Below are 55,928 nucleotides of genomic sequence, written 5' to 3'. Positions count from 1 at the left end.
CCAGGTCATTTCGGCCGACGGCAACAAAGTCCTGGCAAGTGCCTCGACTTTGGATAAAGAACTGCGTGATGGCGCCACTGGCAACATCGACGCGGCCACTAAGGTTGGCCAGCTGGTCGCTACGCGTGCGAAAGCCGCTGGCGTCTCGCAGGTGGCTTTCGACCGCTCTGGCTTCAAGTACCACGGCCGCGTCAAGGCGCTGGCTGATGCTGCTCGTGAAGCTGGGCTGGAGTTCTAAGTTATGTCAAATAACGACCAAAAGCGCGACGAAGGCTACATCGAGAAGCTGGTTCAAGTTAACCGCGTAGCCAAAACCGTAAAAGGCGGCCGTATCTTCACTTTCACCGCGTTGACCGTGGTTGGTGATGGTAAGGGCCGTGTTGGCTTCGGCCGTGGCAAGTCGCGTGAAGTGCCTGCTGCGATCCAGAAGGCAATGGAAGCTGCTCGCCGCAACATGATCCAAGTTGACCTGAACGGCACCACTCTGCAGTACGCAATGAAGTCCGCTCACGGCGCTTCCAAGGTGTACATGCAGCCTGCTTCTGAAGGTACCGGTATCATCGCTGGCGGCGCTATGCGTGCTGTCCTCGAGGTAGCTGGCGTTCAGAACGTTCTGGCCAAGTGCTACGGCTCGACTAACCCAGTAAACGTGGTTCACGCCACTTTCAAGGGTTTGAAAGCAATGCAGTCCCCTGAATCCATTGCCGCCAAGCGTGGCAAAAGCGTCCAGGAGATCATCTGATCATGGCTACCGTAAAAGTAACGCTGATCAAAAGCATGACCGGCCGTATCCCTAACCACAAACTGTGCGTTAAGGGTCTGGGTCTGCGTCGCATCGGTCACACTGTAGAAGTCCAGGATACTCCCGAGAATCGCGGGATGATCAACAAGGCTTACTACATGCTGCGTGTCGAGGGTTAATCGATGAAACTCAATGATCTGAGTCCAGCGCCGGGTTCCCGTCGCGAAAAGCATCGTCCGGGCCGTGGTATCGGTAGTGGTTTGGGTAAGACTGGTGGCCGTGGTCACAAAGGTCAGACTTCCCGCTCCGGTGGCACCATTGCTCCAGGCTTTGAAGGCGGTCAACAGCCGCTGCATCGTCGCCTGCCGAAGTTCGGTTTCGTTTCCTTGAAGGCCATGGATCGCGCAGAAGTGCGTCTGTCCGAGCTGGCTAAAGTGGAGGGCGACATCGTCACCGTGCAGTCCCTGAAAGATGCCAACGTGATTAACCAAAACGTTCAGCGTGTGAAAATCATGCTGTCCGGCGAAGTTACTCGCGCTGTGACCATCAAGGGTATCGCAGCCACCAAAGGTGCGCGTGCGGCTATCGAAGCAGCTGGCGGCAAGTTCGAGGAATAAATGGCTAAGCAAGGTGCTCTCTCTGCGCTCGGCAAAGGCGGTATGTCTGAACTTTGGGCTCGTCTGCGTTTTCTGTTCTTGGCGATTATCGTCTACCGAATAGGCGCACACATCCCGGTTCCAGGTATCAACCCTGACCGACTCGCGGACCTGTTTCGACAGAATGAGGGGACCATTCTTAGCTTGTTCAACATGTTTTCCGGCGGCGCGCTGGAACGGATGAGCATCTTTGCACTGGGGATCATGCCGTATATCTCGGCATCGATCATCATGCAGCTGATGACAGCCGTCAGCCCGCAGTTGGAGCAGTTGAAGAAGGAAGGTGAAGCTGGCCGTCGCAAGATCAGCCAGTACACCCGCTACGGCACTGTCATCCTGGCCCTGGTTCAAGCTATCGGCATGTCCGTTGGCTTGGCGGGTCAGGGTGTTGCGTTCACTGGTGACTTTGGCTTCCATTTCGTCGCGGTATCCACTTTTGTGGCTGGTGCGATGTTCATGATGTGGCTGGGTGAGCAGATTACTGAGCGTGGTGTTGGCAACGGTATCTCGATGTTGATTTTCGCAGGTATCGTCGCCGGTCTTCCGAGAGCGATCGGGCAGTCTTTCGAGTCTGCACGTCAGGGTGATATCAACATTTTTGCCCTGGTTGCGATCGGTTTGCTGGCAGTAGCGATTATCGGTTTTGTGGTGTTCATTGAGCGTGGTCAGCGTCGTATTGCTGTTCATTACGCCAAGCGTCAGCAGGGCCGCAAGGTATTTGCTGCGCAGACCAGCCACTTGCCGCTGAAAGTGAATATGGCCGGTGTTATTCCTGCTATCTTCGCGAGCAGCATTTTGCTGTTTCCGGCTTCGTTGGGTGCCTGGTTCGGTCAGTCTGAAGGTATGGGCTGGTTGCAGGACATCTCGCAGTCGATCGCTCCTGGTCAGCCGTTGAATATTCTGCTGTTTAGTGCAGGGATTATTTTCTTCTGCTTCTTCTATACGGCGTTGATGTTCAATCCGAAAGACGTAGCGGAAAACCTGAAGAAGTCCGGTGCCTTTATTCCGGGCATCCGTCCAGGTGAGCAGTCGGCGCGCTACATTGATGGCGTTCTGACTCGTTTGACCATGTTCGGTGCTCTATATATGACGGCCGTCTGCCTGTTGCCCCAGTTCCTGGTGGTTGCTGCAAACGTTCCGTTCTACCTTGGCGGGACCTCGTTGCTGATCGTGGTCGTGGTTGTTATGGACTTTATGTCGCAAGTACAATCGCACCTCGTTTCCCACCAGTACGAATCCCTGATGAAGAAAGCCAACCTGAAGGGTTACGGCAGCGGCATGCTGCGCTAATCCATAAGGTTCGAGGAGTTGGTGATGAAAGTTCGTGCATCGGTGAAAAAGCTGTGCCGTAACTGCAAGATTATTCGCCGCGAAGGTGTTGTTCGAGTAATTTGCAGCGCGGAACCGCGTCACAAACAGCGCCAAGGCTGAGTGTGATTGTGCTTCAAGCCCGGCAGCTAGTGCGCTGCCGGGTTGATTATTTGTTATTACAGCGATATTATCTCGCGCCCTATTTCTTGGCTTCCGGGGCGTAGGTAGCTGTCAATTGGAGTCCCACTGAATGGCCCGTATTGCAGGCGTTAACATTCCAGATAACAAGCATACTGTTATCTCGCTGACCTACATCTATGGTGTTGGTCGCACTACTGCGCAGAAAATCTGCGCGGTGACTGGGGTCAACCCAGCTGCGAAGATCAAGGATCTGAGCGACGAGCAAATTGAACAGCTGCGTGGCGAAGTGGCGAAGTTCACCACTGAAGGTGACCTGCGTCGCGAAATCAACATGAAAATCAAACGCTTGATGGATCTGGGCTGCTACCGCGGTCTGCGCCATCGTCGTGGTCTTCCAGTGCGCGGTCAGCGTACCAAGACCAACGCGCGTACTCGCAAAGGTCCGCGTAAGCCGATCCGCAAGTAATCGCACCAGCGAATCGACAGGAATTTAGTCATGGCAAAACCTGCTGCTCGTCCTCGTAAAAAGATTAAAAAGACAGTGGTTGATGGCATCGCCCACATCCACGCGTCTTTCAACAACACCATCGTGACCATCACCGACCGTCAAGGTAACGCTCTTTCCTGGGCAACCTCCGGTGGTTCGGGTTTCCGCGGTTCTCGCAAGTCCACCCCGTTCGCTGCTCAAGTAGCTGCTGAGCGTGCTGGTCAAGCTGCGCTGGAATATGGCCTGAAAAACCTCGACGTCAACGTCAAGGGTCCAGGTCCAGGTCGTGAATCCGCAGTCCGCGCTTTGAACGGCTGTGGCTACAAGATCGCCAGCATCACCGACGTGACGCCAATCCCGCACAACGGGTGCCGTCCGCCGAAGAAGCGCCGCGTGTAATCCAGGAGATTGTAAAGAATGGCTCGTTACATTGGTCCAAAATGCAAACTGGCTCGTCGCGAAGGCACCGATCTCTTCCTGAAGAGCGGCGTGCGCGCTATCGAATCCAAGTGCAACATCGAAGCAGCTCCTGGCATCCACGGCCAGCGTCGCGGTCGTCAATCCGACTACGGCACCCAGCTGCGTGAAAAGCAAAAAGTTCGTCGTATCTACGGCGTACTCGAGCGTCAATTCAGCGGCTACTACAAACAAGCAGCTGGCAAGAAGGGCGCAACCGGCGAAAACCTGTTGCAACTGCTCGAATGCCGTCTGGACAACGTTGTGTACCGCATGGGCTTCGGTTCTACTCGTGCCGAATCCCGTCAGCTGGTATCGCACAAGTCGATCAGCGTGAACGGTCAGACCGTTAACGTTCCGTCCTACCAGGTTCGTGCTGGTGACGTGGTCGCTGTTCGCGAGAAAGCAAAAAATCAACTTCGCATTGTCCAAGCTCTCGATCTGTGTGCTCAACGTGGCCGCGTAGAATGGGTAGAAGTAGACACTGAGAAGAAGTCGGGCGTTTTCAAGAACGTTCCAGCTCGCAGTGATCTGTCCGCCGACATCAACGAAAGCCTGATTGTCGAGCTCTACTCCAAGTAAGGGCTAGAAAATAGGTGCATCCATGCAGATTTCGGTAAATGAGTTCCTGACACCCCGCCACATTGATGTGCAGGTTGTCAGTCCAACCCGCGCCAAGATCACCCTCGAGCCTCTCGAGCGTGGTTTTGGCCACACCCTGGGCAACGCGCTGCGCCGCATCCTGTTGTCCTCAATGCCCGGCTGTGCAGTAGTCGAGGCCGAGATTGACGGTGTGCTCCACGAGTACAGCGCCATCGAAGGTGTACAGGAAGACGTAATTGAAATCCTGTTGAACCTTAAAGGTCTGGCTATCAAGCTGCACGGCCGTGACGAAGTTACGCTGACCTTGTCGAAGAAGGGTTCGGGGGTGGTTACCGCTGCCGATATTCAGCTGGATCATGATGTCGAGATCGTTAATCCCGATCACGTAATCGCTAACCTGGCGTCTAACGGCGCCCTGAACATGAAGCTCGTAGTAGCTCGTGGTCGTGGTTATGAACCGGCCGACTCGCGTCAGAGCGATGAAGACGAAAGCCGCAGCATTGGTCGCTTGCAGCTCGACTCTTCGTTCAGCCCGGTTCGCCGTATCGCATACGTGGTGGAAAACGCCCGTGTCGAGCAGCGTACTAACCTGGACAAGCTGGTTATTGATCTGGAAACCAACGGTACTCTGGATCCTGAAGAGGCTATCCGTCGTGCTGCAACCATCCTGCAACAGCAGTTGGCTGCGTTCGTCGACCTCAAGGGTGACAGTGAGCCAGTGGTAGTCGAGCAGGAAGACGAGATCGATCCGATCCTGCTTCGCCCGGTTGACGATCTGGAACTGACTGTACGTTCGGCTAACTGCCTTAAGGCGGAAAACATTTACTACATCGGCGACCTGATTCAGCGTACCGAAGTAGAACTGTTGAAGACTCCGAACCTGGGCAAGAAATCCTTGACTGAAATCAAGGACGTTCTGGCCTCCCGCGGTCTGTCCCTCGGCATGCGCCTCGACAACTGGCCGCCTGCAAGTCTTAAGAAGGACGACAAGGCGACTGCCTGATCGTCGTAATCACCGAACGTTGTGTTTGGTAAGGAATGAACCATGCGTCATCGTAAAAGTGGGCGTCACCTGAGCCGCACCAGCTCGCACCGCAAGGCCATGTTCCAGAACATGGCGGTGTCGCTGTTCGAGCACGAGCTGATCAAAACTACACTGCCGAAAGCTAAAGAACTGCGCCGCGTTGCCGAGCCGCTGATCACTTTGGCCAAGACAGACAGCCTGGCTAACCGCCGTCTGGCTTTCGACCGTACCCGTTCGAAAGCTATCGTTGGTAAGCTCTTCAACGACCTGGGCAAGCGCTACGCTACCCGTGAGGGTGGCTACCTGCGCATCCTCAAGTGCGGTTTCCGCGCTGGCGACAACGCTCCTATGGCGTACGTTGAACTGGTTGATCGTGCTGTCGGCGGTGAAGCTGTATCCGCTGAGTAAGACGTCAGTCTGAAACAAGGAACCGGGCCTAGCGCCCGGTTTTTTGTGTCTGCCTATATTGGATATTTCTATCGTTAACTAATGTGTAATGCATTGGATGTTGTAACACTGGTGGTCAATACTCTTTGTCAGCCGATTAGCCGGCAGTTTCACAGACTGACAGAGGAAGATTGAGCATGAGCCAGACCAAAACTCTTACTACCGCAAGTGGCGCTCCTGTCGCTGATAACCAGAACTCTCGTTCCGCCGGCCCCCGGGGCCCTCTGCTTCTCGACGATTTTCACCTGATCGAAAAGCTCGCCCATTTCAACCGCGAGAATATTCCCGAGCGTCGCGTGCACGCCAAGGGTTCGGGCGCCTATGGCACTTTCACCGTTTCTCGTGATATCACCGAATACACCAGCGCCAAACTGTTTGAGGCGGTAGGCAAGAAGACTCCGACCTTCCTGCGTTTTTCCACGGTAGGCGGCGAGCGTGGTTCGGCAGACACCGAGCGTGACCCACGCGGCTTTGCCCTCAAGTTCTACACCGAAGAAGGCAACTGGGACATCGTAGGCAACAACACCCCGGTTTTCTTCATTCGCGACCCGCTGAAGTTTCCCGACTTTATCCACACCCAGAAGCGCTTGCCCCAGAGCAATCTGAAAAGTGCCCAGATGATGTGGGATTTCTGGTCCCATTCGCCCGAGGCGCTGCACCAGGTAACCATTCTGTTTTCCGATCGGGGTATTCCGGACGGCTACCGCCACATGCATGGCTTTGGCAGCCACACCTACAGCCTGATCAACGCCAAGGGTGAGCGGCATTGGGTCAAGTGGCACTACAAGACCAAGCAGGGCATCAAGAACCTGGCGCCGGCTGACGCAGCGCGCCTGGCCGGTACCGATCCTGATTACGCCCAGCGCGACCTGTTCAATGCGATCGAGCGCGGTGAGTTTCCGAAATGGAGCGTGTGCATTCAGGTCATGACCGAAGCTCAAGCCGCCGCGCATTACGAGAATCCCTTCGATGTGACCAAGACCTGGTCGCAGAAAGAGTTCCCGTTGATCGAAGTGGGTGAGCTGGAACTGAACCGCAACCCGTTGAATTACTTTGCAGAGGTCGAGCAGGCTGCATTCGGCCCTAGCAACATGGTACCTGGGGTAGGTCTTTCGCCGGATCGCATGCTGCAAGGCCGAGTATTCGCATACGCCGACGCGCATCGCTACCGTGTGGGTACCAACCACCAACAGTTGCCGGTGAACGCTCCATTGAGCCCGGTGAACAGCTACCAGCGCGACGGCTCCATGGCTTTCGGTACCAATGGTGGTGCGGCGCCTAACTACGAGCCCAACAGCTATGGCGATGCGCCGAAGCAGGCTCCACGTTATGCCGAGCCGGCCCTGGCACTCAGCGGTGCTGCGGACCGCTACGATCATCGTGAAGACACCGACTACTACAGCCACGCTGGTGCGTTGTTCCGCCTGATGAACGATGAGCAGAAGGCATTGCTGATCAATAACATCGCGGGCGCCATGGCTGGAGTGACGGCTGATGTGGTTGATCGGCAGTTGCAGCATTTCTACAAGGCCGACCCGGCTTACGGCGAAGGCATCGCCAAAGCTTTGGGCGTATCGCTCAAGTAAGTCTAAATAAGAAGCAGAACCGCCCTCATTTGGGCGGTTTTTGCGTTATTTCTACTGGTTTTCTCAGATATTCTTCACTTTTTCAGCTATTTCTAAGTGACCTGCAAGTCAGCTTGGTTCAAACTATCCACTTTCAAGCAGGGAGATGTAGGGCGATGCAAGGTCACCCGGACGTAATCGATTACCTCAACACGTTGCTGACGGGCGAGCTGGCAGCACGAGACCAATATTTCATCCACTCGCGGATGTACGAAGACTGGGGCTTTACCAAGCTCTATGAGCGTATCAACCATGAAATGGAAGAAGAGGCGCAACACGCCGACGCCCTGATGCGCCGCATCCTGATGCTCGAAGGCACTCCGCGCATGCGCCCTGACGATCTCGACACCGGAACCACGGTGCCCGAGATGCTGGCCAGCGACCTGCGCCTGGAATACAAGGTGCGCGCCGCGTTGTGCAAAGGCATCGAGCTGTGCGAGTTGCACAAGGACTATGTCAGCCGCGACATCTTGCGCATCCAGCTGGCGGATACCGAGGAAGATCACACCTACTGGCTGGAGAAGCAGTTGGGCCTGATCAAGTCCATCGGCCTGGAGAACTACCTGCAATCGCAGTTCTGATTGCGTTAGGTGTTGCTGCCTGTTCGCGAGTAAAGCTCGCTTCTGCGGGAGGGGCAGCAACCCCTAGAGACAAAAAAGCCCCTGGCACCGTCAAGTGCCAGGGGCTTTTTCATGGGCCTCAGGCGCGGTCGCGGGTCAGCAACGGCTTGAGGTAGTGCCCGGTATGGGACTGGGGCATCTCCGCAACCTGCTCCGGGGTGCCCACGGCAATGATCTGGCCGCCCTTGGAACCGCCTTCCGGCCCCAGGTCCACCAGCCAGTCGGCGGTCTTGATCACATCCAGGTTGTGTTCGATCACCACCACGGTGTTGCCGTGATCGCGCAGGCGGTGCAGTACGTCCAGCAACTGCTGGATATCCGCAAAGTGCAGGCCCGTGGTCGGCTCATCAAGGATATACAGAGTCTTGCCGGTGTCTCGCTTGGACAGCTCGCGAGACAACTTGACCCGCTGCGCTTCGCCACCGGACAGGGTCGTCGCCGACTGCCCCAACTTGATGTAGGACAGGCCCACATCCATCAGGGTCTGCAGCTTGCGCGCCAGGGCAGGCACCGGGTCGAAGAACTCCCTGGCTTCCTCGATGGTCATTTCCAGCACCTCGTGGATGCTCTTGCCCTTGTACTTGATTTCCAGGGTTTCGCGGTTGTAGCGCTTGCTCTTGCACACGTCGCAGGGCACGTAGATGTCCGGCAGGAAGTGCATTTCCACCTTGATCAGGCCATCGCCCTGGCAAGCCTCGCAGCGCCCACCCTTGACGTTGAAGGAGAAGCGCCCGGGCCCGTAGCCCCGGGAGCGCGACTCGGGTACCCCGGCGAACAGCTCGCGGATCGGGGTGAACAGCCCGGTGTAGGTCGCCGGGTTGGAGCGCGGAGTCCGGCCGATCGGGCTCTGGTCGATATCCACTACCTTGTCCAGGTGCTGCAGGCCGTTGATGCTGTCGTGTGGCGCGGCTTCCAGGGTGGTGGCGCCATTCAGTGCGGTGGCGCTCAAGGGGAACAGGGTGTTGTTGATCAGGGTCGACTTGCCCGAGCCCGATACCCCAGTGACGCAGGTCAGCAGGCCAATGGGGATCTCCAGGTCGACATTGCGCAGGTTGTTGCCGCGAGCGCCCTTGAGGGTCAGGGAGAGCTTCTTGTTGCGCGGCGTGCGCTTGGCCGGCACCACGATCTTCACCCGGCCCGAGAGGTATTTGCCGGTCAGGGAGTCCGGATGGGCCATGACCTCTGCGGCGGTGCCTTCGGCAACGATTCGCCCGCCGTGCACACCGGCCCCCGGGCCGATATCGACGACATAGTCGGCCAGGCGAATGGCGTCTTCATCGTGTTCAACCACGATCACCGTGTTGCCGATATCACGCAGGTGTTTCAGGGTTCCCAGCAGGCGATCGTTGTCCCGCTGGTGCAGGCCGATGGACGGCTCGTCGAGGATGTACATCACCCCCACCAGGCCGGCGCCGATCTGGCTGGCCAGGCGGATACGCTGGGCTTCGCCGCCGGACAGGGTGTCCGCGCTGCGGTCCAGGGTCAGGTAGTCGAGCCCGACGTTGACCAGGAACTGCAGGCGCTCGCGGATTTCCTTGAGGATCTTGTCGGCGATTTCGCCACGGCGCCCGGTGAGTTTCAGGGTGCCGAAATAATCGGTGGCGTCGCCGATGGGCAGGCTGGTGACTGCCGGCAGGGTTTTCTCGCCCACCCAGACGTGCCGCGCTTCGCGACGCAGGCGGGTGCCACGGCAATCCGGGCAGGGCTGGGTGCTGAGGAACTTGGCCAGCTCTTCACGCACGGTGGCCGACTCGGTTTCCCGGTAGCGGCGCTCCAGATTCGGCACTATCCCTTCGAACGGGTGGGAGCGCTTGACGATGTCGCCCCGGTCGTTGAGGTATTTGAAGTCGACGTTCTGGGTGCCGCTGCCGTGCAGGATGACCTTCTGCTGATCCGCGGGCAGTTGGTTGAACGGTACTTCCAGGCTGAAGCCGTAATGAGAGGCCAGCGAACCGAGCATCTGGAAGTAATAGACGTTGCGCCGGTCCCAGCCGCGTATCGCCCCTTCGGCCAGGGTCAGCTCGCCATTGACCAGGCGCTTGATGTCGAAGAACTGCTTGACCCCCAGCCCGTCGCAGGTCGGGCAGGCACCGGCCGGGTTGTTGAAGGAGAACAGCTTGGGTTCCAGTTCGCTGATGGCGTGGCCGCAGATCGGGCAGGCGAAGCGCGCGGAGAAGATCATCTCCTCTCCCGGCTCGTCGTCCATCGGCGCCACCAGGGCAATCCCGTCCGCCAGTTTCAAGGCGGTTTCAAAGGATTCGGCCAGGCGCTGCTGCAGGTCGGCGCGGACCTTGAAGCGGTCGACCACCACATCGATGGAGTGCTTCTTCTGTTTATCCAGCTTCGGCAGCTCGTCCAGCTCGAACAGCTTGCCGTTGACCCGGGCGCGAACGAAGCCCTGGGCTCGCAACTCTTCGAAGACCGACAGATGTTCGCCCTTGCGCTCGCGGATCACCGGGGCCAGCAGCATCAGCTTGCTGCCTTCGGGCTGGGCCAGCACCAGGTCGACCATCTGGCTGACGGTCTGGGCTTCCAGCGGGATGTCGTGGTCCGGGCAGCGTGGAGTACCGACGCGGGCATAGAGCAGGCGCAGGTAGTCGTAGATCTCGGTGATGGTGCCGACGGTGGAGCGCGGGTTGTGGGAGGTGGATTTCTGTTCGATGGAAATCGCCGGCGAGAGGCCTTCGATGGTGTCGACATCGGGCTTTTCCATCATCGACAGGAACTGTCGGGCATAGGCCGAGAGCGACTCGACATAGCGGCGCTGGCCTTCGGCATACAGCGTGTCGAAAGCCAGGGACGACTTACCGGACCCAGACAGCCCGGTGATGACGATCAACTTGTCCCGCGGCAGGGTCAGGTCGATGTTCTTCAGGTTGTGGGTGCGGGCCCCACGAATCAGAATCTTGTCCAAAAGTGGCCTCGATCGGCGGGCGTAAAGGCAGGAGTATAAAACCAAACACTGGATGGATGCACACTATCGTTCGGCGCTTTTTTGATCGCTGGCATGGGCTGCGCGGCAAAGCGTCGCCATATACCCCCTCAATCGATCCGACTGGTAGAATCGCCGCCGGTTCACATGAGGTTTATCCATGCACGATCCCCACAACGAACGCATGAGTGGCAGCGAGACCCGCGCGGCAAGCGGGCTGGCCCTGGTGTTCGCCTTCCGTATGCTTGGCATGTTCATGGTACTGCCGGTCCTGGCGACCTATGGAATGGATCTCGCAGGAGCGACCCCGACCCTGATCGGGCTGGCGATTGGTGCCTATGGCCTGACCCAGGCAGTGTTCCAGATTCCCTTCGGGATCATTTCCGACCGTATCGGTCGTCGTCCGGTTATCTACCTGGGGTTGATCGTGTTCGCCCTGGGCAGTGTGCTGGCGGCCAACGCCGATTCGATCTGGGGGGTGATCGCCGGGCGTATCCTGCAGGGCGCCGGCGCAATTTCCGCGGCGGTGATGGCGCTGCTTTCCGACCTGACCCGCGAACAGCACCGGACCAAGGCCATGGCCATGATTGGCATGACCATCGGTCTGTCCTTTGCCGTGGCCATGGTGGTTGGCCCGCTGCTGACCCGCAGTTTCGGACTTTCGGGGCTGTTCCTGGCCACCGGGGCCATGGCCCTGGTGGGCATTCTGATCATCGCCTTCATGGTGCCGCGCTCAACCGGGCCGCTGCAGCACCGGGAATCCGGAGTGGCGCGCCAGGCGCTGATCCCGACCCTCAAGCACCCCGATCTGCTGCGCCTGGATCTTGGTATCTTCGTGTTGCACGCGATGCTCATGTCGAGCTTCGTGGCCTTGCCCCTGGCGCTGGTGGAAAAAGCCGGCCTGCCCAAGGAGCAGCACTGGTGGGTCTACCTCACCGCACTGCTGATTTCGTTCTTCGCCATGATCCCGTTCATCATCTACGGCGAGAAGAAACGCAAAATGAAACGAGTTCTGTTGGGCGCGGTCAGTACGCTGCTGCTCACCGAGCTATTCTTCTGGGAGTTCGGCGACAGCCTGCGGGCGCTGGTGATTGGTACCGTGGTGTTCTTCACCGCGTTCAACCTGCTGGAAGCGTCCTTGCCGTCGCTGATCAGCAAGGTTTCGCCGGCGGGTGGTAAAGGAACGGCGATGGGGGTGTATTCCACCAGCCAGTTCCTCGGTTCGGCACTGGGCGGCATCCTCGGCGGCTGGTTGTTCCAGCATGGCGGTTTGTCGGCTGTGTTCCTTGGATGCGCAGTCCTGGCTGCACTCTGGCTGGCCTTTGCTGTTACCATGCGCGAGCCCCCGTATGTGACGAGCCTGCGCTTGCCGTTATCGCCCGAAGCGATCCGCGAAGCCGGCCTGGTCGAGCGCCTGAAGGCCGTTGTTGGGGTAACAGATGCCGTAGTGGTGGCCGAAGAGGCCGCCATTTACATCAAATTGGACACCGAATTATTGGATCGCACGACCCTCGAGCAACTGGTCAATCCAGCGCCGTCGGCGAGCGAAGCCTAGGAGAACGTTATGGCCCGTGGGGTTAACAAAGTCATATTGGTCGGCACTTGCGGCCAGGATCCCGAAGTTCGCTACCTGCCTAACGGTAACGCCGTGACCAACCTGAGTCTGGCCACCAGCGAGCAGTGGACCGACAAGCAGACCGGTCAGAAGGTCGAGCGCACCGAGTGGCACCGCGTGTCGATGTTCGGCAAGGTCGCGGAGATCGCCGGTGAATACCTGCGCAAGGGTTCGCAGGTCTACATCGAGGGCAAGCTGCAGACCCGCGAGTGGGAAAAAGACGGTATCAAGCGCTACACCACCGAAATCATCGTCGACATGCAGGGCACCATGCAGCTGCTGGGTGGCCGTCCACAGGGCGACCAGCAAGGCCAGGGCGGCATGTCCAACTCGGCACCGCGTCCACAGCAGTCCCGTCCTGCTCCGCAGCCTCAGCGTGAGTCGCGTCCAGCGCCACAGCAGGCCGCTCCGCAGCCGGCTCCGGACTTCGACAGCTTCGATGACGATATTCCGTTCTGATCGCTGTTTTCAGCGTTCAGCATCGATAAAAACGGGGCCATGCAGATGGCCCCGTTTTTTTATGCCCGGGTTTAACCGGTGTGCCGCATCACTCAGCTCAAAGCGTCACTCGCCGCAGTCGGCCGCTCAGTGCAACCACCTGCTGCTCCGGCGTCGGAATCGGCCGCCCACTCAGGCCCATGCCTTCACTCACCAGCACCGCGTCTCCGACGCAGCACAGGTTGGAAGGCGTATCCAGGCCCTTGGCGAGTACTTGCACGCTGCGTTGCTGCAAATCGCAGCGCAGCAGGCGGCCACTGAAGCGGGCGAAGCCGCCGTGCAGGACTTCGCCGGCCCAGTCCGGCGGCAACGGTTGCAGCAGCCGGTCGCACAGTTCCAGCACCAGGATCCGCTCCTGCGGGTCCAGCGCCAGCCCGGTGGGCAGTTGCAGTCCGCGAATCAGCACCTCGATCCTGCCGCTCTCGGGCCAGACCCGGATCACCTGGCCCGCCTTGTCGGCGAAGTCGATACCCATCCGCGCCGGGTCCCGGCGCAGCTCGCCGGAGAACAGGCTGATCAGCACGGCATCCGTCTGCGGCTCGTGCACCAAGGTCACCGGCACGGCTTCCTGGCCCTGATCCAGATCGGGCAGTTGCGCCAGGACTTGTTCACCGCCCTCGCTGAACTCCACCAGTTGGTTGCTATCGGGCTTGACCGCCAGCCAGCTGCGGCGCGACGGGTGATAGCACAGCGAGTTGAGGTTGCCGCGACTATGGAACAGCGGCTCGGGCGGGTTGTATTGCAGGTCCAGCAGCTTGGAGCCGGCGACGTAGTCGGTTTGGCTGGCCAGGCAGCGCCCGTCGCCCAGGGCGATGTCCGACAGGCCCATGATTTCGTCGCGCAGCATGCGCGATTGCATGTTCATCGAACGAAAACCCTGAGCCACGACCTGGGGCGGCAGGTAGGCGCCCGGCTGGCCCGGATCCGGCCGCAGGCGGCTGATGCGGCCGCTGAACGGCTGGTCCGGCAGGCCCGAGCCGGCTTCCGCCAGCAGCAGGCTGCCATCGCCTTGCAGGCAAACCCCGCGAGGGTTGAGCAGGCCCTCGGCGATGACGTGATCCAGTCGCAGCACCTGCTCGAGCTGGGTGGGAATATGCAGAGCAACGGGCATGGTCTTCTCCTTGTTCAAGGCTGCCAGGGCGTGCCATTGAGATAGGCGGTCAGTAGGGAGCGTTGGCTTGGCGACATCGAACGCACCACGGACATGTACAAGGTGGTGTTCTGGTACTCGGGGGATATCCGGGCCAGGATCGCCTGTTTGTAACCCATCACCGCGTCGGGCTGATTGAGCTGGATGTAGCGCGACATGGCGGGGAAGGCCAGGTAATGAAAGCGCAGCACGTTTTGAAACGCCTGTTCCCAGGTGACGATGCTGCCTGTTGGAACGCCGAAGTCGCTCCAGGCGTACTTGCGGAAGTTGCTGAAGCTCTGGGTCAGAGGGTTGTTGTCGATGGTGTAGGTCAGTGTGGTGAAGCCAGCCTGGGTATTGGAACCGGCGACGGGAACGACGTTGAAACTCACCGAAGGTTGACCGGCCGGCACCGTTACCGAGTTCGGAAGCTCCAGGAAGTTCCAGTAGCGGTTGGCTTGATAGACGGCGGTCGCCGAGGCATCGATGCTGATCGGCGTAGCCTTCTGCACCGGCGCTCCCAGATAACGGACTTGCAAGGTGATCTGCACGCCTGTGCTGTCGGGATCGAGGTAGGTGTTGCGCTGATCGCTGTAGACCCGATAGGGGCATTCGGGGGCCGACAGCGCCGGGTTGCGGGTGGTCCCGGGGGCACTAATGCACAAGGGCGTGCTCTGCACCACCTGTGTCTGGGTCGAGTTGAGCGGGACGTCGATGATGCCGCCGTACCGGTAGTAGTCTTGCAGCAGCGGATTGCTGGGCTCGAAGCTCGCCAGGGGCGTGGTTCCGGCCGCGATGGTGACGGTCCCGAAGTCGGCGTTGGGGCCGATGGGGCTGGTGATGTCGTCGCGTACAGCCCTGAACGTCTGCTTGGGGATCAGGTTGACCATGTCGATGCTCAGTTGCCCGTTGGCGACCTCGGCATAGGCCACGCTGTTGATGTTCAGGTCTTTGTCGGCATTGATGATTTGGCGGCCCGGCGGACAGATCTGCGGCTCATCGGTAAACGCCGTGGCCAGGGTACCGATGACCCGGCCGATGCTCGGGTTCGGGCTGAACTGGTTGGCTGCGTAGTCGGCATTCAGTTGCTCGGTGGTCAGGGTCGGACACATTTCGAACATCACGAAACGCAGCACGATCCCGGTAGCGTTGGGCGCCTCGATCAGGGCCCGGAGTCCGGCACTTTCCTTGTTGTAGCTGACGATGCTGCTCAGCGGAAAGGTCAGTTGAAAGGTGCCGCTGGCGTGGAAGGAGCCCGGCGAGTCCATGGTTGCAGGCTCCAGCACCCGGGTATTGAGGTCGAAACTGCTGCACACGGTATCCCAGCGAATCAAGAGCTGAGGCGTGTTGCCGTTGCCGATCTGCAGGCCTCCGACAAAGATCTGGGTCGTGGTGCTGGCTGTGGGGTCCAGGTCGACCATCATTGGGCCGGAGTAGGGACCTTGTCCGGTGCCGGGGGTCACGGAGCCGAGCAGGTAAACCGGCTGTCCGACCATATCCCCTTCCAGCGCAATGTTGCCCGGGGTGCCTTGGGAACTGATCAGCGCGTTGTGCAGCGTCACCACGTGTTCGCCATAGTGGTTCCAGCCGCCGGCCGTGTACCGACTGTTGGGGCCGATTCTCGGGTCCGGGGCGTTGATCAGTTGGTACAGGTGCTCATCGCTATAGGTCTTGGCCTGGTCCGCCACGGTCGAGGTGGTCAGGTCGAACAGCTCAAGGGAGGTGGCGATGCCATTGGGCAAGGTCGGTGAGTTGTTTGGCACGCTGACGTCGGTAGAGATGCCGCCCCAGAAGTTCAGTCGGGGTCCATTCAATATGCTCATGATCTATTCCTTATCCTTGGCGACGCTGGTGACTGGGGCTTGGGCGAATCTGAACAGGAAGGAGAAGTCGCTCTTGTACTGGCTGTTGAGCGGTGCGGCCATGGAATGGCAGTTCATGCAGCTGCTGTTGGTCTGGATGTAACTTTCCATGGTGACGTTGGCCGACAGTGATGGCGTTGGTTGCCCCAAGGGGTTGCCGGGGTTATCCGGCGACTGCGGGCGTTGGGTGGTGATCAACTGGTAGTACTTGAACACGCTTTGCTGTACCTGCGGATCGCCCTGGTATTGGGTATTGATCTGCTGGGTGACGTCCGTGATCGGGGTGACCCGGTTCAGTGGGTCCGGGGTACTGAAGCTGTTACCGGGTTTTGGGGTACAGACCATTTGTCCAGCTTGTTGCTGCCACAGGCAGGGGGATTGGTTGAGGCTTTCGGCGGGCGCCTTGGCGTTGAAGTAGGAGTAGAAAATCCCCGAGACCGGTTGGTCCACCCAACGGCCCCCCAGCTGGGTCTTGGGAGGCACGTTGTCGACCTGCTCGAAGGTCGACCAGATCCACTGCGGGAACCCCTCCACCTTGCTGATGATGTGCAACCCCACCAATCCCAAAGTGGCCTCGGTGGTGCCGTTGGGCTGTCCCTGACTGTCGAACTGGGTGACCAGGGCCTTCATTGTCAGATAGCGGCTGCTGTCGTCGGCGCTGCCGAGGATGCGCCAGCTGCTCTTGATCTCGCCGGCGTTGTTGGGAAAGCTGATGTTCTTCGCTGCGTTGACGACCACCGCGTTGTAGAAGTCGTTATCGACGATGTAGTTGTAGGAGACCTCGTTGGCGGCGATGTCGTAGTAGGTCGGGTTGCCGCGCTGGTCAATCAGCCAGCCGCCCACCGCCTGGTTGTCCGATTGCACCACCTGGGTGTTCTTGACCGCGGCGATGTTGATCAGGCTGAGATTTCTGCGGGGCAGTTGCGAGTTCCAGAGGCCCGGATTCTTGGCCCCGGGGAGGAAGGTCTCGCTGACGCTCTTGTAGGTCTGCCACACGGTATCGCCAGGGCTGCCCAGGGGCTTGCTGCAATCGGCCACTCCGCGCTGTCCCGCCTGGGCCGGCCAGTTCAGGTTGATGAACATCTTCCAGCTGTATTGATCGAAAGCCTGCTGCGACGCGCCCGCAGCAGGCACCGCAGCCGTGGGCGGGCAGCTGGTCTGCGGCGCCGCTGCGCTGGGCTGCAGGGCGCTGGCCTGCTGGCTGCCCAGGCCAAGCAACAACAGGGCGGTGAAACGGCTCAAGGGGTTCATGAGGCGGCTCCTGTCATGGCGAGGGGGGCGAAAGTTGGTTCCACTGCGGCCGCGCACCGTTCTTCAGCGATGGCGGGGGCGTGAAGAGCTGGCAGTCCGGCGGGTTGGCCGGGCACATCTTCGCCACATGGTCCCAGGTCGTGGCCGGATTTGGTTTCTCGGTGCGCCAGTTGAGGTAGTTCTGGCTGACGATTGGCGCGTTGGCGACGCTCTCGTCACCGGAGAAATAGAACGATTGCGGATGCTGATAGGCCGGCTGGCCCGGGCCGTCGCTGCTGGCTTTTTTGTAGAACGCATAGCCGAACAGAATCGGGCTCGGCTGGACCGGGATCTCCAGCGCGTAGGCCTGCACGCTGCCATCCAGATGCTGGCTGCGGGCGGCGCTGTAGGGCAGGTGCTTGATGAAGTCCCGGCGCGGCGGATGGTTCATGGGCGAGAACATGCAGCAGGCCGGCATGTCCTTTGGCCGGTCCTCGGGGTAGGTGAGGAAGTAGGCCTTGTTGCCCAGGGAAACGAAGGAGCAGGTGTAGTTGTTGTCCTTGATCGGGAAGATCGGCAGGCAGTACTTCTCGTAGTGCTCCATCATCGCCCCGGTGCCGTCCTTGTCGGCCGGCACATAATCGTTGTCGTAGTAGCTGGTGCCCCGGGACACGGTGTAGTCGGCCGGTTTCAGGGTGCTGGGCGGGCTGCTGTAGGGCGGTGGGTTCTTCACGTAGTTGGCGGTGACCCGGTACATGATCCAGTCACTGACCCAGGTTGCCGGGTAGAGCGGATCGGCCGGCTCGCCGGGTTTGCGCTTGGCGATGCAGTTGTTGGTCTTGGCGTCGCACCCCCGGTCGTTGTGCACGCCCATGTTGAAGTAGACGTTGTCGGGGTAGGTCTCGGCCCATAGCGTTTGGCTGGCGCTCAGCAGGCTGGCGGCCAACAGCAGTTGCTTGAAGAGACTGGCGTTCATCTGACACTCCTTTGAAAGCGCCGGGCGACGGGGTCGCCCGGCATTCCATGGGCTGGCCTTTGCGGCTCAGCCGTGGGGGTAGTCGCTGAGTTTCAGCGGGATCGGTGGGTAGCCCTTGCTCACCAGGTCCTGGGCCCAGATTTCCAGCACCCTGCGCCGGCTTTGCGGCAGGTCCCGGGTGATCGGCATGGCCAGGGTGCTTTCCTCCTGATAGTCCTTGCTGATCAGTACGATGAACTGGTTGATCGCGCCCTCGATGCGTTGCAGGGAGTTGAGCGGCATGAACTTGTTCATGATCGGGTAGAGGTAATAGAAAGGCTGGAGGATTCTGGGGAAGATGAACTCCTTCCAGATCCGCACGCTGGCGTCGTCCTGGGTGCACACCCGGTTCCAGCAGTCGATGAAGTCCTTGAGCATCTCCGGCTCCTGGGGCAGGACCCGCAGGGGCGCAAGGAAGTCGGTGTAGGCGTCGGTGTAGTTGAAGCTGAAGGGCACCGTCGGTTGCTGCTGGCCGTCCTGGATGAAGAAGCGCAAGGTCGGGAAGCCGGCCGCCACGGCCTTGACCGATACCTGGGCGATGCCATTGGCGTCGGTCAGGATCTGCGCCAGGCTGTACTGCACGGTAGCGTTCAGCGGGTCTGCCAGGGTGCCGCTGCGTGCCTGCCCATTGGTGAACTGCAGGCGGGGGCTCAGGGCCACGGCCGAGGGCGTGGTCAGGAAGCTCTGGTAGAGCATGGGTTCGGATGGCTCGTTGTCCTCGACGTTCAGCACCGCGCTGAGCCGGCGGCCGCTGCCCACGTGCAACAGGCTTTCAGCGGTCTGGGTGCCGACGAACTGCGGTCGGTTCGACGTGTTGCTCCCGGGGTCCTTCGGGTAGTTGTTGAACAAGGTGAAGTTGGCCGCGTTACTGAAGGCCAGGTAATAGTCGCTGGTGGTCAGCATGTAGGCGTTGTTGTACTCCGCCACCCACAGCGCGGTGCCCGCGGGCGCGGGCTGGCCGTCGTACTGCACCATGATGCTCAGGACCCGGGTGTCGCCCACATCGATGAAGCAGCCGCTGTCGAGGACCTCGGCGGTCCACATATTCTGGGCGGCGGCGACCAGTTCCTGGCTGCCCTGCAACTGCAGCTCCAGGGCGCCCTGTTGCAACGCGGCCTGGTCGGCGGGGCTGATGGGCAGGTCCAGCAGGCCGGCGCGCTTGTCGAAGGCGGTCTGGCGATACTGTTCGAAGCCAAAACTGGCGACTTTGTGGAAAGCGCCGCCAGTGGGCCGTACCCCGATGTCGTAATCACCGGCCAGGTATTTCCCGGGCACCGGAATTCCCTGGCTCAGGTCAGTGTCGGTGGGCGGCAGTGCGGCGCTGTCTCCGGCGGGATAGAACGGAAAGGTATTGCCCAGGTCCAGGGACAGGGTGTTGTCGTGCACTTGGGCGCTGATCACCCCCAGGGTCATGGCCGCAGGCTTGGTGTCTCTGGGAACCGCCTTGCACACCGGCACCGGGGCCTTGGGTTCCAGGCGCCGGCCGGCCGGAGCGGTGGGGTATTCATTGTCGAACCACAGGCCCAGAGTACCGGCGGTGCGGCTGTAGGCCGGGTTGAAGAAGATGTCGGCGACGTTATCCAGGCCCTTCTGGTACATCGCCTGCAGTGCGGCCATGGCTTCGGGCGTCTTGGAGTGGCTGTCCACCACCGGGAAGTCGTTGAAGATGCCGTTCTTGTCGTAGAAGGTCAGGTAGGTGGTGAACCGGAACATCAGGCCCTTGGCGTTCTGGTTGATCATCTCCTGTTGCAGGGTCTTCAGCAGTTGCGAGTCGCCGACGATCCACTGCAGCTGGTCTTTCGGGAAGCAGGTCTGCCAGGTGGTAGTCACGTAGCTCAAGCCGCCGAAGGCCCCCCAGTTGAAGTTGAGGAAGCGGTCGAGCATGCGGTACCGGCGCTTCAAGGTCAGGCCGCAGGTGGCGTCCCCCAGTACCAGTTTGTCGAAGTACAGGGCGGTGAAGGTGTTCTGCCAGGGGCTGATATCGACGAAGCGCGCGGCTGTGGGCGCGGCGCTGCCGAACGGGTTGCCCTGCAACTGGTAACACTTGTTCACCAGCGGGTCGTTGTCGATGTAGGTGTTGGCCTGGAACTCGCCACCGACGATCACCGAGCGGGTCTGCTCGTAGTCGACCAAGCCGCAGGCGTTGTCGCCGAACAGGTCCCATTCGGCGGGAATCATCGGGTAGCCACTGGGCGAGCCATTGGTGGGCACCTGCAGCACGTAGTCCGGCACGTTCTCGTAGGCCAGCGGGGCGATGGTCCAGGGCATCAGCTGTTGCGGGGCGTTCTGGTCGTTGATCCCGTAGTAGGACAGGAACGGCCAGTTCATGCGCATCTTCACCGCGTCATATAGCGGGAAAACGTCGTTGTTGTTGGCCGTCGGTGGGTTCCAGAACATGTGGCCATTGAAGTAGATCCGGGGAAAGTTCAAGACGCTCATGAGCTGCTCCTTAGCGCTGCCACTGGGCGCGTTTGAGCGACCAGACGTAGTCCAGTTTCTGGTAGCCGACGAAGTCGGAGTCCGGTAGTACGGTGGTGGGGTAGACGATCCCGCCATCCTCTTTCAAGGCGAAGTTGAAGTAGGTGTTGTTGCTTGAGTAGGCCGCGGTGTTGTGGCAGGCCAGGCACGAGGAGTGGCTCTGGAAGGCCGATTCCAGCTGGGAGTTGGCCAGCAGCTTGGGCTCGGCCTGGGCCTGGTCGTACTGCACGCCGATCAACTCGTACTGGGCCAGCGTGGGGTTCTGCTGCTGGAAGGTGGCATTCACCGGCTGGGCCGCGTCAGTGGGCCCGGTGATGTTGGTCATGGGCTTGGCCGGCGTGCCGTTGGTCACGGTGTACTTGCTGTTGTTGCGGTTCTCGAAGGTGGTCCAGACCCAGTCGTGGGTCAGTTTGTTGATGACGTGCATGCCGCTGAGGCCGGCGTAGCCGGTGTGGTATTGGCCCTGCTTGTCGACGTAGTAGGCCTGGGCGATGAAGTAGCCATCCTTTGCCAGTTGCGCCTGGAAGGTGCTATCGCTGCCGATCCACAACCAGGAGGTCTTCAGCTCCCAGGCCGTGGCGGGGAAGTTCAGGCTGCTGGTCAGGGCGGCAATGCCGTTCCGGTTGTAGATCTTCTGCTGGACGATGTAGTTGAAGGTGTCCTGGCCCATCAACATGTGAAAACGCACCGACTGGCCCCGTTGCGCTTCCGGCACCTGGTTGCCCATTTCCAGGGCCAGGCCATCGACCTGCTGGGTGCCGTTGTCGGTGCTGCCGTCGGTGTCGTTGCCCAGGTTGAGGAACAGCCCGCTGGTGTTCATGCCCGGGATCTTCTGCGCCTGGGTCTGCACCTGGCTCGGCAGGTTGGCCTGGGTGCTGTAGGGCTGGGGAGCCTGCCCCTTGCTCAGGTAGACCTCATCGGATGGTTTGAACGTCTCCCAGAGCCGCTCCGGGTTCCCGGAGCCGGCCGGCTGGTTGAGGCACACAAACCAGTTCCACGCCATGGTTTCCGGGCTCTGCTTGAAGGTGCTCAGGGTGCCGGCCTGGTCACCATTGAACGTCAGGAAGTTGCTGCAATTGAAGGCGGGCGTGGTCTGTGCGTGAGCGAGGCCGCTCAACACACCGAGCACGACTATAGGGATGGTTCGCCGCATGGAATCTCCTTGGCCTGAGCCGTATCGTCATAGGGGCGCCCTAGGAAATGCTCTAGGAGCAGGTGCTTTACCGCGGTGGCCGGCAGGTGCGCCGGCAGGGGTAAATCGCAATCGGTGATGAGCAGGGGCCCTACCTCGGCACTGCTGGGCAAGCGTCCGTGGCTGCCGCGAATCAGTGAGGTGTCCAGGGGAATCAGGTCCATGTAGTAGCGAAAGCCGAGCTTCTTCTGCAGCAGCCGGCGACCGACCCGCAGCTTGGGAAAGCGGATCGCCGGGTCGATGAACAGCTCCAGTGGGTCGTAGCCCGGCTTGCGGTGGATATCCACAGTGCGGGCGAAATCCGGGGCCAGGCGGTCGTCGAACCAGTAGTAGTAATCGAACCAGAAGCCCGGGGCGGCCACCGCCACCAGCTCGCCGCTGCGTGGGTGATCGAGCTGGCAGGCCTGCTGCTCGCTCCTGTCCAGCACCTGCTCGATACCGGGCTGGCGCAGCAGCAGGGCCTTGACCCGGGCAATGTCCTCGGGCTGGCGCACATAGACGTGGGCGATCTGGTGGTCGACCACGGCGAAGGCCGCGCTGGCGCCGGGGTCCAGCAGCTCCCAGCTCAGTGAACGACGTACCTGCAGCAGACCTTGCTCGCGCAGCACGCGGTTGATCGAGATGGACTGCTGCACCGCCTCGATGCCGTATTCGGAGACCAGCATCACGGCCGCGCCTTGCTGCTGGGCAAAATCCAGCAGGCGCCCGACTTCATGGTCGATGGCCCGCACTTCGTCGCTGATGGACGGATGCTCCGGCCCCAGGCGTTGCAGGCTGTAGTCCAGGTGCGGCAGGTAGATCAGTTGCAGGTCGGGGCGGCTGATCTGGAACTCGGCGATGGCGCAGTCGACGATCCAGCGGCTGGAGGCAATCCCCGCGGCCGGGCCCCAGAAGCTCGGAAAGGGGAACTCGCCGATCTGCTGTTCGATGCGTTCGTGCAGCCCCGGCGGCGACGAATAGAGGCCGAACATCTTGCGCCCGTCGGCCGGGTAGTGGGGGCGCGGGGTGATGGCTGCCTCCACCTGGGCATACATGTTGAACCACCAGAACAGCTGGCTGCAGCGCAGGCCGGGGATCTCCCGTTGCAGCGCCTGCCAGACCTTTTCACCCTGGATCAGCGCGTTGGGCTGCAGCCAGAAACGCACCTCGGCCTGATCGCGGAAATACCAGCCGTTGCCGACGATGCCGTGTTCCGAAGGCGGCAGCCCGGTGAGGATCGAGGCCTGCACAGTGGAGGTCACGGCGGGGAACACCGGGCGCAGCCGGGCCATCCGCGCCCGTTGCAGCAGGTTGTTGATCCGCGGCGTGGCCGGTCCCAGCAGGCTGGGTGTCAGGCCCACCACATTGATCAGCAGCAAGGGCTGGCGCGGGCGTTCAGAAGGCATGGGCCGGAGCCTCCAGGGCAGACGAGTGGGTACGCAGCAGATGCCGCTGGCGCAGTTGGCCCTCGACCCATTGCAGCTCGGCGGCGATGCCTTGCAGCAAGGCCTGCTCGCTGTCCGGGCGCAGCGCACCGGGCAGTACGTTCCAGCTGTAGGTTTCCACCTCCAGCACCGGCTGGAAGTTCGGGTGCGCGGCGAGAAAGTCGAAGGTGCGCAGCAAGGCCTGCTGGCTGCCGCTGAGCTCGGCCAGTAGAAACTGTTCGCTGAACAGCGGCACATGAAAGTGAATGCGCAACTCGGGGCATTGCCCCTGGGCAGGTTCGGCGGCGTCCAGGGCCCCGGGCAGGTCGGCCCAGGCCAGTAGCTGCCCGGCCAGATCCCGGGCCTTGACCTGATGCAGGTAGGTGGCTTCGGCGAAGTTGCCCAGGGCCTGCAGTACCTGCTGGCGGCGTGGGCGATCGGCAAACGGCAACTGGCAGATCAGGGCGTTGGACAGCTGGATCTTGCCCACCGGAACCCGCGCATCCAGCAGCCGTTGCAGGGATTGGTAGCAGTCTTCGAAGACCACCGCCTGATGGCAGACGTCGAAGCACAGCGCCAGGTAGCCATGATGGGGGTCGGTGGCCTGCCAGTGCCTGAAAAAGGCCAGGGCCTGATCGGTGTTTTCCAGCACGCAATCCGGCTCCATCTCCAGGCACACCAGGATCTTCCTGCCGCTGCTGCGATGCAGGCTGGCCAGCTCGGCGGTCAGTTGCCGCAGGTGGGTTTCGGCCTGTTGCTGCTGGGCCTCGTCCCAGGTGGCGGCATAACCGAAGGGCACGCTGGAAATCACCCCCTGCTGGCAATCCAGGGGCAGAGCGGCGGCCAGCAGATGCGCCAGTTGCAGGCTGTATTCCAGGCGCTGGGGTTCGGCCCAGGTGGGCCGGTAGACCTCGGCCTTCACCGCGCCTTCATGGAACTGGCCATAGGGGAAACCGTTGAGCGAGGTCAGGCGCAGGCCACAATCGTGCAGCAGTTCGATGAAGGCCTCGCGCACCTCGGGCACCTGTAGTTCGGCGGCGGCCTGGGCGCTGATCCACAGGCCGCTGTCCTGCACCGCCAGCCCACGCTGACGCCGCACGCCCTGGAAATGTTCCTGGATCGACGCCCGCAGGCCTGCCACGTCACGGGCCGGGTGCACGTTGCTGCAGTAGCCGATCTGCGCGGCGTTCCAGCCGGCCCGGGCACTCATTTGACCACCGGTTCCTGGCCCCTCAGGGCCGAGTTGTCCTGCCACTGGCGGCGCTGGTCGATCGGCAGCGGGGTGCTCACCAGTTGCTTGTCCAACTGCCCGCTCTGGGCGAAGAAATCCACCGGGTTGTGGAACAGCACCTGCTCCACCTGGGCCTCGCTGAAGCCGGCGGCGAGCATGGCCTGGCCGGTCTTGGGCACTTTGAGCGGGTCGCTGATGCCCCAATCGGCAGCGCTGTTGACCACCATTTTTTCGCTGCCGTATTCCTGCAGCAGGGCCACCATGCGCTGTTCCGACATCTTGGTGTTGGGGTAGATCGAGTGCCCGCGCCAGCAGTCGCTGTCCAGCACCAGGGGCAGGGTCAGTTCGTTGAGGTGGTCGATGATCACCAGGTTTTCGGCGATGCCCACCTCGCGGATCACCGCCAGGGTGCGCTTGGTGCCGCCGATCTTGTCGCGGTGCGGGGTGTGCACCAGCACTGGCAGGTTGAACTGTCTGGCCAGTTCCAGTTGCGCGGCGAGAAAGCGATCTTCTTCCGGGGTGATGTCGTCGTAGCCGATTTCCCCTACCGCTACCACGCCGTCCTTGACCAGGTAGCGCGGCAGGATCTCCAGCACCTCGTTAGCCACCGACAGGTCGTTGGCTTCCTTGGGGTTGAGGCCGATGGTGCAGAAATGGTGGATGCCGAACATGCTGGCGCGAAAGCGCTCCCAGCCCAGCAGGGTGTCGAAGTAGTCGATGAAGCTGCCGACGCTGGTGCGCGCCTGGCCTTGCCAGAACGCAGGCTCGATGACCCCGGTGATGCCGGCGGCGGCCATGTTCTGGTAGTCGTCGGTGGTGCGGCTGACCATATGAATGTGCGGGTCGAAGTACTTCGCCATGGTGGCTCCTTGCTTGAGTGCGGGAAAAATCGTGGGCTCAGCTGGCGGGGGTCAACCGCCTGCCGGGAAGTGGTCGCGCCAGTGCGCAGGCAATCGTCCCTGCTGGTACAGGCCTCGCAGGCGCTGCAACTGGGCCTGGCTCAACAGCTCGAAGGCAATGGCCTGGGGCAGGCCGTCGGCGACCTCGCGTTCGGCGGCCAGCTGTTCTTCCATCAGGTCCAGGGCCAACTGGTTGAGGTCGACGCTGCGCCGTTCTGCCAGGCCGTGGATGTGGCGGCTGTCCAGGCCCATGCCCAGGGTCTTGAGCACCAACTGGTGGAAGGCCCGTTCCGGGTAGTGGCGCGCGGCAAAGGGGTTGTCCAGGGCGATGGCGGCGAACACCTCGCGGTTGTTGGTGCGCCCGGCCTGGAGCGCCAGGTCGAGGCTGGCCCCCTGGCTGTCGAGGTCATCCAGGGCCTTGAGCAGGGCAGCCTTTTCCTGGTCGTCGCCCCAGAGAAACAGCTGGCGCAACAGGGCCAGTTGCCCGGCGCCGGCCTGCTGCTCCAGCAACTGGGCCAGCAGCAGCGCCCGGGCCAGTTGAGTGCGGTTGCAGTCCGGGCTGGGGGCCAGCGGTGCGTTGGCCAAGCGGCGCCGACACTGACTGCTGAGCAGCATCAGGGTGTTGGCCGAGGGCTGCCGGGCCAGTTGTTCCCGGGCTTGCTGCCACCAGCTTCGGCTGTCGTCGTCCAGATGCCGTTCCAGCAATTGCTGGCGCTCGGCGAAGGCACCATGGCGAATGGCAAGCGCCGGCGGCGCAGGGGCGATGGGGTCCATGTTCATGTCGGCTTGATCCAGCGTTGAAGGTGGGGAAGCAGAAAGAACACCAGCACACACAGCAGGCTGCCCAAGGGCTGGTTGGCCACCGCCAGCACCAGGGCGTCGAACAGCGGCAGGGCGGCCAGCCCGGCACCGATGAAGGCGCGGACCTGCCGTTGTTGCGGGTTGGCCAGGTGGCGCTGGTAGTGCCAGCCCAACCAGCCCAGCCACAGCAGCAGGACCAGCCAGAACACGCTGTTGCCGGCATAGGCGGCCAGGAGCAGAGGGCTGAGCATGAGCAGCAGCGGCAGGCGGCTGAGCAACTGGTTGCGATGCTCCAGGCGGGCCAGGTAGGTCAAGCCGGCGATGTAGGTGCCCAGCAGCGCGGCGCACAGCCACAATGGCTGGGGCGGCATGGCCAGGCTGGCGGCGGCGGTCAGGTACAGCGCCGAGCGGCAGCCGCCCATCAGCCAGACGCTGTGGGGATATTTCTTGTGCAGAAGGTTGTAGCCAAGGATAAACAGCAGCAGCAATCCGGCGCTGGCCAGCAGCCAGTGGGGCTGGGCAATCGTCCGGCTCAGGCCGAGGACCGCCAGCGCCGCCAGCAGCAGCAGCGCGGCAGTGGCCAGGCGGACCTGGGCGCGGCTGACCAGGCCGAGAACGATCGGGCGCGGGTTGTGGTGCTGCTGGTCCCAGTCGGCGTCCATCAGGTCGTTGAGCAGCATGCCCGCCAGGTACAGCGCCGAGAGCGCCACCAGCAGCAGGGTCCAGACCAGCGGCGAGGGCGGCGCCAGGGTGGTAGCGCTGCTGGCCAGCAGCGCGGCGGCCAGGGCATTGGTCCATACCGTTGGCAGGTTGGAGACCCGGCCCAGGGTCAGCCAGGTGGTCAGCGACGATTGGGTCATTGCGCGCACCCCGGGCCCCAGGCGAAATCCGGCCCGCCGAAACCCGCCAGGCGCAGCAGGGCCTGTTCCATCAGCGGCATGTCGATCTGGTGCACATCCACCGACTGGCCCAGGCGGTTGAGCATCGGGATCGACAGCTGGCCCCCCAGGTGCTGGCGGAACTCTTCCAGGCCCACCAGGATCGGCGAACGCCCCTGACTGTCCCGCAGGCTCAGTTCCGGCGGGCAGAGGTTGAAGCCGAGCCTGTCCAGCAGTCGCAGCAGGCGCTGGCAGTCGGCGTCGGACAGCAGGCCGCTGGCGTGGGCATACAGCGCATCCAGGGCCATGCCCACGGCCACCGCTTCACCGTGGCGCAAGCGATGCTGGCTGAGGTTCTCCAGCTTGTGGGCGGCCCAGTGCCCGTAGTCCAGGGGGCGGCCATTGCCCCGTTCGAACGGATCGCCGGCACCGGTGATATGGCCCAGGTGCAGTTCGGCGCAGCGGCGAATGGCGTAGCGGCTGGCGTTGTGCTCGAAACCGGCCAGGGCTTCGGCCTGCTGCTCCATCCACTGGAAGAACGCGGCATCCTTGATCACCGCGACCTTGACCGCTTCGGCCAGGCCGGCAATCTGGTCCCGGTGGGAAAGGCTGAGCAGCAGTTGGAAGTCGTTGATCACCGCTGTGGCCGGGTAGAAGGCCCCCAGCAGGTTTTTCTGGGCGAAGGCGTTGATGCCATTCTTCACCCCGATGCCGGCATCGTTCTGCGCCAGCACGGTGGACGGGATGCGGATCAGGCGCATGCCCCGATGGAAGGTGGCGCAGGCATAGCCCACTGCGTCCAGCACTGCGCCGCCGCCCAGGGCCAGCACATAGCAGTGGCGATCCAGGCCGTGTTCCAGCATTTGCGCGTACAGCTGCTGGAGCACGTCCGGGGTCTTGCTCAATTCGCCGGCCGGCACCGCGATCGGTGCGGCCTGCAGATGCAGGTCGGCGGCGTGGGCGCTGAAGTAGTGGTCGATCTGCTGCGGCAACTGGGGCGAGCACAGCAGCAGTTGTTCATCGACAAACACCAGCACCGTGGTGCGCCCCGGGTTCTGCCGGGTCAGTTGCTGATGCAGGCAGGGGTTGTCGGCCTGGAAGATGTGATCGGTAAACAGCACCGGGTAGTGGTAGCTCACCTGGAAGCGGCCCTCCAGAGGCTGCGCCTGATCGTATCGGGGCTGGGCCAGGCGGCTCTTGAACAGGCTGCGGGTGCCGAGGAACAGCCCGGGCAGCACCATGCTGGCGAGAATGGTTGCCAGCAGGGCGTTCTGTTCCACCAGCAGGCTGCCGATGGCGGCATAGGCCAGGGCCAGCCCGGCGTTGGCCAGGGTGGTGACCAGGAGAAACTGGCGCAGCGGATAACGTTGCATGCCGGCGGCCAGCACCGAGGTTTCTGCCAGCACCGGCACGCCACGCAGGCACACCAGGGACAGGGTGCTGAGGCGATAGGCCAGTTGCCCGGGTTGCCAGGTCCTGAGCCCCAGCCAATTGGACAGCAGGCGGAAGTAGCCGGCCCCCAGCCAGTAGCCGAGGCTGGCCCCCAGGCACAGGCCGATGAAGATCACCAGGTAGCCGCCAATGGCGCCCAGGGCCGCCACGGCCAGCAGTGCCACCAGGCTGGAGGGCACGGGCAGCAGCACGTCCAGGGCCAGCAGGGTTACCAGCAACAGGGCCAGGCTCAGGCGCTGTACGGGATCGGTGGGAAGGAAGGTGCCCAGGTGACTCAGCAGCTGTTGGATCTGCTGTTCAAACAACAGGAAACTGGCGATAACCAGGATCGAGAATAGTAATAACGAGAGCCAATAATTTTCGGCCGCACCCTTGAGTGAGAAGGCACGAGACAACGAGCTGCGCTTCATCAAGCATCCCTCTTGATTGATATGACTGGATTCCGTGTCAGTGTCAGCTGGGTAGGGCGGGAGGGCGTCTGGTTATTGAATTCCTCGACGGTTTTTATTGATCTTCTGGCGCCTGAAGAACACTTCAGTGGCGAGTAGCTATCAACTTAGTCAAGACCGAGGGTTTTGCAAGTAAGTTGAATGAAGTGGCCTGCAAGGCATTTTTATGGCCTCAGGGGAAAGTGCGTGTTTAGTCCGGGACGGCTCCGCTGAACGTCTTGCAAGAAGTCTGGTGGAGCCTGTTCTTGCTCAATGAATGCTGGGGATGGTATAGGCAGCGGGGCTGTTTTTTACTTTGCTATAAAGGTTATGAAAATTGGATATATAGAAAAAATCGTTTCATGAAAGCGCACTAAGTAATGTGCGAGGACAGCTCTTGATGGATTTTTAAAAATGTTTCAAATCAGGTTTTGAAATAACGGATTAACCCTTGATTACTATTAGTCAGCTATTTAATGGCTTGCTTATTAATGGGGGAGTTATTTAGTTGTTCCATAGAGCTGTCCGAGCGGGTTGTCGGGGAGTGTTTTTTGTTAATAGGAATCATTCGTGCCATTGTGGTTAACTTGTAGCTCCTGCAACTATCGGCATTTACCGCTATTAACCTCTCGGTAAACAGCGGCGAATTTAATCCGGGAAATGCCTTGTGCCATGAAGTTGCGGTGAGCCACGGCTCACCGCTTGCGGGTGATCAAGCCGCAGGGGCCTGTCCGGCCGCCAGAAACTGCTCGGTGGACAGCACGCTGGCATAGGCGAACGCCAGTGCCGCCATCACCGCACTTTGTACCTGGGCGGCGGGCACGCGCTGGCCAGCGAACTCCAGGTCGAGAGTGGCACAGGCGTCATGGATCACCTTGACCGGGTAGCCCAGGTCGGCAGCGGCCCGGGCAGTGCCTTCCACACACATGTGGCTCATGTTGCCGACGATCACCAGTTCCTCGATGCCCTGCTGCGTGAGCAGCGATTGCAGCTCGGTGTCGCGGAACGCGTTGACGAAATGCTTGAGCACCACCGGCTCATCGGCGTGGTTCTGTACCTTGGGGTGCAACTGCGCACCGGGGGAACCGGGAGTGAAGAAGGGAGCGTCGTCGGAGGTGAATTCGTGGCGGATGTGCACCACAGGTTCAGCGTTCTGGCGAAATGCCTGGATCAGCCGGGCGGCGTTGTCCGCTGCAGCGTCGACGCCGATCAGGGGCCACTTGCCGTCGGCGAAGTAGTCGTTCTGGATATCGATTACGATGAGTGCCTGTCTGGCCATGGGTAATACCTGCGGGTGAGTGATTGACGTGGGAGCCAGTATCGCCACCGGTCGTTCCTTAGAGGATTGGCCGCACCGACATTAACCGGGGGAAAACTGACAGTGGGTATTCAAGGCACGCACGCCGAATTGGGGGTACTGCTCTATCCCGGTGTGCAGATGGCGGCGGTACATGGCCTGAGCGACTTGTTCGAGGTGGCCAACCGGATTGCCGGCGAACAGCCGCAGGCGCAGTTGCCGCGGTTGCGCGTCAGCCACTGGCAGGCCAGCGGCGAACGGCCTCCGGTGCGGGTCCACGACAGCCTGGCCGAAGCCCCCGGGGCCTTGCTGGCGGTATTGATCCCGCCTTCGCTGGCGGGCTTCTCAAGCCATCAGTCATCTGCCGCCCTGATGGGCTGGCTGCGCCAGCAACACGCCGCTGGAGCCACCCTGGGCGGGGTCTGTGTGGGCTCGATCCTGCTGGCCGAAAGCGGCCTGCTCGATGGCCGCAGCGCCACCACCCACTGGACCTCGGCCCAGGCCTTCGCCGAGCGTTACCCACAGGTGCGCCTGGAAGCGGACAAACCCATTGTCGATGACGGCGACCTGATCACCAGCGCCGGGCTGATGGCCTGGGCCGAGCTTGGTCTGCGCCTGGTGAACCGCTTGCTGGGGCCGAGCATCGCCAGTGCCACGGCGCGCTTTCTGGTGATGGAACACAGTGCCAGCGCGAGCCAGTGCGGCAGCAATTTCGCGCCGATCCTCAGCCACGGCGACGGGGCGATTCTCAAGCTCCAGCACTGGCTGCAGGCCAATGGCGCGGTGGATGTTTCGCTGCCGGTGATGGCGCAGCAGGCGGGGCTTGAGCCGCGCACCTTGCTGCGGCGCTTCCGGGCGGCCACCGGCCTCAAGCCGACCCAGTACTGTCAGCACCTGCGGGTGGGCAAGGCCCGGGAACTGCTGGAGTTCACCAACGGCAGCATCGATCACATCGCCTGGACCGTGGGTTATCAGGACCCTGCCACCTTTCGCAGCCTGTTCCGGAAAATCACCGGGCTGGCGCCCAGCGAATACCGCAATCGCTTCGGTGCCACCTCTACGGCTGCAAGCCGGGTACCGTAACCCGGCTGCGGCCTGTTCAGTGGCCGGCCACTGCCCGGGCGCTGCCGCCGGTCGGCGCGAACGCTAGCGGGTTGCGGCGATCCAGGTGGCCGCTCAAGACGGTCAGGGCCAGGGCCACCAGCACCACCAGCGCGCCGATCCAGGCGGTGTGGATCAGCCCCAGGTGAGCGACGATCAAGCCCCCCAGCCAGGCTCCACCGGCAATCCCCAGGTTGAAGGCGGCAATGTTCAGGCCGGACGCCACGTCCACCGCCTGGGGTGTGTAGTGCTCGGCCTGACGTACCACATAGACCTGCAGCCCCGGTACGTTGCCAAACGCCACCGCGCCCCACAGCAGCACGGTCAGCAGCGCCAGCCATGGGTTGCCGGCGGTGAGACTGAGCATCAGCAGCACCGCGGCGAGCAGGGCGAAGATGATCTTCAGCGCGCCGATCGGTCCGCGTCGGTCCGCCAATTTGCCGCCCCAGATATTGCCCACCGCCACCGACACGCCGTACACCAGCAGCACCAGGCTCACGGTGCCGGCGCTGAAGCCGGAAATGTCCTGGAGGATCGGCGCCAGGAAGGTGAAGGCGATGAACGAGCCGCCGTAGCCCACCGCGGTCATGGCGTACACCAGCAGCAGGCGCGGCTGCTTGAGCACCTGCAGTTGTTGCAGCAGCGACGCCGGCGGGCGGTGGGTAATGTTCTTCGGCACGAACAGCAGGCTGCCGATAAAGGCGATCACCCCCAGGGCGGACACTGCGAGGAAGGTTTCGCGCCAGCCCAGATGCTGGCCGATAAAGGTGCCCAGGGGTACGCCTGTGACCAGGGCCACGGTGAGCCCGGTGAACATGATGGCGATCGCGCTGGCGGCTTTTTCCTTGGGCACCAGGCTGGTGGCGATGGTCGAGCCGATGGAGAAGAACACCCCGTGGGCCAGGCCCGTGACAATCCGTGCCAGCACCAGGGATTCATACCCGGGTGCCTTCCAGGCCAGCAGGTTGCCAAGGGTGAACAGCACCATCAGCGACAGCAGCAACAGCTTGCGCGGCACCTTGCCGCTGAGGGCGGTGAGCACCGGGGCGCCAATCGCCACGCCCAGAGCGTAGAGGCTGACCAGCAGCCCGGCGGACGGCAGGCTGACCCCGAGGTCGGTACCTATGGTGGGTAGCAGGCCAACGATAACGAACTCGGTCGTGCCGATGGCGAATGCGCTGAGGGTTAGCGCGAGCAGGGCAATGGGCATCACTGCAACTCCGGTGAAAGTGGGATTGGCGCGCAGTGTCCGGGTTTGACTCGTGCGGAAAAATAGCCCTATCGGCACAAGATATTTGCCTGTGGGTCAAGGATCCCGGAGCCCGTCGTTCACCGGCGCGCCGGCCCCGGGGCAACTGAAGCGAACTTGCCGGGCGTTTGCTGATCAGTTCCTTACAGACCCTGCTGAAGGAGCCCTGCGTTGTGTTGAATTTCAAGACCGCGATCTTGCTCGGGATGCTGCTCGTTCTGGGCAGCAGCGAGCTCTGCGCCGCCACTGCCGCAACAGCTCCGGCGGCGGCCCCGGCCAAGCCGGAACTGCTGGTAGAAGGGGGCCTGCTGGGCGCCATCAGTTCAAGCATCGACGATGTCCAGGACAAGCTCGACCTCAATGAAAACCTGATCGACGCCTGGCGCCTGCGGGCCGACCGCGCGGCGGACGAAGTGGGGCGCCTGGTGAACCAACCCTCGGACCGTTCGGGCTGGAGCGTGGCCGGGGATTTCCTCACCTTGTCCGGCACCTGGCTGGGCGGCTTCGCCCTGCTCACGGTGCTGGCCGGGCTGCTGGTACGGCGGCTGAGCCAGCGGCCCTGGCTGCAAGCCCGGCCCCGAGGCCAGGGCCTGTTGGAATACCTGCTGCCTTACACCTTGCCGGCCTTGGTCTGCCTGCCGCTGACGCTTTACGTCAGCCATTCCCTGAACGGTTCGGTGGGGCGGGCGCTGGCCCTGTGCCTGGCCTATGCCACCAGCAGCGGCATCGTCTCGACCTCGGTGCTGTTGTGCCTGATCGTGATGTTCAACGTCGGGCACAAGCGGCCCGCGGTGCGGATCATCCGTGGCTACTGCCCGAAACCGCTGTTTCTGATCGGTTTCCTTGCGGCTCTCAGCGATGCCCTCACCAGCCCGCAGATCGCCCGCCAGTTGGGGGGCAATATCACCAGCAGCGTGGCGGTGTTCACCGGCCTGCTGGCCTCGCTGATCTTCGCGGTGCTGGTGATCCGCCTGCGCCGGCCGGTGGCGCACCTGATCCGCAACCGCTCCCTGGCCCAGCGTCTGAAACAGCCGGCGTTGCAGGAGTCGCTGCGGATCTTTTCCGGGCTCTGGTACTGGCCGATCCTGCTGATGGTGCTGGTCTCGGCGGTGAGCCTGATCGGTGCCGGCGAGGACAGCCAGCAGGCCCTGCGCTGCGCCTTGCTGACCACGGTGCTGCTGATCGCCACGGTGTTCCTCAGCACCGTGCTGCAGCACCTGTTCAAGTCCCGTAGCGCCCAGACGATTCAGCGCAGCAGCGCCTACAAGGAGCGTTTCCTGAGCCTGTTGCACGCCCTGCTGCGGATCGTCATGGCCATCGCCTTCATCGAGATCCTCGGGCGCATCTGGGGGATCTCGCTGTTCGAGTTCGCCCAGCGCAATACCGTGGGCCGGGCCATCAGCGACTCCCTGAGCAGCATCGGCCTGATCTTCCTGGTGACCTGGCTGCTGTGGGTGGTGCTCGACACAGCGATCCAGGAGGCCCTCAAGCCACCGGCCAACAAGCGTTCGGCGCGTCAGCCCAGTACCCGGGTCAAGACCATCCTGCCGCTGCTGCGCAATGCGATCAAAATCATCCTGGTGGTGATCTGCGCGATCACCACCATGGCCAATCTGGGGATCAACGTCGCGCCGCTGCTGGCCGGTGCCGGGGTGGTGGGCCTGGCCATCGGTTTCGGCTCCCAGCAACTGGTGCAGGACGTGATCACCGGCCTGTTCATCATCATCGAAGACACCCTGTCCATTGGTGACTGGGTGGTGCTCGACTCCGGGCATGCCGGCACCGTCGAGGGCCTGACCATCCGCACCCTGCGCCTGCGCGACGGCAAGGGTTTCGTGCATTCGGTGCCGTTCGGCCAGATCAAGGCGGTCACCAACCAGTCGCGGCAGTTCGCCTATGCCTTCTTCTCGGTGCAGTTCACCTACGACACCGACGTCGACAAGGCCATCGAACTGATCCGCGAAGCCGGGCGCTCCATCAGCGAGGACAGCTTCCTGCGCTACAACCTGCAAGGCGGCCTGGACGTGTTCGGGGTGGACAAGATGGACCTCAACGGTGTGGTGCTGACGGCCCAGTTCCGCACGGTGTCCGGCGGCCAGTACGCGGTGAGCCGGGCCTTCAACCAGCGTCTGAAAAAGCTTGTGGATAACTGCCCCTGGGTGCATTTCGCCCAGACTTATCCACAGCCGGTGGTGTTACCGGCGCGGCGGGTGCATGAAGACGAACCGGAACAGGACGACTCGGCGCTGCTACTCCCCGAATCCCCCCGCCCGCAATGATTGCGCAACGACGGCCATGCAGGAGCTGGCTTGCCAGCGTAAAGGCAGCTGGATCTGGCGAAGGGCTCATGGGCCCTTTCGCCGGCAAGCCGGCTCCTACGGGGGGAGGTCAGTGCCGGATGAGCTTGTTGCGCAGGGCCTGGGCGGCCTGGGGTTCCAGCTCCAGCCACAGGTGCTGGGTGCCGCCGATGTCGGCGGCCGCCGGCAGGCCGTCGCGGAACACCAGGCGGTTGCCGCTCAGGGCCGGGACCTTGGGCCCGGGCAGCAGGGTCCCGGCAAGGTTCAACGGGTCGACGCCGCACACCGCGATCAGGCTGCCGTCATGGGGCCGGCGGCGCACTTCGCGCAGTAGCGGTATGGCTTCCGGCAGGGCGAACTGCTCGCCGGCCAGGCCGCTGACGAAGCGGCCGCCGCGAATTTCTCCGCGGGCTTCCAGGCGATGGAAGGTACGCAGCAAATCACGCCAGTTGGGCAGCCAGTCGGCCTCGCGCTCCAGCAGGCGCCAGAACACCACGCCATAGCGGCGTAGCAGGGTCATGGCCACGTGCTCCAGGGTGGCGGCGCTATCCTCGCTGGCGGCGCGGCGCAACAAGGCCCAGCGCCCCGCGTCGTCCATTCCTCCGACGAAGGCGCCGCGACCCCGTCGGCTGCTGCGGTTCTGGCGCTTGCTGGCCGGGGTGATCAGGGCCCGCAGCCCGGCGAAGCTGTCGGCGTTCACCCATCCGGCGCCTACCAGTTCCTGCAGCACGGTTTCCAGTTCGCTGCGCAGCAGGTGGGCTTCCTGCAGCAGTTCATCGAAAAACAGTGCGCCCAGCTGGCTCAGTACGGCGTGAACCTTCCGGGCCTTGGGTGACAAGTCACTGCTGTCGATGGGGCAGGTCAGGGCGTTCCAGAGCGCCACGCGGGCCCGGGGCAGCAACACGATGGGGGTGCTGCGCAGGGCGCTGCCGGCGATCTTGCCGCTGCTGTTGATCCGGCTCCAGGCCACCTTGCCGCTGCGGCACAGGTCATCCAGCCAACTGGCGGAGTAATCCTTCAGGCGCGCCGGCAGCAGGTCGCTGTCCCAGGCCGAGGCCGCTGCGGGGTAGCCTTCGAACTGCGCGACCACCTCGGCCAGCATGGCACTGCCCTGGCCCTGGGTACCCGGGGAGAGGTGCTGCCAGTCGAACAGAAAGCGCATGAAATCCTGCAAGGCCACCGGTTCGATTTCCCGGCGCAGGCGCTTCACCGTGTAGCGGTGGATCCGCGCCAGCAGGTGACGTTCGCACCACTGTTCTTCATCGCCGCCAGGGCTGAAGCGCCCCCGCAGCACATAACCTTCGCTCTCCAGCTGGATCAGCGCCTGGTGGATGCTGGTAGCGGGCAGGCCCAGGGGGGCGGCGATCTGCGCCAGGGTCAGGGGAGCGAAGCCGCTGAGGCGGGCGCGAATCAGCTCCACCAGGGCCGGCTGTTCCTCCCAGGCCTGGTCGAAACCGGGCACCGGTTGCAGCGCGGGTTGCGAGGCGGCCTGAGGGTACAGCGCCCGCAGACAGCAGATGCGCTCCAGGGCCAGCCACAAGCCGCCGCCCGGGCCGGCCTGCAAGCGGCAGGCGCGGCCCTGGCTGGAAAGGGCTTGCAGCCACTCGGGCCAGTGGAGGTTGGCCTGTGCCTCGGCTTCGCTGATACAGGCCAGGCTCATCAGCGCTTCGTGCATTTCATCGGCACTGGCCGGGGCTGGCCAGGCTTCGGCGGCCACCGCGGCAATCGCTTCGGCATCCAGGGCGCCCAGGTCGTCGGTGGCTTGCGGGTCGCTCCAGCGCCGGGCCAGCACCGCCTGGGTACGGCGTTCCTCCAGGGGCGCGTCATCGAGAAAGGTGTAGGGCTTGGCGCTGAGGATTTCCGCCGCCAGGGGCGAGGGCGCCGGCAGTTCGCGGCTGAGCAGGCGCACCTGGCCCTGTTCCATGCGCCGCAGCAGGTTCAACCAGCCTTCGCTGTCCATGGCTTCGTGCAGGCAGTCGTCGAGGGTCTGCTCCACCAGCGGATGGTCGGGAATCTCGCGCTCGCCGGCCAGGTTTTCCAGGCAGGCGATCTGGTCGGGAAACACGCTGGCGATCAGGTCTTCGCTTTTCATCCGCTGGATCTGCGGCGGCACTTTGCGCCCGCCGCTGTAGCGCGGCAGGGCCAGCGCCACTCCGGCGTTCCAGCGCCAGCGCACGCCGAACAGCGGTGCGTCCAGCAGCGCCTGGACCAGGATGTGTTCGGCGCTGTTGCTGTGCAGGTAACGCCAGACCTCGTCCAGGGCGAAGCTGTGGCTGGTGGACAGGGAAAGGACGATCGCGTCCTCGCTGGCGGCCGCCTGCAATTCGAAATTGAAGGTGCGGCAGAAACGCTTGCGCAGGGCCAGGCCCCAGGCGCGGTTGATGCGGCTGCCGAAGGGGCTGTGGATCACCAGTTGGGTGCCGCCGGACTCGTCGAAGAAGCGCTCCATGATCAGCGTGTCCTGGGACGGCAGCGCGCCCAGGGCCAGGCGCGCCGGTGCCAGGTAATCCACCAGTTGCTCGGCGCTGGCCAGGTTCAGGCCCAGTTCGTGGTGCAACCAGTGGATGGCCGCTTGCAACTGGCCGGGCGTGGCGCCGAGCAACTCGTCGAGTTGGGCCAGCAGGCGCGCCACGGCACCGGAGAGTTCGGCGCTGCGCCCGGGGGCTTCGCCGAGCCAGAAGGGAATGTTCGGCGGCTGGCCCTGGGCATCCTCGACCCGCACCTTGCCGGTTTCCACCCGCAGGATGCGATAGGAGGTGTTGCCCAGCTGGAACACGTCGCCGGCAATGCTTTCCACGGCGAAGTCTTCGTTGACGCTGCCAATGTTCAGCCCCTGGGGCTCCAGCAGCACGCTGTAGTCGGCGTTGTCGGGGATGGTCCCGCCGCTGGTCAGAGCGGTCAGTTGGGCGCCTCGGCGCCCGCGCAGGGTGCGGGCCAGGGCGTCGCGGTGCAGGTAGGCGCTGCGCAGGCCCTGGCGCCCGTTGAAGCCCTCGGCGAGCATCTGCAACAGCGCCTGGTAGTGGGCCTGATCCAGGTCGGCGTAGGGCGCGGCCTGGCGCAGCATGTCCAGCAGCGCGGCTTCCGACCACTCCTGGCAGCTGACTTCAGCGACGATCTGCTGGGCCAGCACATCCAGGGGGGCATGGGGGATCAGTAGAGTGTCCAGTTCGCCCCGGCGCACGCAGTCGAGCAGGGCGGCGCATTCGATCAGGTCGTCGCGGGTCAGGGCGAACAACCGGCCCTTGGGCGTGCCGCCCACCTGGTGGCCGGAGCGGCCGACCCGCTGCAGAAAGGCCGAGATCGAGCGTGGCGAGCCGATCTGGCACACCAGATCGACATCACCGATATCGATCCCCAGCTCCAGGGAAGCGGTAGCGATCAGCACTTGCAGGTCGCCGGCCTTGAGCCGCTGCTCGGCTTCCAGGCGCTGCTCCTTGGCCAGGCTGCCGTGGTGCGCGGCCACCGCCTGCTTGCCCAGGCGCTCGCTGAGGTGGCGGGCCAGGCGCTCGGCCAGGCGCCGGGTGTTGACGAATATCAGCGTGGTGCGGTGTTCCCTGGCCAGGTTGGCGAGGCGCTCGTACACCAGCTCCCAGACGTCATTGGCCATGACCGCCGACAGCGGCACCGGCGGCACTTCGATGTCCAGGTCCCGGGGGCGGGCGTGGCCGATATCGACGATTTCGCAAGGGCGGCCGTGGCCCACCAGAAAGCGCGACACGGCTTCGATGGGCTTCTGCGTGGCGGACAGGCCAATGCGCAGCAAGGGGGCGGCGCACAAGGCCTGCAAGCGTTCCAGGCTCAGGGCCAGGTGGCTGCCGCGCTTGCTGCCGGCCAGGGCGTGGATTTCGTCGATGATCACACTGCGGGTGCTGGCCAGCATCCTGCGGCCGGAATCCGAGCCCAGCAGCACGTAGAGGGATTCCGGGGTGGTGACGAGGATCTGCGGCGCGCTCTTGCGCATGGCGTTGCGGTCTTTCTGCGGGGTATCGCCGGTGCGCACCGCGGTGCTGATGGACAGTTCCGGCAGGCCCATGCGGCGCAATTGCTCGGTGATGCCCGCCAGTGGCTGCTGCAGGTTGATCTGAATGTCATTGCTCAAGGCCTTGAGTGGCGACACATACACCACCAGGGTGGCGTCCGGCAGCTGGCCACCGCCGGCCAGCCCCTGGCGCACCAGGTCATCGATCACCGCGAGAAAGGCGGTCAGGGTCTTGCCGGAGCCGGTGGGCGCGGCGATCAGGGTCGAGCGGCGCTGGGCGATCAGCGGCCAGGCACGGGCCTGGGCCGGGGTCACAGCGGCAAAGGTATGCTTGAACCAGGCGCTGACAGCGGGGTGGAAGCCGTCCAGCACCGGATTAACGGATTGGGCAAGGTTCATGGATGGATTTATGCGGCCGCACCCGGCAACTTGCAAGCGCCGTTGATTCCATGGGGGCCTCGACACTTTCTGAGTGACGCTTGCGCCACAAACCCGCAAAATGCAACGATTCCGGCAATTATCGACGGCCAGCCCCACGAGACTGGCCGACTCCAACCATCGTTCTGAACAGACTGGGCCTGCTGACTCTATGCGAATGCGCCTTATGTTACTGGGCGGCGGAAATGCCCTTGGGCAGGCGCTGATTCGCCTGGGTGCGGAGGAAGACATCGGTTTCCTCGCCCCCCGTCCGCCGCAAGACGGCTGGGATGCCGCGAGCCTTACGCAACTGCTCGACGACACCCGCCCGGATGCCTTGATCAACCTGGCTTACTACTTCGACTGGTTTCAGGCGGAGAGCGTGAGCGAGGCGCGCTTGAGCGGCCAGGAACGGGCGGTCGAGCGCCTGGCAGAGCTTTGCCAGCATCACAACATCATCCTCTTGCAGCCTTCGAGCTATCGGGTGTTCGACGGCTCCCGGGCGACTGCCTACAGCGAAAAGGACGAGCCGGTGCCCCTGGGCCTGCGCGGCCAGGCTCTGTGGCGGATCGAGCAAAGCGTTCGCGCTACCTGCCCGCAGCACGTGCTGCTGCGTTTCGGCTGGCTGCTGGATGACAGCCCGGACGGCATTCTCGGGCGTTTCCTGGCCCGGGCCGAATCCCCGGACGAACTGTTGATGGCCGACGACCGGCGGGGTAATCCGACCCCGGTGGACGATGCCGCGCGGGTGATCATCTCGGTGCTCAAGCAGCTCGATTGCGCCGCGCCGCTTTGGGGCACTTACCACTACGCCGGCCAGGAAGCCACCACGCCCCTGGCCCTGGGGCAGGCGGTGCTGACCGAAGCCCGGCAATTGCACCCGCTGGCCATCGAGGCGCCGACCGCCCAGGCCCATGCCGCCAGCGCCGATGCCGCCGAGGAACCGCAGCACGCAGTACTGGCCTGCAAGAAAATCCTTCATACCTTCGGGATCAAGCCGCGCGCCTGGCGTGCCGCGCTCCCGGCTTTACTGGATAGGTTTTATCGTCATGGCTGAAGGCCTCGTATTGATCACCGGCGGTGCCGGTTTCATTGGCTCGCACCTGGCCGATGCCCTGCTCGCCAAGGGCTACGCGGTGCGGGTGCTGGACGACTTGTCCACCGGTAAACCGAGCAACCTGCCGCTGGCTGATCCGCGAGTCGAGCTGATCGAAGGCAATGTGGCCGATGCGTCGCTGGTCAGCCAGGCCATGCAAGGCTGCTGCGCTGTGGCGCACCTGGCAGCGGTGGCTTCGGTGCAGGCCTCGGTGGACGACCCGGTGCAGACCCACCAGAGCAATTTCATCGGCACCCTGAATGTCTGTGAGGCCATGCGTGAGCACGGCGTCAAGCGAGTGCTGTTCGCTTCCAGCGCCGCGGTGTATGGCAACAACGGGGAAGGCCAGTCCATCGACGAGGACACGGCCAAGGCGCCGCTGACCCCTTATGCCTCGGACAAGCTGGCCAGCGAGTACTACCTGGATTTCTACCGGCGCCAGCACGGGCTGGAACCGGCGGTCTTTCGCTTCTTCAACATCTTCGGCCCGCGCCAGGATCCGTCTTCGCCCTATTCCGGAGTGATCAGCATCTTCAGCGAACGCGCCCAGCAAGGCTTGCCGATCACCGTGTTCGGCGATGGCGAGCAGACCCGGGATTTCGTCTACGTCGGCGATCTGGTTCAGGTGCTGGTGCAGGCCATCGAGGCGCCGCAGTTGGAAGTGGGAGCGGTCAACGTTGGCTTGAACCAGGCCACGACCCTCAAGCAGATGCTCGCGGCCCTGGCCGAGGTGGTGGGTGCCTTGCCACCCATCAGCTACGGCCCGGCCCGTGCCGGTGATATTCGTCACTCCCGTGCCGGCAATCAGCGACTGCTGCAGCGTTTTACCTTCCCCGAACCCACGCCGATGAGTGTTGGCCTGGCTCGCCTGATGGGCCGCTGAATGAAATTGCGGACATGAAAAAGGCGCCTGCAAGGCGCCTTTTTCATGTCTGGCGGGCTTAGAACTTGTAGCCCAGGCCAACCATGTAGACCATCGGGTCGACGTCGACATTGACCTTGGCACGGGTGCCTGGAGCCACGCCGTTGTTGTCCACATAGGCGCGGGTGTCGATATCGATGTAACGCACTTGGGCGTTGATCATGATGTTGTCGGTCAGCATGTAGTCGGCGCCGACCTGCCAGGCCAGGCCCCAGGAGTTCTTGGCGCGGAAGTTGTCGAAACCGGCGGTCTGGGCGCGGCTGCCGACGTGCTCGTCGTAGATCCAGGTGTAGTTGATACCGGCACCGACATAGGGCTGGAACGCCGATTTGTTATCCAACGGGTAGTACACCACGCTCAGGGTTGGCGGCAGGTGCTTGAGGGTACCGAGCTTGCCGTTGGCCGGAGCCAGGGCAGTGTTCTTGATCTTCACATCGTGTTCGAACGGGGTGGCGGCCAGCAGTTCGATACCGATGTTGTTGGTCAGCATGTAGGCGAAGTTCAAGCCCAGCTGAGTGTCGCTGCTCATGGTCGCCTTGCCGCCGAGGTTGGTGCCGGCCAGAGGACCGCGATCGACTTTGACGTCGGAGCTGTTGGCTTTTGGATTGACGGTAATCGCACCGGCACGAACGATGATGTCACCGGCTTCGTGGGCGTTGGCAATCGGGGCGGCGAGTGCGAGCGCGATCAGGGAGGCGCTAAGCAGAGACTTGTGCATGGGAGCTCCAAAGGACGATTCAGATTGGCTATGTCCAATGGTAAGGATCGTCAAGTTGACCGCCTTGACTCAGCTCAATGAAATGGCAAACCCCGGTTGGCGGGGTGAACTATTCTTTTGCCCCGCACTCTTTTGACGTTCCCCGGGCATCGCCCGCCCGCACTCTTTTACTCTGGCAACTCGTAGACGTAGATCTTCTGCGCCGCCATCTGGTAGCCGGCATCCGCCAGCTCGCTGGTGGAGGGCTTGACCTGCATATCGCCTTCGATCCAGTACGGCTGGTACAGCTCATCGAGTTTCACCCCGACTTCGCTGGTGACGTGGACGATCTGGTTCGATGGCGGTGGCGGTACGTGGATGCAGGCGCCGAAGTAGGGCACCAGCAGGAAGTCTGTGGTGCGTCCTTCCTCGCTCACTTCCAGGGGCACGATGTAGCCGGGCAGACGCACCGATTGGCCGTCGAGGCTCTTCACCACCGGGGCATTGGGCAGGTCTTGCTTGGCAGCGGGGGCCGATTCGGCGGACAGCGCATCGCTCATCTGCGACAGGTCGTGCAGCGGCTTCATGTTCGGCACTTCCGGCGGCGCGTCCGGCGGGATCATTTCCGACCAGGTCAGGTCCTTCGGAGCCCCCGCCGCCCACAGCGGTGAGCTGAACAGCAGCGATAGGGCAAGCAGAGAGCGCAGCAAGCGTTGGGTCTTCATAAACCAGGGCTCATAAACGAATCGACAGGCCATCGGCCAGGGATTGCCGGTAGGCGCGCCAGGCCGGCACGCTGCCCATCAGCAGCGCGGCGATCAGAATACCGCCCAGCAGCGTCCACTCATACTGGCTGGGCCAGGACAGTGGCAGGTACAGGCCGTAATTCGACTGCACGTAGCCCTGGGCCAGGGCGATGCCCAGGTACAGCAGGCCAAGCCCGGCCAGCACCCCGAACAGCGCCAGGGCGAAGGCTTCGAAGATCAGCAGGGTCGCAATGTGCCAGGGGCGCGCGCCCACCGAGCGCAGGATGGCCATCTCCCGTCGGCGTTCATTGAGGCTGGTGAGGATCGCCGTGAGCATGCCGATCAGGCCGGTCAGGACCACGAACAGCGACACCACGAACAAGGCTTTCTCGGCGGTGCCCATCAGGCTCCAGAGTTCCTGTAGGGCCACGCCGGGCAGGATCGCCAGCATCGGCTCGCCGCGGAATTCGTTGATCTCCCGTTGCAGGGCGAAGGTCGAGATCTTGCTGTTGAGGCCCAGCATGAAGGCGGTGATGGCCTGGGGCGTCAGGTCCATGTTGCGCGCCTGGTCGGCGCTGATGCGCCCCTCGCCACGGGCCGGCACGCCGTTGTGCCAGTCGATGTGGATCGCCTCCATGCCGCCCAGGCTGATGTGCAGGGTGCGGTCCACCGGAGTGCCGGTGCGCTTGAGGATGCCGACCACGGTGAAGGGCTTGTCGTCGTGCTTGACCAGGCTGATGGCCGCCACGCCATGGGCCAGTACCAGCTTGTCCCCCAGCTTGTAGTGCAAGGCATCGGCGACTTCGGCCCCCAGCACCACTTCGAAGGGGTCGCTGGCGAAGGCCCGGCCCACCGCCAGTTGCAGGTTCTGCTGGTGGCCGTACTGGTAGTGCTGGAAATAGGAGTCAGTGGTGCCCATCACCCGATAGCCGCGGTGGGAGTCGCCCAGGGAAATCGGGATCGCCCACTTTACCTTGGGGTTGCTGGCGAAGTGCTCGAAGCTGTCCCAGCGGATGTTGTTGGTGGCGTTGCCGATGCGGAATACCGAGTACAGCAGCAGGTTCACCGAGCCGGAACGGGCGCCGACGATCAGGTCGGTGCCGCTGATGGTGCTGGCGAAACTGGCCCGGGCTTCGGTGCGCACCCGCTCCACCGCCAGCAGCAGGCAGACCGAGAGGGCAATGGCGAAGGCGGTGAGGATCGCGGTGAAGCGACGGTTAGCCAGGCTGGCCATGGCTAGACGGAACAGATACATCTCAGACCTCTGCGGGCTTGGCGGCGCGATTGAGTTCGGCCAGCGACAGGTTGCGATCGAACAGCGCTGCCAGGCTCTGGTCGTGGCTGACGAACAGCAGGCTGGCCCCGGCTTCGCGGCATTCGGCGAACAGCAATTGGAGGAAGGCTTCCCGGGCGTCGTGGTCCAGCGCCGAAGTCGGTTCGTCGGCAATCACCAGTTCCGGCTGGCCGATCAGCGCTCGGGCCGCAGCGACCCGCTGCTGCTGGCCGATGGATAGCGAATCGGCGCGGCGGCCGAGCAGCTCCGGGTCCTTCAGCCCCAGGTGGGCCAGCAGGGTGGCTGCGGCCTGGTCGACGCTGCCATGGCGCTGTGCGGCGCGGCCGGCCCGTAGCTTGGAGAAGTGGCAGGGCAGCTCGACATTCTCGCGTACCGAGAGAAACGGCAGCAGGTTGAACTGCTGGAAGATGTAGCCGGTGTGATCGACGCGAAAGCGGTCGCGGGCGCCGGCCGAAAGCTCGGTCAGCTCCTGGCCCAGCAGGCGAATGCTGCCCTGGTTGGGTTTCTGCACGCCGCCCAGCAGGCCCAGCAGGGTGGTCTTGCCGCTGCCGCTGGGGCCCTTGAGGAACAGGGTTTCGCCGACTTCCAGGCGAAAGTCCGGAATGTCCAGTAACGGTGGATGACCGGGCCAGTTGAAGCCCAGGTTGGACAGTTCGATAAGTGCTTGGGTCATGTCGGGTCGATCATCGGATGAGTGTTGTAGCCGCCGAAGGCAGCGGCTACAGGGTTGGCGCTCAGAACTTCAGGGTTGCCGCCGTGGCGCTGGCTTCGACGCCCTGCTGGCCATTCGGCGAAATGAGTTGTACCTGAATTTTCTGGGTGGCGGGGAAGGTCTTGAAGACCTGCCCCAGATCGAGGGTCTTCAGGGCATCCGGCTTGGCGCAGGTGAACTGGTAGTGGGCGTGGATCTCGCTGTGCTCATGGTGATGCTCGTGGCCAGCGGCATCCTTGGCATCTTCGTCGTGGTCGTCGTCATCGTGATCATCGGCATCGGGCTGGTCGCCGAACAGCGGGCTCTCCAGCTCCTGCTTGGCCACCACGCACGCCGCTGCCTTGGGCAGGCTGAACAGCACCAGCGGCTGTTCCAGCTGGGTGCGGGCGGCAGCCACCTTGGCCTTGTCGGCGTCGGTGCTCGGAGCGTGTTCGAAGCCCACCAGGTTCATTGCCGGGCTCTCCAGCTCCAGTTCCAGGGTCTGGCCGTCGAGCACTGCGTTCAAACGGCCGACTCCATGTTCGTGGGCGCCGAGGCTGCCATGTTCATGCTCGTGATCATGGGCTTGCGCGGCCTGGGCGGCGGCCAGCGGCAACAGGGCGAACGGCAGGGCGAGTAGCAGACGGCGCATAGCAAGTCTCCGGAGCGAAGATGAAATAAATGTTATGTGATCTTATAACAATTGGCCGCTGAGTTTGACCGGCCGCTTGGCGTTGCGCAAGACGCGTGGGAGCATGCTCGTCAGAAAAATTCAGGAGCACAGCAATGTTGCGGATTCGTGGAAGCATCGGCGACTGGCCGGTGGATTTGACCCTGGAACTGGACGAAGGCGACTGGGCGCAACTGGGTGCGCAGTTGCAGGCGGCCAAGCCCGAGAGCGTCGCGGTGGCGGCGAAGCCGGCCAGCCAGGACGATGCCCTGTGGCAGACCACCAAGGAGTTGCTGCGCAAGGCCGGGCAGCTCAGCGGGCCGGAGTTGCTGGAGCAACTGGAAGGGCTGACCGGTAGCGCGGCGGCAGGCAAGCGCTTGTTGGTGCGCTTGCGCCACTGCGCCGAGGTCAAGGTGGTGAGCGGCGCCGATACGCCGATCTACAGCTGGGTGCAATGACCCTGCAGGAGCCCGCTTGCTGGCGAATGCGTTCGGCCTGTCAGAACGCTTTCGCTGGCAAGCCAGCTCCTACACAAGCCAGCTCCTCCGGCTCAGTACAGGGCGGCGAACAGCTTGCGGCGGTAGGCGGTCACCAGGGGGTGGTCGTTGCCCAGCAGGTCGAAGACTTGCAGCAGGGTCTTGTGGGCGATGCCTTCGTTGTAGCTGCGGTTGCGCATGAACAGCTTGAGCAGGGCTTCGAGCGCCGCTTCATATTGCTGGCGCGCCAGTTGCTGGATCGCCAGTTGGTACAGCGCTTCATCGTCCTGCGGGTCCTTGGCCAGGCGCGCCTTGAGCTCGGCGGCGTCCGGCAGGTCCGCGGCCTGCTTGAGGAAGGTGATCTGCGCCTTGGCTCCGGCCAGGGCCGCCTTGTGCTCATCGCTCTTGACCGCGTCGAGCACGGTCTGGGCTTCACCCAGCTCGCCACGCTCGGCCAGGCAGCGGGCGTAGAGGATCAGCGCCTTGGCGTTGCTGTTGTCTTCGCCCAGCAGCACCTTGAGCAGGGCCTCGGCATCGCCGATACGGCCTTCGGCAAACAGGGTTTCGGCCTGTTCCAGCGGATCGGCGGCCGGCGGTGGCGGCATCTGCACATGGGGTTCGAGCATGGCCCGCACCGCGGATTCCGGTTGCGCACCGGCAAAGCCGTCTACGGGCTGGCCGTCCTTGAACAGCACCACGGTGGGCAGGCTGCGGATGCCGAAGCGGGCGACGATGTCCTGCTCGATGTCGCAGTTGACCTTGGCCAGCAGCAGTTCGCCCTGATAGCTCTCGGCAATTTGCTGCAGCATCGGCATCAGCGCCTTGCAGGGCGCACACCACTCGGCCCAGAAGTCCACCAGGACCGGCTTGTGAAAGGAGTTCTCGATCACCGACTGGTCGAAATCAGCGGTGCGGGCGTCGAAGATGTAGGGCGTTTCCTGACTCATGGGGTATCTCGAATAAGCGGGAATGGAACCACTATAAAGGCTGGCCGGGAGGCTGAAAATCGCTATCGCCGCTGTGCGTGATAGAGGCTCACGTTGCGAAATTCCCAGGGTTCGGCCAGGTCGGGCAGGGTGAGGGCATTGAGCATTTCCAGGCGCTGATAGAGCGGGTGCTGGAAGTCCCGTACGCGGGAATCCGCCACCAGGGCCTGGCGGCCACGGCTGAGGAACTGGTCCAGCAGCGGCAGGTTGGCCCGGTCGTAGAGCACGTCCGCCACCAGGATCAGGTCGAAGCGGTCGGCCTCGGCGAAGAAATCCATGGAATAGCTCAGCTCGACGCCATTGAGTCGGGCATTCGCCCGGCAGGCGGCAATGGCCAGCGGGTCAAGGTCACAGGCCACCACTTCCCGGGCCCCGGCCTTGGCCGCGGCAATCGCCGCCACGCCGGAACCGGCACCGAAATCCAGCACCCGCTTGCCCGCGACCCAATGCGGCTGCTCGGCCAGGTAGCGCGCCAGGGCCAGGCCGCTGGCCCAGCAGAAGCTCCAGTAGGGCGGCTCGTGGAGGATGCGCCGGGTTTCTTCCGGGGTGAAGGCGCGGTCCATGTTGTCGGCGTCGATCAGCCAGAGCTTCAGCGTGGTATCGGGCAGCTCGCAGGCTACCAGTCGCGCGTCCCCCAGCAGTTCGCTGAGGGCAGCTTGCAGGTCGAGCGGGACATTCATGGGGCTTTGATAAATTGCAGTTGGCCCAGGGCCTGGCTGGTGGGTTGGTCGATGCGCTGGGCCGGCAGGTGCAGGATCAATTGGCCGGACTGGCTGGCGCGGCCGCGCAGTTCGACCCGGGCGCCGGCCGGAAAGGCTTCGGTGGCAAAGCGCAGGCGGAACGGTAGGGCTTGGCTGGTGCCGCTCAGGTTGCTGCTGGCCAGCAGGCGTTGCGGACGGCCGCGCTCATCGATCACCAGCAGGGCCAGCTCGACGTCGGCGCCGGCCGGTACGCCCTCGAGGGTGCCGCTCAACTCGCGCTGGTAGGCCGGCAGGGGGCCTGGATCGGCCGGTTCCTGATTTTTTTTCACCGCCTGCTGCTGTGAAGTGGAGGGGGCCGCGGTTTTTGGCGCATCGCTGCTGCAAGCGACCAACAGGCTGACAAGACTGAGCAGAACGAGCGGTCTGAGCGGCATCTGAAGCTCCAACAAGGCGAATTTCCGTGTGCGAAACATAATAGTCGGTCTGTATACCGTAAAGGCTATGGCTTGTCTTGCCAGTGGGATGCGCTACCATGGCCCTCCCTTTTTTTGTTGCCTGCCACCATGCACTGTCCCTTCTGCGGTGCCAACGACACCAAGGTCATCGACTCGCGTCTGGTCGCCGAGGGCGAACAGGTGCGCCGCCGGCGTGAATGCCTGGCCTGTGGTGAACGTTTCACCACCTTCGAAACCGCCGAACTGGTGATGCCGCGCCTGATCAAGACTGACGGCAGCCGTCAGCCCTTCGACGAAGAAAAACTGCGCGCCGGTATGCAGCGCGCCCTGGAAAAACGCCCGGTGAGTGTCGAGCGTCTGGAGGCGGCGCTGGTGCACATCAAGCACAAGCTGCGCGCCACCGGCGAGCGCGAGGTCAAGTCGCTGGTCGTGGGTGAGCTGGTGATGACCGAGCTGCAGAAGCTCGATGAAGTCGCCTACATCCGCTTCGCCTCGGTCTATCGCCGTTTCCAGGACCTCAACGAATTCCGCGAAGAGATCGACCGTCTCGCCCGTGAGCCGGCCAAGCAATGAACCAGCCTGCCGAGCAAGCGGTCCTCGACGCCCACTACATGGCCCGTGCTCTGGAACTGGCGCGCAAGGGTCGCTACTCCACCCATCCCAACCCGCGTGTCGGCTGCGTCATCGTGCGCGACGGCCAGGTGGTGGGCGAGGGCTGGCACGTGCGGGCCGGCGAGCCCCATGCCGAGGTACATGCCCTGCGCGCGGCCGGTGAACTGGCCCGTGGCGCCACCGCCTATGTGACCCTAGAACCCTGCAGCCATCACGGGCGTACGCCGCCCTGCGCCGACGCCCTGGTCAATGCCGGTGTGGCACGGGTGGTCGCGGCCATGCAGGACCCCAACCCGGAAGTGGCCGGCCGTGGCTTGCAGCGCCTGGCCCAGGCCGGCATCGATACCCTTGACGGTGTGCTGGAAGGCGAGGCGCGGGCGATCAATAAAGGCTTTCTGAAACGCATGGAGCACGGCCTGCCTTATGTGCGGGTCAAGCTGGCCATGAGCCTGGATGGCCGCACCGCCATGGCCAGTGGCGAGAGCCAGTGGATCACTGGCCCTGCGGCGCGCTCTGCAGTGCAGCGCCTGCGGGCCGAGTCCAGCGTGGTACTGACCGGCGCCGACACGGTGCTGGCGGACGACGCGCGGCTGACCGTGCGCGCCGCCGAACTGGGCCTGGATGCCGAACAGACCGCCCTGGCCATGAGCCGGCCGCCGCTGCGGGTGCTGATCGACGGCCGCCTGCGGGTGCCTCTGGATGCGCCATTCTTCAAGGCCGGCCCAGCGTTGGTTGCCACTTGTGCGGCGGTGGAAGAGCAATACGCCAACGGCCCGGAATGCCTGATTGTTCCCGGCCCCGATGGCCAGGTGGATCTGCGTCGCCTGCTGTTGGAGCTGGCGGCCCGTGGGGTCAACGAAGTGCTGGTGGAAGCCGGCCCACGCCTGGCCGGGGCCTTTGCCCAGCAGGGCCTGGTGGACGAGTACCAGATATTCGTCGCCGGCAAGTTCCTCGGTTCCTCTGCGCGGCCGTTGCTGGACTGGCCGCTGGCGCAGATGAGCCAGGCGCCATTGCTGAAGATCATAGAAATGCGTGCGGTGGGCGATGACTGGCGAGTCACTGCCATCCCGGCCCCGCCAGCGAGCGTATAATTCCCGACTTTCGCCTACCCGGCGGCCCTGTTCTCGAGGAGGACTCCATGTTCACCGGCATCATCGAATCCATCGGCAGCATTCGCGCATTGACCCCAAAAGGCGGAGATGTGCGGGTCTATGTAGAAACCGGCAAGCTTGATCTGGCCGACGTCAAACTGGGCGACAGCATCGCGGTGAACGGCGTCTGCCTGACCGCTGTTGAACTGCCTGGCGATGGATTCTGGGCCGATGTCAGCCGTGAAACCCTGGACTGCACCGCCTTTCATCAGTTGAAGGCCGGCAGCCGGGTGAACCTGGAGAAAGCCCTGACCCCGACCACCCGCCTGGGCGGTCACCTGGTCAGTGGCCATGTCGACGGCGTCGGTGAAGTGGTGGCGCGGGAAGAAAATGCCCGGGCCATCCAGTTCCGCATCCGTGCACCGAAAGAGCTGGCCAAGTACATCGCCCATAAAGGCTCGATCACCGTCGACGGCACCAGCCTGACGGTCAACGCGGTCAATGGCGCCGAGTTCGAGCTGACCATCGTTCCCCATACCCTGGCGGAAACCATCATGGCCGACTACCGGCCGGGTCGGCAGGTCAACCTTGAGGTGGACCTGCTGGCGCGCTACCTGGAGCGTCTGCTGCTGGGCGACAAGGCGGCCGAGGCCACGGGCGGCACCATTACCGAAAGTTTTCTGGCCGCTAACGGCTATCTCAAATCCTGACTCAAGGGGGTGCCGAGTGGCGCTCAACAGCATCGAAGAACTGGTTGAAGACATCCGCCAAGGCAAGATGGTCATCCTCATGGATGACGAAGACCGCGAGAACGAAGGCGACCTGATCATGGCCGCCGAGTGCTGCAAGGCCGAACACATCAACTTCATGGCCAAGCACGCCCGCGGCCTGATCTGCATGCCCATGAGCCGCGAGCGCTGCGAGCTGCTCAAGCTGCCGCTGATGGCGCCGCGCAACGGTTCGGGGTTTGGCACCAAGTTCACCGTCTCCATCGAGGCCACCGAAGGCGTGACCACCGGTATCTCCGCCGCTGACCGCGCCCGTACCGTGCAGGCCGCCGCTGCCAAGGACGCCAAGGCCGAGGACATCGTCAGCCCGGGCCACATCTTCCCGCTGATGGCCCAGCCCGGCGGCACCCTGGCCCGCGCTGGCCACACCGAGGCCGCCTGCGACCTGGCGCGCATGGCCGGTTTCGAGCCCAGCGGGGTGATCTGCGAAGTGATGAACGACGACGGCACCATGTCCCGTCGCACCGAACTGGAAGCCTTCGCCGCCGAGCACAACATCAAGATCGGCACCATTGCCGACCTGATCCACTACCGGATGATCCACGAACGTACCGTTCAGCGGATTGCCGAGCAGCCGCTGGATAGCGAACTGGGCCAGTTCAACCTGGTGACCTATCGTGATTCCGTGGAAGGCGACGTGCACATGGCCCTGACCCTGGGCGAGATCTGCGCTGAAGAGCCGACCCTGGTACGGGTGCACAACATGGATCCGCTGCGCGACCTGCTGATGGTCAAGCAACCGGGCCGCTGGAGCCTGCGGGCGGCCATGGCCACGGTGGCCGAGGCCGGCAGTGGCGTGGTGCTGTTGCTCGGGCACCCGCTGGATGGTGATGTGCTGCTGGCACATATCCGTGAAACCGCGGAGCACCAGCCGGCGAAGAAGCCCACCACCTATAGCATCGTCGGTGCCGGTTCGCAGATCCTGCGCGACCTGGGCGTACGCAAAATGCGCCTGATGAGTGCGCCGATGAAGTTTAATGCGATATCCGGTTTCGACCTGGAAGTTGTAGAATACGTGCCCTCCGAATAAAAGCCGCCTGTTTCCGGCAGCCTATTCGCGGTTCAAATATCACTGAAGAGCGTGTACTAGACACGCTCTGGCTCTTTAAGAGATTTGTCGAATGACCCTGAAGACCATCGAAGGTACCTTCATCGCCCCTAAAGGCCGCTATGCCCTGGTGGTCGGCCGTTTCAACAGCTTCGTCGTCGAAAGCCTGGTCAGCGGCGCGGTTGACGCCCTGGTTCGCCACGGCGTGAGCGAAAGCGACATCACCATCATCCGTGCTCCTGGCGCCTTCGAAATTCCGTTGGTTGCACAGAAAGTGGCACAAAAGGGTGAGTTCGCGGCAATCGTCGCCCTGGGCGCGGTCATTCGTGGCGGTACCCCGCACTTCGAATACGTGGCTGGCGAGTGCACCAAGGGCCTGGCCCAGGTGTCCATGGAGTTCGGCGTGCCAGTGGCCTTCGGCGTGCTGACCGTTGACTCGATCGAACAAGCCATCGAGCGTTCCGGCACCAAGGCCGGCAACAAAGGTGCTGAAGCTGCCCTGTCCGCCCTGGAAATGGTCAGCCTGCTGGCGCAGTTGGAGGCCAAGTGATTAGCGACGATAGCGATCGTTTCAACCCGCGCGATCCCAAGCCTGCCAATGCCGGCAAGCCATCCAAGAGCGCCAAGCGTCGCGAAGCCCGTCAGCTCGCGACCCAGGCGCTGTACCAATGGCACATGGCCAAGCATTCGCTGAACGAGATCGAAGCGCAGTTTCGGGTCGACAACGATTTCACTGACATCGATGGCGCCTACTTCCGTGAGATCCTGCACGGGGTTCCGGCCAACAAGAACGAGATCGACACCGCGCTCGTGCCTTGCCTGGACCTGGCCATCGATGAGCTGGACCCTGTGGAGCTGGCGGTTCTGCGCCTGTCCACCTGGGAACTGCTCAAGCGCGTCGACGTGCCGTACCGCGTTGTGATCAACGAAGGTATCGAACTGGCCAAGGTCTTCGGTTCCACCGATGGCCACAAGTTCGTCAATGGCGTACTCGACAAGCTGGCCCCACGCCTGCGCGAAGCTGAAGTGAAGGCGTTCAAGCGCTGAACCGCGCTTGCAGCTGCCATGGGCGAGTTTGAGCTGATCCGTAACTTCTTCGCTGCCGCGCCTTGTGCGCAGGGCGGCGAGGGTGTTGCCCTGGGGATCGGCGACGACTGCGCCTTGCTGGCAGTTGCCCCTGGCGAGCAGTTGGCGATTTCCACCGACACCCTGGTGGCCGGTGTGCATTTCGCCGATCCCTGCGAGCCCTTTCTTCTTGGCCAACGCTCCCTGGCGGTGGCTGTCAGCGACCTGGCCGCCATGGGCGCTACGCCACTGGCCTTTACCCTTGCCCTGACCCTGCCGACGGTAAGCACCGATTGGCTGCAGGCCTATGCCCAAGGCTTGAATGCCATGGCGCAGAACTGCGGGGTGCGCCTGATCGGTGGCGATACCACCCGCGGCCCCTTGACCCTGACCCTGACGGTATTCGGCCGGGTACCTGCCGGCCTGGCCCTGACCCGCAGCGGTGCTCGGGCGGGCGATCTGTTGTGCGTCGGCGGTGACCTGGGCAACGCCGCCGGCGCCTTGCCGCTGGTTCTGGGCCAGCGCAGCGCCGAGCCGGCGCTGGCTGAGCCACTGCTGGCCCATTACTGGTCGCCGCAACCGCAACTGGCCCTGGGCCAGGCGCTGCGGGGCAAGGCCACGGCGGCGCTGGACATCTCCGATGGCTTGCTGGCCGACTGCGGCCATATCGCCACGGCCTCGGCGGTTGGTTTGCAGGTCGAGGTCGAGAAGCTGCCGCTGTCGCCGGCGCTGCTGGGCTTTCTCGGCCAGCAGCGCGCTCGCGCCGCGGCCCTGAGTGGCGGTGACGACTACGTCCTGGCCTTCACCCTGCCACCGGCCGAACTGGCGCCGCTACTGACGGCCGGCTGGCCAGTGCGGGTGGTCGGGCGAGTGGTGGCCGGGCAGGGGGTGACCCTGCTGGATGCCGATGGGCAGGACATCACCCCCGGCACCCGGGGTTATCAACACTTTCCGGAGACACAGTGACAGATCATCCCAAACAGGTCCCGGCGGAGTTCGTACCGCCGTCGGTGTGGCGCAACCCCTGGCATTTCCTGGCCTTCGGCTTTGGTTCCGGCACCTTGCCCAAGGCGCCGGGCACCTGGGGTTCGCTGGTTGCGCTACCCTTTATCCCGCTGTGGCAGATGTTGCCGGACTGGGGCTACTGGCTGATGCTCGGCATCACCATGCTGTTCGGCTTCTGGCTGTGCGGCAAGGTAGCCGACGATCTGCGAGTGCATGACCATGAAGGCATCGTCTGGGATGAAATGGTCGGCATGTGGATCACCCTGTGGCTGGTGCCCGAAGGCTGGTACTGGCTGCTGGCAGGTTTCCTGATGTTCCGCTTCTTCGACATTCTCAAGCCCTGGCCGATTCGCTGGATCGACCGGCATGTGCATGGCGGCGTCGGCATCATGCTCGACGACGTCCTCGCCGGGGTGTTTGCCTGGCTGGCGATGCAAGGGCTGGTGTGGTGCTTCAGCTGAGGAAATAGGCATGGGTGTGTGCCGCGCGCTGCTGGTATTGCTGGTTGCCTTGAGCTGTTGCAGCGTTCGGGCCGCGGAGCCGCAGGCGCAGCCCAGGCACATTCGCATCGCCAGCGAGGTCTGGAGCGATTACACCGAAGCCAACGGCGAGGGGCTGGGCTGGGACATCCTGCGCGAAGTCTTCGAGCCGCTGGGTGTGACCATCGAACGTTGCAGCGTGCCCTATACCCGTTCGGTCGGGCTGGTACAGCGCGGCGAAGTGGACGCCCACATGGGTGCCTACCGTGATGAGTCGCCGGGTGTGCTTTACCCCCACTGGAACTACGACACCGATCACATCTACGCCCTGGGACTGGCCAGCAACCCCGAGTTGAGCCTGGCGACTATCGCCAGTTACCGACTGGTCTGGGTGCGCGGCTACAAGTACCAGGACTACCTGCCCAATATCCGTCGCTACAACGAGATCCGCCGGCGCATCGGCATCCTGCCGATGCTGCTGTACAGCCGCGCCGACTATTACATCGATGCCCAGACCGAGATCGACTACGTGCTGGGGCAGGCCTCCGATCCGAGCCAGTTCAAGCGTACCCACCTGACCGAGCTGCCGCTGTACCTGGGGTTCGCCAGCAACCCGCGCGGGCGGGAAATGCGCGAACTGTACGACCAGCGCATGGCGCAACTGGTGAGCACCGGGCGTTTGCGGCCGATCTTCGAGCGCTGGAAACAGCCTTATCCCTTTGACGGGAGCCCTTAGCCGGCGGTGCGTTGATCAAACTTATCGATCTTTATCTCCGATAATTCAGCCTAAGCGTCCAGTGGAGGCTGCTGTTACAATGCCGCCTCTGCGAATCTCCAGTCCTCATACAGATCAGGAGCACAACAGTGCCCGTCGTTTTTGTTGCTGCTTGCAAGCTGCCTACGCCTTTTGCGCAATTCACCATGCATGGTTTTCTCGATGAAGCTACCGGCCGCGAGCATGTGGTGCTCAGCCTGGGCGATATCGCCGACGGCGCTCCGGTTCTCGGCCGCCTGCACTCCGAGTGCCTGACCGGCGATGCACTGTTCAGCCAGCGTTGCGACTGCGGCTCGCAACTGGAAGCCGCCCTGCAGGCCATCGCCCGCGAAGGTCGTGGGGTGTTGCTGTACTTGCGCCAGGAAGGCCGGGGTATCGGCCTCTTGAACAAGATCCGCGCCTACGAACTGCAGGACGGTGGCGCCGATACCGTGGAAGCCAACGAACGCCTGGGCTTTGCCGCCGACCAGCGCGACTACGCCATGTGCCTGCCGATGCTGGAGCACCTGGGGGTCAAGTCCCTGCGCCTGATGACCAACAACCCGCGCAAGGTCAAGGCCTTGACCGAGATGGGGATCCAGGTCGCCGAGCGCGTACCGCTGCACACCGGCCACAACCCGCACAACAAACTCTACCTGGCGACCAAGGCCAGCAAGCTCGACCACATGATGGGCAACGAGCACCAGGGCGAGGTCGACCGCGCGTGACCCGGGGCCAAGTCAAGCGGCGCCTGACCGTCAGTTGGTGGCAATACCTGGCCCTGGGCCTGTTGCCGTTGTTCGTGATCAACGCGCTGTTCGGCCAGGGCGAGCCCATCCTGCCGGTGCTGGCGATGC

Annotated in this window: 55 protein-coding genes (2 of these 55 running past the window's edge); 31 read left to right on the top strand and 24 right to left on the bottom strand. The window is 63.2% G+C overall.

All coding sequences use genetic code 11. From position 1 onward, the window contains the following. The 13 genes from rplR to bfr all read left to right on the top strand — a co-directional run. Positions 1-238, top strand: partial view of a 50S ribosomal protein L18 gene (rplR, locus tag BLS75_RS29205; protein WP_003186037.1) — the 3' portion only. Its footprint begins 113 nt before the window's first position; 238 of the gene's 351 nt are visible here — the last part of the coding sequence; the start codon falls outside the window, past its left edge; the stop codon is at positions 236-238. A 3-nt stretch (positions 239-241) separates the two neighbouring features. Beyond that, a complete protein-coding gene (gene rpsE / locus BLS75_RS29200) occupies positions 242-742 on the top strand; it encodes a 30S ribosomal protein S5 (protein WP_007924184.1) in 501 nt (166 codons plus the stop codon). A gap of 2 nt (positions 743-744) precedes the next feature. Then, positions 745-921, top strand: coding sequence for a 50S ribosomal protein L30 (gene rpmD / locus BLS75_RS29195; RefSeq protein WP_003176408.1), 177 nt, complete (start codon positions 745-747; stop codon positions 919-921). 3 nt (positions 922-924) lie between these two features. Continuing rightward, positions 925-1,359, top strand: coding sequence for a 50S ribosomal protein L15 (rplO, locus tag BLS75_RS29190; RefSeq protein ID WP_007924183.1), 435 nt, complete (start codon positions 925-927; stop codon positions 1,357-1,359). Then, complete coding sequence (gene secY / locus BLS75_RS29185; protein ID WP_003210064.1) at positions 1,360-2,688, top strand: preprotein translocase subunit SecY; 1,329 nt, start codon at positions 1,360-1,362, stop codon at positions 2,686-2,688. Positions 2,689-2,712: 24 nt separating this feature from the next. Further along, on the top strand, positions 2,713-2,829 hold the full coding sequence (rpmJ, locus tag BLS75_RS29180; RefSeq protein WP_002555468.1) for a 50S ribosomal protein L36: 117 nt from the start codon (positions 2,713-2,715) through the stop codon (positions 2,827-2,829). 130 nt (positions 2,830-2,959) lie between these two features. Further along, on the top strand, positions 2,960-3,316 hold the full coding sequence (gene rpsM, locus BLS75_RS29175) for a 30S ribosomal protein S13 (protein ID WP_003186020.1): 357 nt from the start codon (positions 2,960-2,962) through the stop codon (positions 3,314-3,316). Positions 3,317-3,346: 30 nt separating this feature from the next. Beyond that, entirely contained in the window at positions 3,347-3,736 is a 390-nt protein-coding gene (rpsK, locus tag BLS75_RS29170; RefSeq protein WP_007924177.1) for a 30S ribosomal protein S11, read from the top strand. A gap of 18 nt (positions 3,737-3,754) precedes the next feature. Then, positions 3,755-4,375, top strand: a complete 621-nt coding sequence (rpsD, locus tag BLS75_RS29165; protein ID WP_011063772.1) for a 30S ribosomal protein S4 — start codon at positions 3,755-3,757, stop codon at positions 4,373-4,375. Between the two features lie 22 nt (positions 4,376-4,397). Next, positions 4,398-5,399: a DNA-directed RNA polymerase subunit alpha gene (gene rpoA / locus BLS75_RS29160; protein WP_007970428.1), complete on the top strand. Its 1,002-nt coding sequence runs from the start codon at positions 4,398-4,400 to the stop codon at positions 5,397-5,399. Between the two features lie 42 nt (positions 5,400-5,441). Beyond that, complete coding sequence (gene rplQ / locus BLS75_RS29155) at positions 5,442-5,828, top strand: 50S ribosomal protein L17 (RefSeq protein WP_007924175.1); 387 nt, start codon at positions 5,442-5,444, stop codon at positions 5,826-5,828. A 176-nt stretch (positions 5,829-6,004) separates the two neighbouring features. Then, positions 6,005-7,453, top strand: a complete 1,449-nt coding sequence (locus BLS75_RS29150) for a catalase (RefSeq protein WP_019094236.1) — start codon at positions 6,005-6,007, stop codon at positions 7,451-7,453. Positions 7,454-7,608: 155 nt separating this feature from the next. Beyond that, positions 7,609-8,073, top strand: a complete 465-nt coding sequence (gene bfr / locus BLS75_RS29145) for a bacterioferritin (RefSeq protein WP_011063770.1) — start codon at positions 7,609-7,611, stop codon at positions 8,071-8,073. A gap of 118 nt (positions 8,074-8,191) precedes the next feature. On the opposite strand, the gene uvrA is transcribed toward bfr, so the two are convergent. Beyond that, entirely contained in the window at positions 8,192-11,026 is a 2,835-nt protein-coding gene (gene uvrA, locus BLS75_RS29140; RefSeq protein WP_019094235.1) for an excinuclease ABC subunit UvrA, read from the bottom strand. A gap of 178 nt (positions 11,027-11,204) precedes the next feature. Between uvrA and BLS75_RS29135 the strand changes: the two genes are divergently transcribed. Further along, entirely contained in the window at positions 11,205-12,599 is a 1,395-nt protein-coding gene (locus BLS75_RS29135; RefSeq protein WP_011063768.1) for an MFS transporter, read from the top strand. Between the two features lie 9 nt (positions 12,600-12,608). Beyond that, positions 12,609-13,118, top strand: a complete 510-nt coding sequence (locus BLS75_RS29130) for a single-stranded DNA-binding protein (protein ID WP_011063767.1) — start codon at positions 12,609-12,611, stop codon at positions 13,116-13,118. Between the two features lie 97 nt (positions 13,119-13,215). Here the strand turns inward: BLS75_RS29130 and BLS75_RS29125 are convergent, their stop codons facing one another. The 13 genes from BLS75_RS29125 to BLS75_RS29065 all read right to left on the bottom strand — a co-directional run bounded on the left by BLS75_RS29125 (position 13,216) and on the right by BLS75_RS29065 (position 30,434). Next, positions 13,216-14,268: a hypothetical protein gene (locus BLS75_RS29125; protein WP_072452838.1), complete on the bottom strand. Its 1,053-nt coding sequence runs from the start codon at positions 14,266-14,268 to the stop codon at positions 13,216-13,218. Positions 14,269-14,282: 14 nt separating this feature from the next. Continuing rightward, positions 14,283-16,109, bottom strand: a complete 1,827-nt coding sequence (locus BLS75_RS29120; RefSeq protein ID WP_015637224.1) for a hypothetical protein — start codon at positions 16,107-16,109, stop codon at positions 14,283-14,285. 3 nt (positions 16,110-16,112) lie between these two features. Next, a complete protein-coding gene (locus BLS75_RS29115) occupies positions 16,113-17,399 on the bottom strand; it encodes a hypothetical protein (protein ID WP_072452840.1) in 1,287 nt (428 codons plus the stop codon). A 13-nt stretch (positions 17,400-17,412) separates the two neighbouring features. Continuing rightward, positions 17,413-18,354, bottom strand: a complete 942-nt coding sequence (locus BLS75_RS29110; RefSeq protein ID WP_072452842.1) for a hypothetical protein — start codon at positions 18,352-18,354, stop codon at positions 17,413-17,415. A 66-nt stretch (positions 18,355-18,420) separates the two neighbouring features. Beyond that, the gene (locus BLS75_RS29105) at positions 18,421-20,832 is read right to left on the bottom strand and encodes a hypothetical protein (RefSeq protein ID WP_072452844.1); all 2,412 of its coding nucleotides are present in this window, start codon (positions 20,830-20,832) and stop codon (positions 18,421-18,423) included. Between the two features lie 10 nt (positions 20,833-20,842). Then, positions 20,843-22,024 (bottom strand): hypothetical protein, encoded by a 1,182-nt coding sequence (locus BLS75_RS29100; RefSeq protein WP_072452846.1) that lies wholly within the window; start codon positions 22,022-22,024, stop codon positions 20,843-20,845. Continuing rightward, complete coding sequence (locus BLS75_RS29095) at positions 22,003-23,448, bottom strand: alkaline phosphatase family protein (protein WP_072452847.1); 1,446 nt, start codon at positions 23,446-23,448, stop codon at positions 22,003-22,005. The genes BLS75_RS29100 and BLS75_RS29095 overlap by 22 nt, the downstream gene beginning before the upstream one ends. Further along, positions 23,438-24,676: a metabolite traffic protein EboE gene (gene eboE / locus BLS75_RS29090; protein WP_072452848.1), complete on the bottom strand. Its 1,239-nt coding sequence runs from the start codon at positions 24,674-24,676 to the stop codon at positions 23,438-23,440. The genes BLS75_RS29095 and eboE overlap by 11 nt, the downstream gene beginning before the upstream one ends. Next, positions 24,673-25,557 (bottom strand): TatD family hydrolase, encoded by an 885-nt coding sequence (locus BLS75_RS29085; protein WP_011063758.1) that lies wholly within the window; start codon positions 25,555-25,557, stop codon positions 24,673-24,675. The genes eboE and BLS75_RS29085 overlap by 4 nt, the downstream gene beginning before the upstream one ends. 51 nt (positions 25,558-25,608) lie before the next feature. After that, positions 25,609-26,376: an EboA domain-containing protein gene (locus BLS75_RS29080; protein ID WP_072452849.1), complete on the bottom strand. Its 768-nt coding sequence runs from the start codon at positions 26,374-26,376 to the stop codon at positions 25,609-25,611. Continuing rightward, complete coding sequence (locus BLS75_RS29075) at positions 26,373-27,257, bottom strand: UbiA family prenyltransferase (RefSeq protein ID WP_072452850.1); 885 nt, start codon at positions 27,255-27,257, stop codon at positions 26,373-26,375. The genes BLS75_RS29080 and BLS75_RS29075 overlap by 4 nt, the downstream gene beginning before the upstream one ends. Then, a complete protein-coding gene (locus BLS75_RS29070; protein ID WP_072452851.1) occupies positions 27,254-29,137 on the bottom strand; it encodes a 3-dehydroquinate synthase in 1,884 nt (627 codons plus the stop codon). The genes BLS75_RS29075 and BLS75_RS29070 overlap by 4 nt, the downstream gene beginning before the upstream one ends. 730 nt (positions 29,138-29,867) lie before the next feature. Next, entirely contained in the window at positions 29,868-30,434 is a 567-nt protein-coding gene (locus BLS75_RS29065) for a cysteine hydrolase family protein (RefSeq protein WP_072452852.1), read from the bottom strand. 102 nt (positions 30,435-30,536) lie between these two features. Here BLS75_RS29065 and BLS75_RS29060 point away from each other — a divergent pair, with 102 nt between their 5' ends. After that, a complete protein-coding gene (locus BLS75_RS29060) occupies positions 30,537-31,535 on the top strand; it encodes a GlxA family transcriptional regulator (protein ID WP_072452853.1) in 999 nt (332 codons plus the stop codon). A 16-nt stretch (positions 31,536-31,551) separates the two neighbouring features. Here the strand turns inward: BLS75_RS29060 and BLS75_RS29055 are convergent, their stop codons facing one another. Next, positions 31,552-32,763, bottom strand: coding sequence for an MFS transporter (locus BLS75_RS29055; RefSeq protein WP_072452858.1), 1,212 nt, complete (start codon positions 32,761-32,763; stop codon positions 31,552-31,554). Between the two features lie 212 nt (positions 32,764-32,975). On the opposite strand from BLS75_RS29055, the gene BLS75_RS29050 reads away from it, so the two are divergent. Continuing rightward, positions 32,976-35,081 carry a mechanosensitive ion channel family protein gene (locus tag BLS75_RS29050; RefSeq protein ID WP_072453040.1) on the top strand — a complete coding sequence of 702 codons (2,106 nt, stop codon included), beginning with the start codon at positions 32,976-32,978 and terminating at the stop codon, positions 35,079-35,081. A gap of 109 nt (positions 35,082-35,190) precedes the next feature. Here BLS75_RS29050 and BLS75_RS29045 read toward each other — a convergent pair whose 3' ends face one another. Continuing rightward, a complete protein-coding gene (locus tag BLS75_RS29045; RefSeq protein ID WP_072452860.1) occupies positions 35,191-39,477 on the bottom strand; it encodes a DEAD/DEAH box helicase in 4,287 nt (1,428 codons plus the stop codon). 190 nt (positions 39,478-39,667) lie between these two features. Here BLS75_RS29045 and BLS75_RS29040 point away from each other — a divergent pair, with 190 nt between their 5' ends. Together BLS75_RS29040 and BLS75_RS29035 are read left to right on the top strand one after the other, a co-directional pair. Beyond that, on the top strand, positions 39,668-40,552 hold the full coding sequence (locus BLS75_RS29040; RefSeq protein ID WP_036995925.1) for a sugar nucleotide-binding protein: 885 nt from the start codon (positions 39,668-39,670) through the stop codon (positions 40,550-40,552). Next, positions 40,545-41,474 carry an NAD-dependent epimerase/dehydratase family protein gene (locus BLS75_RS29035; protein ID WP_072452862.1) on the top strand — a complete coding sequence of 310 codons (930 nt, stop codon included), beginning with the start codon at positions 40,545-40,547 and terminating at the stop codon, positions 41,472-41,474. Before BLS75_RS29040 ends, BLS75_RS29035 begins: the two co-directional genes overlap by 8 nt. Positions 41,475-41,532: 58 nt before the next feature. On the opposite strand, the gene BLS75_RS29030 is transcribed toward BLS75_RS29035, so the two are convergent. The 5 genes from BLS75_RS29030 to BLS75_RS29010 all read right to left on the bottom strand — a co-directional run bounded on the left by BLS75_RS29030 (position 41,533) and on the right by BLS75_RS29010 (position 45,593). Then, positions 41,533-42,231, bottom strand: a complete 699-nt coding sequence (locus tag BLS75_RS29030) for an OmpW/AlkL family protein (RefSeq protein WP_072444882.1) — start codon at positions 42,229-42,231, stop codon at positions 41,533-41,535. A 167-nt stretch (positions 42,232-42,398) separates the two neighbouring features. Further along, positions 42,399-42,920, bottom strand: coding sequence for a DUF3299 domain-containing protein (locus tag BLS75_RS29025; protein ID WP_026019988.1), 522 nt, complete (start codon positions 42,918-42,920; stop codon positions 42,399-42,401). A gap of 25 nt (positions 42,921-42,945) precedes the next feature. After that, positions 42,946-44,211 (bottom strand): ABC transporter permease, encoded by a 1,266-nt coding sequence (locus tag BLS75_RS29020; RefSeq protein WP_072452864.1) that lies wholly within the window; start codon positions 44,209-44,211, stop codon positions 42,946-42,948. A gap of 1 nt (position 44,212) precedes the next feature. Beyond that, a complete protein-coding gene (locus tag BLS75_RS29015) occupies positions 44,213-44,923 on the bottom strand; it encodes an ABC transporter ATP-binding protein (protein WP_019093216.1) in 711 nt (236 codons plus the stop codon). A gap of 61 nt (positions 44,924-44,984) precedes the next feature. Further along, a complete protein-coding gene (locus BLS75_RS29010) occupies positions 44,985-45,593 on the bottom strand; it encodes a DUF2796 domain-containing protein (RefSeq protein ID WP_072452866.1) in 609 nt (202 codons plus the stop codon). A 134-nt stretch (positions 45,594-45,727) separates the two neighbouring features. Between BLS75_RS29010 and BLS75_RS29005 the strand changes: the two genes are divergently transcribed. Continuing rightward, positions 45,728-46,069: a hypothetical protein gene (locus tag BLS75_RS29005; protein WP_072452868.1), complete on the top strand. Its 342-nt coding sequence runs from the start codon at positions 45,728-45,730 to the stop codon at positions 46,067-46,069. A 92-nt stretch (positions 46,070-46,161) separates the two neighbouring features. Here BLS75_RS29005 and trxA read toward each other — a convergent pair whose 3' ends face one another. The 3 genes from trxA to BLS75_RS28990 all read right to left on the bottom strand — a co-directional run bounded on the left by trxA (position 46,162) and on the right by BLS75_RS28990 (position 48,208). Next, a complete protein-coding gene (trxA, locus tag BLS75_RS29000; RefSeq protein WP_072452870.1) occupies positions 46,162-47,034 on the bottom strand; it encodes a thioredoxin in 873 nt (290 codons plus the stop codon). Between the two features lie 62 nt (positions 47,035-47,096). Next, complete coding sequence (locus BLS75_RS28995; protein ID WP_053154128.1) at positions 47,097-47,753, bottom strand: class I SAM-dependent methyltransferase; 657 nt, start codon at positions 47,751-47,753, stop codon at positions 47,097-47,099. Beyond that, positions 47,750-48,208 carry a hypothetical protein gene (locus BLS75_RS28990; protein ID WP_072444892.1) on the bottom strand — a complete coding sequence of 153 codons (459 nt, stop codon included), beginning with the start codon at positions 48,206-48,208 and terminating at the stop codon, positions 47,750-47,752. Before BLS75_RS28990 ends, BLS75_RS28995 begins: the two co-directional genes overlap by 4 nt. Before the next feature lie 129 nt (positions 48,209-48,337). Between BLS75_RS28990 and nrdR the strand changes: the two genes are divergently transcribed. The 11 genes from nrdR to BLS75_RS28935 form a co-directional block, all read left to right on the top strand. Next, on the top strand, positions 48,338-48,802 hold the full coding sequence (nrdR, locus tag BLS75_RS28985) for a transcriptional regulator NrdR (RefSeq protein ID WP_019095943.1): 465 nt from the start codon (positions 48,338-48,340) through the stop codon (positions 48,800-48,802). Next, a complete protein-coding gene (gene ribD, locus BLS75_RS28980; RefSeq protein ID WP_072452871.1) occupies positions 48,799-49,932 on the top strand; it encodes a bifunctional diaminohydroxyphosphoribosylaminopyrimidine deaminase/5-amino-6-(5-phosphoribosylamino)uracil reductase RibD in 1,134 nt (377 codons plus the stop codon). The genes nrdR and ribD overlap by 4 nt, the downstream gene beginning before the upstream one ends. A gap of 47 nt (positions 49,933-49,979) precedes the next feature. Continuing rightward, positions 49,980-50,642, top strand: coding sequence for a riboflavin synthase (locus BLS75_RS28975; protein ID WP_011063737.1), 663 nt, complete (start codon positions 49,980-49,982; stop codon positions 50,640-50,642). A gap of 16 nt (positions 50,643-50,658) precedes the next feature. Further along, positions 50,659-51,750 carry a bifunctional 3,4-dihydroxy-2-butanone-4-phosphate synthase/GTP cyclohydrolase II gene (gene ribBA / locus BLS75_RS28970; protein ID WP_011063736.1) on the top strand — a complete coding sequence of 364 codons (1,092 nt, stop codon included), beginning with the start codon at positions 50,659-50,661 and terminating at the stop codon, positions 51,748-51,750. A gap of 91 nt (positions 51,751-51,841) precedes the next feature. Then, positions 51,842-52,318, top strand: coding sequence for a 6,7-dimethyl-8-ribityllumazine synthase (gene ribE / locus BLS75_RS28965; RefSeq protein WP_011063735.1), 477 nt, complete (start codon positions 51,842-51,844; stop codon positions 52,316-52,318). After that, positions 52,315-52,815, top strand: coding sequence for a transcription antitermination factor NusB (gene nusB / locus BLS75_RS28960; protein ID WP_011063734.1), 501 nt, complete (start codon positions 52,315-52,317; stop codon positions 52,813-52,815). Before ribE ends, nusB begins: the two co-directional genes overlap by 4 nt. A gap of 18 nt (positions 52,816-52,833) precedes the next feature. Next, positions 52,834-53,799, top strand: coding sequence for a thiamine-phosphate kinase (gene thiL, locus BLS75_RS28955; protein WP_072452873.1), 966 nt, complete (start codon positions 52,834-52,836; stop codon positions 53,797-53,799). After that, the gene (locus BLS75_RS28950) at positions 53,796-54,299 is read left to right on the top strand and encodes a phosphatidylglycerophosphatase A family protein (RefSeq protein ID WP_011063732.1); all 504 of its coding nucleotides are present in this window, start codon (positions 53,796-53,798) and stop codon (positions 54,297-54,299) included. The genes thiL and BLS75_RS28950 overlap by 4 nt, the downstream gene beginning before the upstream one ends. Before the next feature lie 10 nt (positions 54,300-54,309). Then, complete coding sequence (locus tag BLS75_RS28945) at positions 54,310-55,053, top strand: substrate-binding periplasmic protein (protein WP_015637198.1); 744 nt, start codon at positions 54,310-54,312, stop codon at positions 55,051-55,053. A gap of 128 nt (positions 55,054-55,181) precedes the next feature. Beyond that, positions 55,182-55,799 (top strand): GTP cyclohydrolase II, encoded by a 618-nt coding sequence (gene ribA, locus BLS75_RS28940; protein WP_011063730.1) that lies wholly within the window; start codon positions 55,182-55,184, stop codon positions 55,797-55,799. Further along, a protein-coding gene (locus BLS75_RS28935) for a hypothetical protein (RefSeq protein WP_011063729.1) crosses the window boundary here: on the top strand, positions 55,796-55,928 show its start. The gene runs 287 nt beyond the window's last position; the window shows 133 of its 420 coding nt (coding positions 1-133); the start codon lies at positions 55,796-55,798; its stop codon lies beyond the right edge, outside the window. Before ribA ends, BLS75_RS28935 begins: the two co-directional genes overlap by 4 nt.

Origin of the sequence: Pseudomonas sp. NFPP12 (assembly GCF_900103205.1) — a bacterium.
In the GTDB taxonomy this organism is placed as follows: domain Bacteria; phylum Pseudomonadota; class Gammaproteobacteria; order Pseudomonadales; family Pseudomonadaceae; genus Aquipseudomonas; species Aquipseudomonas protegens.
The sequence above is the reverse complement of the archived record's forward strand: the minus strand, read 5'-3'. Positions and strand labels throughout refer to the sequence as shown.

Coding starts and splice junctions, on each gene's coding strand:
- rpsE (WP_007924184.1), top strand. CDS start 242: ATGTCAAATAACGACCAAAAGCGCGACGAAGGCTACATCGAGAAGCTG.
- rpmD (WP_003176408.1), top strand. CDS start 745: ATGGCTACCGTAAAAGTAACGCTGATCAAAAGCATGACCGGCCGTATC.
- rplO (WP_007924183.1), top strand. CDS start 925: ATGAAACTCAATGATCTGAGTCCAGCGCCGGGTTCCCGTCGCGAAAAG.
- secY (WP_003210064.1), top strand. CDS start 1,360: ATGGCTAAGCAAGGTGCTCTCTCTGCGCTCGGCAAAGGCGGTATGTCT.
- rpmJ (WP_002555468.1), top strand. CDS start 2,713: ATGAAAGTTCGTGCATCGGTGAAAAAGCTGTGCCGTAACTGCAAGATT.
- rpsM (WP_003186020.1), top strand. CDS start 2,960: ATGGCCCGTATTGCAGGCGTTAACATTCCAGATAACAAGCATACTGTT.
- rpsK (WP_007924177.1), top strand. CDS start 3,347: ATGGCAAAACCTGCTGCTCGTCCTCGTAAAAAGATTAAAAAGACAGTG.
- rpsD (WP_011063772.1), top strand. CDS start 3,755: ATGGCTCGTTACATTGGTCCAAAATGCAAACTGGCTCGTCGCGAAGGC.
- rpoA (WP_007970428.1), top strand. CDS start 4,398: ATGCAGATTTCGGTAAATGAGTTCCTGACACCCCGCCACATTGATGTG.
- rplQ (WP_007924175.1), top strand. CDS start 5,442: ATGCGTCATCGTAAAAGTGGGCGTCACCTGAGCCGCACCAGCTCGCAC.
- BLS75_RS29150 (WP_019094236.1), top strand. CDS start 6,005: ATGAGCCAGACCAAAACTCTTACTACCGCAAGTGGCGCTCCTGTCGCT.
- bfr (WP_011063770.1), top strand. CDS start 7,609: ATGCAAGGTCACCCGGACGTAATCGATTACCTCAACACGTTGCTGACG.
- BLS75_RS29135 (WP_011063768.1), top strand. CDS start 11,205: ATGCACGATCCCCACAACGAACGCATGAGTGGCAGCGAGACCCGCGCG.
- BLS75_RS29130 (WP_011063767.1), top strand. CDS start 12,609: ATGGCCCGTGGGGTTAACAAAGTCATATTGGTCGGCACTTGCGGCCAG.
- BLS75_RS29125 (WP_072452838.1), bottom strand. CDS start 14,268: ATGCCCGTTGCTCTGCATATTCCCACCCAGCTCGAGCAGGTGCTGCGA.
- BLS75_RS29120 (WP_015637224.1), bottom strand. CDS start 16,109: ATGAGCATATTGAATGGACCCCGACTGAACTTCTGGGGCGGCATCTCT.
- BLS75_RS29115 (WP_072452840.1), bottom strand. CDS start 17,399: ATGAACCCCTTGAGCCGTTTCACCGCCCTGTTGTTGCTTGGCCTGGGC.
- BLS75_RS29110 (WP_072452842.1), bottom strand. CDS start 18,354: ATGAACGCCAGTCTCTTCAAGCAACTGCTGTTGGCCGCCAGCCTGCTG.
- BLS75_RS29105 (WP_072452844.1), bottom strand. CDS start 20,832: ATGAGCGTCTTGAACTTTCCCCGGATCTACTTCAATGGCCACATGTTC.
- BLS75_RS29100 (WP_072452846.1), bottom strand. CDS start 22,024: ATGCGGCGAACCATCCCTATAGTCGTGCTCGGTGTGTTGAGCGGCCTC.
- BLS75_RS29095 (WP_072452847.1), bottom strand. CDS start 23,448: ATGCCTTCTGAACGCCCGCGCCAGCCCTTGCTGCTGATCAATGTGGTG.
- eboE (WP_072452848.1), bottom strand. CDS start 24,676: ATGAGTGCCCGGGCCGGCTGGAACGCCGCGCAGATCGGCTACTGCAGC.
- BLS75_RS29085 (WP_011063758.1), bottom strand. CDS start 25,557: ATGGCGAAGTACTTCGACCCGCACATTCATATGGTCAGCCGCACCACC.
- BLS75_RS29080 (WP_072452849.1), bottom strand. CDS start 26,376: ATGAACATGGACCCCATCGCCCCTGCGCCGCCGGCGCTTGCCATTCGC.
- BLS75_RS29075 (WP_072452850.1), bottom strand. CDS start 27,257: ATGACCCAATCGTCGCTGACCACCTGGCTGACCCTGGGCCGGGTCTCC.
- BLS75_RS29070 (WP_072452851.1), bottom strand. CDS start 29,137: ATGAAGCGCAGCTCGTTGTCTCGTGCCTTCTCACTCAAGGGTGCGGCC.
- BLS75_RS29065 (WP_072452852.1), bottom strand. CDS start 30,434: ATGGCCAGACAGGCACTCATCGTAATCGATATCCAGAACGACTACTTC.
- BLS75_RS29055 (WP_072452858.1), bottom strand. CDS start 32,763: ATGCCCATTGCCCTGCTCGCGCTAACCCTCAGCGCATTCGCCATCGGC.
- BLS75_RS29045 (WP_072452860.1), bottom strand. CDS start 39,477: ATGAACCTTGCCCAATCCGTTAATCCGGTGCTGGACGGCTTCCACCCC.
- BLS75_RS29040 (WP_036995925.1), top strand. CDS start 39,668: ATGCGAATGCGCCTTATGTTACTGGGCGGCGGAAATGCCCTTGGGCAG.
- BLS75_RS29035 (WP_072452862.1), top strand. CDS start 40,545: ATGGCTGAAGGCCTCGTATTGATCACCGGCGGTGCCGGTTTCATTGGC.
- BLS75_RS29030 (WP_072444882.1), bottom strand. CDS start 42,231: ATGCACAAGTCTCTGCTTAGCGCCTCCCTGATCGCGCTCGCACTCGCC.
- BLS75_RS29020 (WP_072452864.1), bottom strand. CDS start 44,211: ATGTATCTGTTCCGTCTAGCCATGGCCAGCCTGGCTAACCGTCGCTTC.
- BLS75_RS29015 (WP_019093216.1), bottom strand. CDS start 44,923: ATGACCCAAGCACTTATCGAACTGTCCAACCTGGGCTTCAACTGGCCC.
- BLS75_RS29010 (WP_072452866.1), bottom strand. CDS start 45,593: ATGCGCCGTCTGCTACTCGCCCTGCCGTTCGCCCTGTTGCCGCTGGCC.
- BLS75_RS29005 (WP_072452868.1), top strand. CDS start 45,728: ATGTTGCGGATTCGTGGAAGCATCGGCGACTGGCCGGTGGATTTGACC.
- trxA (WP_072452870.1), bottom strand. CDS start 47,034: ATGAGTCAGGAAACGCCCTACATCTTCGACGCCCGCACCGCTGATTTC.
- BLS75_RS28995 (WP_053154128.1), bottom strand. CDS start 47,753: ATGAATGTCCCGCTCGACCTGCAAGCTGCCCTCAGCGAACTGCTGGGG.
- BLS75_RS28990 (WP_072444892.1), bottom strand. CDS start 48,208: ATGCCGCTCAGACCGCTCGTTCTGCTCAGTCTTGTCAGCCTGTTGGTC.
- nrdR (WP_019095943.1), top strand. CDS start 48,338: ATGCACTGTCCCTTCTGCGGTGCCAACGACACCAAGGTCATCGACTCG.
- ribD (WP_072452871.1), top strand. CDS start 48,799: ATGAACCAGCCTGCCGAGCAAGCGGTCCTCGACGCCCACTACATGGCC.
- BLS75_RS28975 (WP_011063737.1), top strand. CDS start 49,980: ATGTTCACCGGCATCATCGAATCCATCGGCAGCATTCGCGCATTGACC.
- ribE (WP_011063735.1), top strand. CDS start 51,842: ATGACCCTGAAGACCATCGAAGGTACCTTCATCGCCCCTAAAGGCCGC.
- thiL (WP_072452873.1), top strand. CDS start 52,834: ATGGGCGAGTTTGAGCTGATCCGTAACTTCTTCGCTGCCGCGCCTTGT.
- BLS75_RS28945 (WP_015637198.1), top strand. CDS start 54,310: ATGGGTGTGTGCCGCGCGCTGCTGGTATTGCTGGTTGCCTTGAGCTGT.